The sequence below is a fragment of the Pseudomonas sp. RC10-4-2 genome (assembly GCF_050433085.1).
Lineage (GTDB): Bacteria > Pseudomonadota > Gammaproteobacteria > Pseudomonadales > Pseudomonadaceae > Pseudomonas > Pseudomonas aeruginosa.
This window is the reverse complement of the sequence record NZ_JBNPXX010000008.1, coordinates 1-56,071: the sequence shown is the minus strand read 5'-3', so window position 1 is coordinate 56,071 and position 56,071 is coordinate 1. Positions and strand designations below refer to the sequence as shown.

General features: G+C 67.3%; 53 protein-coding genes (1 of these 53 cut by a window edge). 28 read left to right on the top strand and 25 right to left on the bottom strand.

The window, feature by feature from the left end; translation table 11 throughout:
• The 6 genes from FHW81_RS28010 to ggt form a co-directional block, all read left to right on the top strand.
• Window positions 1-1,331, top strand: partial view of a coniferyl aldehyde dehydrogenase gene (locus FHW81_RS28010; RefSeq protein WP_003102868.1) — the 3' portion only. Its footprint begins 100 nt before the window's first position; 1,331 of the gene's 1,431 nt are visible here — the last part of the coding sequence; the start codon falls outside the window, past its left edge; its stop codon occupies window positions 1,329-1,331.
• A 54-nt stretch (window positions 1,332-1,385) separates the two neighbouring features.
• Window positions 1,386-1,934, top strand: coding sequence for a hypothetical protein (locus tag FHW81_RS28005; protein WP_003084486.1), 549 nt, complete (start codon window positions 1,386-1,388; stop codon window positions 1,932-1,934).
• 55 nt (window positions 1,935-1,989) lie between these two features.
• Window positions 1,990-3,585, top strand: a complete 1,596-nt coding sequence (locus FHW81_RS28000; protein WP_070698086.1) for a GMC family oxidoreductase — start codon at window positions 1,990-1,992, stop codon at window positions 3,583-3,585.
• 148 nt (window positions 3,586-3,733) lie between these two features.
• Window positions 3,734-4,213, top strand: a complete 480-nt coding sequence (coaD, locus tag FHW81_RS27995) for a pantetheine-phosphate adenylyltransferase (RefSeq protein WP_003084466.1) — start codon at window positions 3,734-3,736, stop codon at window positions 4,211-4,213.
• A gap of 120 nt (window positions 4,214-4,333) precedes the next feature.
• Window positions 4,334-4,585: a YfhL family 4Fe-4S dicluster ferredoxin gene (locus FHW81_RS27990; RefSeq protein WP_003084462.1), complete on the top strand. Its 252-nt coding sequence runs from the start codon at window positions 4,334-4,336 to the stop codon at window positions 4,583-4,585.
• Between the two features lie 127 nt (window positions 4,586-4,712).
• Window positions 4,713-6,446 (top strand): gamma-glutamyltransferase, encoded by a 1,734-nt coding sequence (ggt, locus tag FHW81_RS27985; protein ID WP_003121743.1) that lies wholly within the window; start codon window positions 4,713-4,715, stop codon window positions 6,444-6,446.
• Window positions 6,447-6,550: 104 nt separating this feature from the next.
• On the opposite strand, the gene FHW81_RS27980 is transcribed toward ggt, so the two are convergent.
• The 5 genes from FHW81_RS27980 to FHW81_RS27960 all read right to left on the bottom strand — a co-directional run bounded on the left by FHW81_RS27980 (window position 6,551) and on the right by FHW81_RS27960 (window position 10,584).
• Window positions 6,551-7,537, bottom strand: a complete 987-nt coding sequence (locus FHW81_RS27980) for a tetratricopeptide repeat protein (protein WP_003118791.1) — start codon at window positions 7,535-7,537, stop codon at window positions 6,551-6,553.
• A 269-nt stretch (window positions 7,538-7,806) separates the two neighbouring features.
• Window positions 7,807-8,151, bottom strand: coding sequence for a hypothetical protein (locus tag FHW81_RS27975; protein WP_003084452.1), 345 nt, complete (start codon window positions 8,149-8,151; stop codon window positions 7,807-7,809).
• Window positions 8,152-8,233: 82 nt separating this feature from the next.
• The gene (locus FHW81_RS27970) at window positions 8,234-8,812 is read right to left on the bottom strand and encodes a lysophospholipid acyltransferase family protein (protein ID WP_003084450.1); all 579 of its coding nucleotides are present in this window, start codon (window positions 8,810-8,812) and stop codon (window positions 8,234-8,236) included.
• Between the two features lie 76 nt (window positions 8,813-8,888).
• On the bottom strand, window positions 8,889-9,701 hold the full coding sequence (mutM, locus tag FHW81_RS27965; RefSeq protein WP_003102876.1) for a bifunctional DNA-formamidopyrimidine glycosylase/DNA-(apurinic or apyrimidinic site) lyase: 813 nt from the start codon (window positions 9,699-9,701) through the stop codon (window positions 8,889-8,891).
• 58 nt (window positions 9,702-9,759) lie between these two features.
• Window positions 9,760-10,584, bottom strand: coding sequence for an HDOD domain-containing protein (locus tag FHW81_RS27960; protein ID WP_003118789.1), 825 nt, complete (start codon window positions 10,582-10,584; stop codon window positions 9,760-9,762).
• 215 nt (window positions 10,585-10,799) lie between these two features.
• Here FHW81_RS27960 and pfpI point away from each other — a divergent pair, with 215 nt between their 5' ends.
• The 5 genes from pfpI to FHW81_RS27935 all read left to right on the top strand — a co-directional run bounded on the left by pfpI (window position 10,800) and on the right by FHW81_RS27935 (window position 16,970).
• On the top strand, window positions 10,800-11,339 hold the full coding sequence (gene pfpI, locus FHW81_RS27955) for a protease PfpI (protein ID WP_003102879.1): 540 nt from the start codon (window positions 10,800-10,802) through the stop codon (window positions 11,337-11,339).
• Window positions 11,340-11,411: 72 nt separating this feature from the next.
• A complete protein-coding gene (locus tag FHW81_RS27950) occupies window positions 11,412-12,608 on the top strand; it encodes a class I SAM-dependent rRNA methyltransferase (RefSeq protein WP_003102882.1) in 1,197 nt (398 codons plus the stop codon).
• 296 nt (window positions 12,609-12,904) lie between these two features.
• A complete protein-coding gene (gene ilvD / locus FHW81_RS27945; protein ID WP_023130977.1) occupies window positions 12,905-14,743 on the top strand; it encodes a dihydroxy-acid dehydratase in 1,839 nt (612 codons plus the stop codon).
• A 229-nt stretch (window positions 14,744-14,972) separates the two neighbouring features.
• A complete protein-coding gene (locus FHW81_RS27940) occupies window positions 14,973-16,358 on the top strand; it encodes a nucleobase:cation symporter-2 family protein (RefSeq protein ID WP_003102887.1) in 1,386 nt (461 codons plus the stop codon).
• Window positions 16,359-16,496: 138 nt separating this feature from the next.
• The gene (locus tag FHW81_RS27935) at window positions 16,497-16,970 is read left to right on the top strand and encodes a metallophosphoesterase family protein (RefSeq protein ID WP_003102894.1); all 474 of its coding nucleotides are present in this window, start codon (window positions 16,497-16,499) and stop codon (window positions 16,968-16,970) included.
• A gap of 15 nt (window positions 16,971-16,985) precedes the next feature.
• Here the strand turns inward: FHW81_RS27935 and FHW81_RS27930 are convergent, their stop codons facing one another.
• From FHW81_RS27930 to FHW81_RS27920, 3 genes are all read right to left on the bottom strand, one after another.
• Complete coding sequence (locus tag FHW81_RS27930) at window positions 16,986-17,492, bottom strand: dihydrofolate reductase (RefSeq protein WP_003084430.1); 507 nt, start codon at window positions 17,490-17,492, stop codon at window positions 16,986-16,988.
• Window positions 17,493-17,574: 82 nt separating this feature from the next.
• Window positions 17,575-18,615: a hypothetical protein gene (locus tag FHW81_RS27925; RefSeq protein WP_023091450.1), complete on the bottom strand. Its 1,041-nt coding sequence runs from the start codon at window positions 18,613-18,615 to the stop codon at window positions 17,575-17,577.
• Window positions 18,612-19,706 (bottom strand): hypothetical protein, encoded by a 1,095-nt coding sequence (locus FHW81_RS27920; protein WP_003102900.1) that lies wholly within the window; start codon window positions 19,704-19,706, stop codon window positions 18,612-18,614. Before FHW81_RS27920 ends, FHW81_RS27925 begins: the two co-directional genes overlap by 4 nt.
• Before the next feature lie 209 nt (window positions 19,707-19,915).
• Here FHW81_RS27920 and FHW81_RS27915 point away from each other — a divergent pair, with 209 nt between their 5' ends.
• The gene (locus tag FHW81_RS27915) at window positions 19,916-21,067 is read left to right on the top strand and encodes a glycerophosphodiester phosphodiesterase (protein WP_003118786.1); all 1,152 of its coding nucleotides are present in this window, start codon (window positions 19,916-19,918) and stop codon (window positions 21,065-21,067) included.
• Window positions 21,068-21,103: 36 nt separating this feature from the next.
• Here the strand turns inward: FHW81_RS27915 and FHW81_RS27910 are convergent, their stop codons facing one another.
• Window positions 21,104-21,466, bottom strand: coding sequence for a hypothetical protein (locus FHW81_RS27910; RefSeq protein ID WP_003102907.1), 363 nt, complete (start codon window positions 21,464-21,466; stop codon window positions 21,104-21,106).
• A 191-nt stretch (window positions 21,467-21,657) separates the two neighbouring features.
• On the opposite strand from FHW81_RS27910, the gene FHW81_RS27905 reads away from it, so the two are divergent.
• The 3 genes from FHW81_RS27905 to FHW81_RS27895 are packed head-to-tail and all read left to right on the top strand — an operon-like array spanning window position 21,658 to window position 25,247.
• Window positions 21,658-23,043: a DUF2868 domain-containing protein gene (locus tag FHW81_RS27905; protein WP_023091451.1), complete on the top strand. Its 1,386-nt coding sequence runs from the start codon at window positions 21,658-21,660 to the stop codon at window positions 23,041-23,043.
• Entirely contained in the window at window positions 23,036-24,415 is a 1,380-nt protein-coding gene (locus FHW81_RS27900) for a GTPase/DUF3482 domain-containing protein (RefSeq protein WP_003117881.1), read from the top strand. Before FHW81_RS27905 ends, FHW81_RS27900 begins: the two co-directional genes overlap by 8 nt.
• 34 nt (window positions 24,416-24,449) lie before the next feature.
• Complete coding sequence (locus FHW81_RS27895) at window positions 24,450-25,247, top strand: FkbM family methyltransferase (RefSeq protein WP_003112965.1); 798 nt, start codon at window positions 24,450-24,452, stop codon at window positions 25,245-25,247.
• 26 nt (window positions 25,248-25,273) lie between these two features.
• Here FHW81_RS27895 and FHW81_RS27890 read toward each other — a convergent pair whose 3' ends face one another.
• From FHW81_RS27890 to FHW81_RS27880, 3 genes are all read right to left on the bottom strand, one after another.
• A complete protein-coding gene (locus tag FHW81_RS27890) occupies window positions 25,274-26,068 on the bottom strand; it encodes a thymidylate synthase (RefSeq protein WP_003110588.1) in 795 nt (264 codons plus the stop codon).
• Between the two features lie 205 nt (window positions 26,069-26,273).
• A complete protein-coding gene (gene lgt, locus FHW81_RS27885; RefSeq protein WP_003112963.1) occupies window positions 26,274-27,074 on the bottom strand; it encodes a prolipoprotein diacylglyceryl transferase in 801 nt (266 codons plus the stop codon).
• A gap of 9 nt (window positions 27,075-27,083) precedes the next feature.
• Entirely contained in the window at window positions 27,084-27,887 is an 804-nt protein-coding gene (locus FHW81_RS27880) for a sulfite exporter TauE/SafE family protein (protein WP_003110587.1), read from the bottom strand.
• A 121-nt stretch (window positions 27,888-28,008) separates the two neighbouring features.
• On the opposite strand from FHW81_RS27880, the gene FHW81_RS27875 reads away from it, so the two are divergent.
• Window positions 28,009-28,764, top strand: a complete 756-nt coding sequence (locus FHW81_RS27875) for an NRDE family protein (protein WP_003112962.1) — start codon at window positions 28,009-28,011, stop codon at window positions 28,762-28,764.
• Window positions 28,765-28,767: 3 nt separating this feature from the next.
• On the opposite strand, the gene FHW81_RS27870 is transcribed toward FHW81_RS27875, so the two are convergent.
• The 3 genes from FHW81_RS27870 to FHW81_RS27860 form a co-directional block, all read right to left on the bottom strand.
• Entirely contained in the window at window positions 28,768-29,805 is a 1,038-nt protein-coding gene (locus tag FHW81_RS27870; RefSeq protein ID WP_003112961.1) for a sensor domain-containing diguanylate cyclase, read from the bottom strand.
• A 118-nt stretch (window positions 29,806-29,923) separates the two neighbouring features.
• The gene (gene ptsP, locus FHW81_RS27865; RefSeq protein WP_003084404.1) at window positions 29,924-32,203 is read right to left on the bottom strand and encodes a phosphoenolpyruvate--protein phosphotransferase; all 2,280 of its coding nucleotides are present in this window, start codon (window positions 32,201-32,203) and stop codon (window positions 29,924-29,926) included.
• 22 nt (window positions 32,204-32,225) lie between these two features.
• On the bottom strand, window positions 32,226-32,705 hold the full coding sequence (locus FHW81_RS27860) for an RNA pyrophosphohydrolase (protein WP_003084400.1): 480 nt from the start codon (window positions 32,703-32,705) through the stop codon (window positions 32,226-32,228).
• Between the two features lie 203 nt (window positions 32,706-32,908).
• Here FHW81_RS27860 and FHW81_RS27855 point away from each other — a divergent pair, with 203 nt between their 5' ends.
• Together FHW81_RS27855 and FHW81_RS27850 are read left to right on the top strand one after the other, a co-directional pair.
• Window positions 32,909-33,562, top strand: coding sequence for an HAD family hydrolase (locus FHW81_RS27855; protein ID WP_003110585.1), 654 nt, complete (start codon window positions 32,909-32,911; stop codon window positions 33,560-33,562).
• Between the two features lie 49 nt (window positions 33,563-33,611).
• Window positions 33,612-34,853: an MFS transporter gene (locus FHW81_RS27850; protein WP_003121735.1), complete on the top strand. Its 1,242-nt coding sequence runs from the start codon at window positions 33,612-33,614 to the stop codon at window positions 34,851-34,853.
• Here FHW81_RS27850 and FHW81_RS27845 read toward each other — a convergent pair.
• The 4 genes from FHW81_RS27845 to ilvA form a co-directional block, all read right to left on the bottom strand.
• Window positions 34,826-35,293, bottom strand: coding sequence for a DUF2269 family protein (locus FHW81_RS27845; RefSeq protein WP_003158448.1), 468 nt, complete (start codon window positions 35,291-35,293; stop codon window positions 34,826-34,828). The genes FHW81_RS27850 and FHW81_RS27845 overlap by 28 nt on opposite strands.
• Window positions 35,290-36,561 carry an SDR family oxidoreductase gene (locus tag FHW81_RS27840; RefSeq protein ID WP_003142610.1) on the bottom strand — a complete coding sequence of 424 codons (1,272 nt, stop codon included), beginning with the start codon at window positions 36,559-36,561 and terminating at the stop codon, window positions 35,290-35,292. The genes FHW81_RS27845 and FHW81_RS27840 overlap by 4 nt, the downstream gene beginning before the upstream one ends.
• A 50-nt stretch (window positions 36,562-36,611) precedes the next feature.
• Complete coding sequence (locus FHW81_RS27835) at window positions 36,612-37,079, bottom strand: DUF2269 domain-containing protein (protein ID WP_003112958.1); 468 nt, start codon at window positions 37,077-37,079, stop codon at window positions 36,612-36,614.
• Window positions 37,080-37,198: 119 nt separating this feature from the next.
• Window positions 37,199-38,737: a threonine ammonia-lyase, biosynthetic gene (gene ilvA / locus FHW81_RS27830; RefSeq protein ID WP_017001827.1), complete on the bottom strand. Its 1,539-nt coding sequence runs from the start codon at window positions 38,735-38,737 to the stop codon at window positions 37,199-37,201.
• 234 nt (window positions 38,738-38,971) lie between these two features.
• Here ilvA and rpiA point away from each other — a divergent pair, with 234 nt between their 5' ends.
• Together rpiA and FHW81_RS27820 are read left to right on the top strand one after the other, a co-directional pair.
• Window positions 38,972-39,643, top strand: a complete 672-nt coding sequence (gene rpiA / locus FHW81_RS27825; RefSeq protein WP_003084386.1) for a ribose-5-phosphate isomerase RpiA — start codon at window positions 38,972-38,974, stop codon at window positions 39,641-39,643.
• A 122-nt stretch (window positions 39,644-39,765) separates the two neighbouring features.
• Window positions 39,766-40,098 carry a YegP family protein gene (locus FHW81_RS27820; protein ID WP_003117874.1) on the top strand — a complete coding sequence of 111 codons (333 nt, stop codon included), beginning with the start codon at window positions 39,766-39,768 and terminating at the stop codon, window positions 40,096-40,098.
• A gap of 42 nt (window positions 40,099-40,140) precedes the next feature.
• Here FHW81_RS27820 and FHW81_RS27815 read toward each other — a convergent pair whose 3' ends face one another.
• Window positions 40,141-40,866, bottom strand: coding sequence for a CatB-related O-acetyltransferase (locus FHW81_RS27815; RefSeq protein ID WP_003117873.1), 726 nt, complete (start codon window positions 40,864-40,866; stop codon window positions 40,141-40,143).
• Between the two features lie 289 nt (window positions 40,867-41,155).
• Between FHW81_RS27815 and FHW81_RS27810 the strand changes: the two genes are divergently transcribed.
• Window positions 41,156-43,099 carry an autotransporter outer membrane beta-barrel domain-containing protein gene (locus tag FHW81_RS27810; protein ID WP_019371361.1) on the top strand — a complete coding sequence of 648 codons (1,944 nt, stop codon included), beginning with the start codon at window positions 41,156-41,158 and terminating at the stop codon, window positions 43,097-43,099.
• Between the two features lie 39 nt (window positions 43,100-43,138).
• Here FHW81_RS27810 and FHW81_RS27805 read toward each other — a convergent pair whose 3' ends face one another.
• Window positions 43,139-44,104, bottom strand: a complete 966-nt coding sequence (locus FHW81_RS27805; RefSeq protein ID WP_003118774.1) for an SdiA-regulated domain-containing protein — start codon at window positions 44,102-44,104, stop codon at window positions 43,139-43,141.
• A gap of 327 nt (window positions 44,105-44,431) precedes the next feature.
• Between FHW81_RS27805 and FHW81_RS27800 the strand changes: the two genes are divergently transcribed.
• From FHW81_RS27800 to aphB, 6 genes are all read left to right on the top strand, one after another.
• Window positions 44,432-45,481, top strand: a complete 1,050-nt coding sequence (locus FHW81_RS27800) for an ABC transporter ATP-binding protein (protein ID WP_023091452.1) — start codon at window positions 44,432-44,434, stop codon at window positions 45,479-45,481.
• Entirely contained in the window at window positions 45,478-46,407 is a 930-nt protein-coding gene (locus FHW81_RS27795) for an ABC transporter permease (protein WP_003112953.1), read from the top strand. The genes FHW81_RS27800 and FHW81_RS27795 overlap by 4 nt, the downstream gene beginning before the upstream one ends.
• Complete coding sequence (locus FHW81_RS27790; protein WP_003112952.1) at window positions 46,404-47,192, top strand: ABC transporter permease; 789 nt, start codon at window positions 46,404-46,406, stop codon at window positions 47,190-47,192. Before FHW81_RS27795 ends, FHW81_RS27790 begins: the two co-directional genes overlap by 4 nt.
• Window positions 47,193-47,239: 47 nt before the next feature.
• Window positions 47,240-48,283 (top strand): extracellular solute-binding protein, encoded by a 1,044-nt coding sequence (locus FHW81_RS27785; protein ID WP_023091453.1) that lies wholly within the window; start codon window positions 47,240-47,242, stop codon window positions 48,281-48,283.
• A 420-nt stretch (window positions 48,284-48,703) separates the two neighbouring features.
• Window positions 48,704-50,098, top strand: a complete 1,395-nt coding sequence (locus FHW81_RS27780) for an APC family permease (RefSeq protein WP_015649784.1) — start codon at window positions 48,704-48,706, stop codon at window positions 50,096-50,098.
• Window positions 50,099-50,113: 15 nt separating this feature from the next.
• Window positions 50,114-51,148, top strand: coding sequence for an acetylpolyamine amidohydrolase AphB (aphB, locus tag FHW81_RS27775; RefSeq protein WP_003110574.1), 1,035 nt, complete (start codon window positions 50,114-50,116; stop codon window positions 51,146-51,148).
• An 80-nt stretch (window positions 51,149-51,228) separates the two neighbouring features.
• Here the strand turns inward: aphB and FHW81_RS27770 are convergent, their stop codons facing one another.
• From FHW81_RS27770 to FHW81_RS27755, 4 genes are all read right to left on the bottom strand, one after another.
• Window positions 51,229-51,579, bottom strand: a complete 351-nt coding sequence (locus FHW81_RS27770; protein ID WP_019485285.1) for a NirD/YgiW/YdeI family stress tolerance protein — start codon at window positions 51,577-51,579, stop codon at window positions 51,229-51,231.
• A gap of 83 nt (window positions 51,580-51,662) precedes the next feature.
• Complete coding sequence (locus FHW81_RS27765) at window positions 51,663-52,652, bottom strand: SdiA-regulated domain-containing protein (protein WP_003121726.1); 990 nt, start codon at window positions 52,650-52,652, stop codon at window positions 51,663-51,665.
• Window positions 52,653-52,750: 98 nt separating this feature from the next.
• On the bottom strand, window positions 52,751-53,416 hold the full coding sequence (locus tag FHW81_RS27760; RefSeq protein WP_003110705.1) for a fumarylacetoacetate hydrolase family protein: 666 nt from the start codon (window positions 53,414-53,416) through the stop codon (window positions 52,751-52,753).
• Window positions 53,417-53,507: 91 nt separating this feature from the next.
• Entirely contained in the window at window positions 53,508-54,902 is a 1,395-nt protein-coding gene (locus FHW81_RS27755; RefSeq protein ID WP_003112948.1) for an FAD-binding oxidoreductase, read from the bottom strand.
• A 203-nt stretch (window positions 54,903-55,105) separates the two neighbouring features.
• Between FHW81_RS27755 and serA the strand changes: the two genes are divergently transcribed.
• Window positions 55,106-56,071, top strand: a 966-nt coding sequence (serA, locus tag FHW81_RS27750; RefSeq protein ID WP_429481112.1) for a phosphoglycerate dehydrogenase, incomplete at its 3' end; no start/stop codon positions are given.

The following is a 56,071-nucleotide window of genomic DNA, read 5'->3' as shown; positions in this document are numbered from 1 at the left end:
TGCCCGACGCCACGCAGCGCGTGCAGTGGCTGAAGGCCCTGCGCGACCTGCTGTTCAAGGAACAGCAGGCACTGATCGAGGCCATCGACCGGGACTTCAGCGCGCGCTCCGCCGACGAGACCCTGCTCGCCGAGATCATGCCCAGCCTGCACGGCATCCACTACGCCGCCAAGCGCGTGAAGAAATGGATGAAGCCCGCGCGCCGCGCGGTCGGCCTGCAATTCCAGCCGGCCTCGGCCCAGGTGGTGTACCAGCCGCTGGGCGTGGTCGGGGTGATCGTGCCTTGGAACTATCCGCTGTTCCTCTCCATCGGCCCGCTGACCGGGGCCCTCGCCGCCGGCAACCGGGTGATGATCAAGATGAGCGAGTCGACCCCGGCCACCGGGCGCCTGCTCAAGGACCTGCTGGCGCGGATCTTCCCCGAGGACCAGGTCGCCGTGGTGCTAGGCGAGGTAGACGTCGGCGTGGCCTTTTCCAAGCTGCCGTTCGACCACCTGCTGTTCACCGGCGCCACCAGCGTCGGCAAGCACGTGATGCGCGCCGCCGCCGAGAACCTTACCCCGGTCACCCTGGAGCTGGGCGGCAAGTCGCCGGCGATCGTCTCCGACAGCGTGCCGATGAAGGACGCCGCCGAGCGGATCGCCTTCGGCAAGAGCCTCAACGCCGGGCAGACCTGCGTCGCGCCCGACTACGTGCTGGTACCGAGCCGGCGCGTCGAGGAATTCGTCAGTCAGTACAAGGAGGTGGTCCAGGGCTTCTTCCCGCGTCTTTCGGACAACCCCGACTACACCGCGATCATCAACGAGCGCCAGCTCGGCCGCCTCCGGGGCTATCTCGACGACGCCCGCGAGAAGGGCGCGACCCTCGTCCCGCTGTTCGCCGAAGGCCAGCAGCGGCGCCTGCCGCAGACGCTGCTGCTGAACGTCAGCGACGACATGAAAGTGATGCAGGAGGAAATCTTCGGCCCGCTGCTGCCGGTGATCCCCTACGAGCGCCTGGAAGACGCCCTGGCCTATGTCAACCAGCGCCCGCGACCGCTGGCCCTGTACTACTTCGGCTACGACAAGGCGCAACAGCAGCGCGTGCTGCACGAGACCCACTCAGGCGGTGTGTGTCTGAACGACACCCTGCTGCATGTCGCCCAGGACGACATCCCGTTCGGTGGCGTCGGTCCCTCCGGCATGGGCCACTACCATGGCCACGAAGGCTTCCTCACCTTCAGCAAGGCCAAGGGCGTGTTCAGCAAGCCGCGCTTCAACGCCGCGCGAATGATCTACCCCCCCTACGGCAAGTCGATCCAGAAGCTCGTCTACAAGCTGTTCGTGCGCTGAACCGGGGCGCGTGCGGCGCCCCCTCATTCCTACGCTGCAGGTGACATAACAACAATGAGCGACACCACCCTTGAAAGCGCCGGCCTGTCCCGACGCAGCCTGATGAAAGTCGGCCTGATCGGCGGCGCCTTCCTCGCCACCGCGGGCGTCACCGCCAGCCTCACCGGCTGTTCGGCGGAGAAACCGGCGAGCGGCCTGGAAAAAGTCCGCGAATCCGACCTGCCGTTCCTCCGTGCGCTGCTGCCGGTGATGCTGCTCGGCGCGGTTTCCGCCGAGCAGATGCCGAAAGCCGTGGAGGGCGCGATCCAGAGCCTCGACCACAACCTGGCGCGGCTCTCCCCGGAGATGTTCAAGCTCACCCAGCAACTCTTCGACGTGCTCGCCCTGCCGCTCACCCGTGGCCCGCTGACCGGTATCTGGGGCAGTTGGGAGAACGCCAGCGGCGACGACGTGCGGGCATTCCTTTCGCGCTGGGAAAACAGCTTCATCGGCCTGTTGCGGATGGGCCACAGTTCGCTGATGCAACTGGCGATGATGGCCTGGTACGCCCGCCCCGAGGCGTGGGCCCATTGTGGCTACCCCGGACCGCCGAAGATCGCTTGAGCCGCCCCCGGAACAATACGAAGAGCCCGAAGCCGCCTAGCCTGAGAGTGCATTCATGCCTGTACCCGATCTGTTCGCCGAGGGCCTCGCCCGCGGCTGGAAAACCTACAACGGCTCGCGCCTGGACGACGACCTGGAGCTGGAGGCCGACGTGGTCGTGGTCGGCACCGGCGCCGGCGGCGGCACCACCGCGGAAATCCTCAGCGCCGCCGGCCTGAAGGTGCTGCTGGTGGAAGAAGGCCCGCTGAAGACCAGCAGCGATTTCAAGATGCAGGAGGCCGACGCCTACCCCGAGCTGTACCAGGAAGGCATCGGCCGGATGAGCAAGGACGGCGCCATCACCATCCTCCAGGGCCGCGCCGTGGGCGGCACCACCCTGATCAACTGGACCAGCAGCTTCCGCACCCCGGAACCGACCCTGCAGCACTGGGCCCAGGTCTACGGGGTCAAGGGCCACAGCGCGGAGGACATGGCGCCCTGGTTCGAGAAAATAGAGCAGCGCCTGCACGTGGCGCCCTGGGCGCTGCCGCCGAATGCCAACAACGACGTGATCCGCCTGGGCTGCGAGAAGCTCGGCTATCACTGGAAGGTCATCCCGCGCAACGTCCTCGGTTGCTGGAACCTCGGCTACTGCGGCATGGGCTGCCCGGTCAACGCCAAGCAGTCGATGCTGGTCACCACCATCCCGGCGACCCTCGACAAGGGTGGCGAGCTGCTCTACCTGGCGCGCGCCAACCGGCTGCTGCTGGACGGCGACAAGGTGACGGGCCTCGAATGCCTGGGCATGGATGAGCGCTGCGTGGCGCCCAACGGCCGCCGGATCAGGGTCCGGGCCAGGCACTACGTGCTCTCCGGCGGCGGCATCAACACCCCGGCGATTCTTCTCCGCTCGAAGGCGCCTGATCCGAGCCAGCGGGTCGGCAAGCGCACCTTCCTGCACACGGTGAATTTCAGCGCGGGGCTGTTCGACCGGGTGATCAACCCCTTCTACGGCGCACCGCAGTCGATCTACTCCGACCATTTCCAATGGGACGACGGTGTCACCGGACGCATGTCCTACAAACTGGAGGTGCCGCCGCTGCAACCGTCGCTGGCCTCGGTGCTGCTCGGCGGCTTCGGCAGCGACAACGCCCTGCGCATGGAACAGCTACCGCATACCAACATGATGCTCGCCCTGCTCCGCGACGGCTTCCACCCGGACAGCGCGGAGGGCTCGGTCGGCCTGCGCGGCGACGACACCCCAGTGCTCGACTACCGGATGACCGACTACACCTGGGACGGTATCCGCCGTGCCTTCCATACCATGGCGGAGATCCAGTTCGCCGCCGGCGCCCGGGAAGTGCGGCCGGTGCACAGCGACGCGCGTAGCGCGAAGAACCTGCAGGAGGCGCGCGGGATCATCGACGGCCTGCGCCTGGAGATCTACCGCACGCGCCTGGGCAGCGCCCACGTCATGGGCGGCTGCGCCATGGGCGAAGACCCGGCCGTGGCGGTGGCCGACAGCCTCGGCCGCCATCACCACCTGCGAAACCTGTCGATCCACGACGGCTCGCTGTTCCCTACCAGCATCGGCGCCAACCCGCAGCTCTCGGTCTACGGTCTTACCGCGCAACTGGCCAGCGCGCTGGCCGAACGCCTGGCCAGGGCCTGAACCGCCGCTGGGCCGGCCGCGCGCCGCGGCAGCCGGCCCGGCGCCATCAGACCTATGGGCTAAAGGCCGATGGCCCGTGCGTCTTGGCCGCACGGGCATCCCTGCGCTACCATCCGATTCCCTTACGAAACCCTGCCAGGACGTAGCGATGAACCGAGTGCTGTACCCAGGCACCTTCGATCCCATCACCAAGGGTCACGGCGATCTGATCGAACGTGCTTCACGGCTTTTCGACCATGTGATCATCGCGGTCGCCGCCAGCCCCAAGAAGAACCCCCTGTTCAGCCTGGAACAGCGGGTGGCGCTGGCCCAGGAGGTCACCAAGCACCTGCCGAACGTCGAGGTGGTGGGCTTCTCCACCCTGCTGGCGCACTTCGTCAAGGAGCAGAAGGCGAATGTCTTCCTCCGCGGCCTGCGCGCGGTTTCCGACTTCGAGTACGAGTTCCAGCTGGCCAACATGAACCGCCAGCTCGCCCCCGACGTGGAAAGCATGTTCCTCACCCCGTCGGAGAAGTATTCCTTCATTTCCTCGACGCTGGTCCGGGAAATCGCCGCTCTCGGCGGGGATATCAGCAAGTTCGTGCATCCGGCCGTGGCAGACGCCCTGGCGGAACGTTTCAAGCGCTGATCCGCATCTCTCCGCCGGCCTCCCGTCGGCGCCCCGCGTGCACTGCGGGCGCCGATGCGGCACAATTCCGCTATTCCCGTTACCGATGCCGTGGCTGTCCGTCGCGGTTGGAGTTGTTAGATGTCCCTGAAAATCACTGACGATTGCATCAATTGCGACGTCTGCGAACCCGAATGCCCGAACGGCGCGATCTCGCAAGGCGAAGAAATCTATGTGATCGATCCCAATCTCTGCACCGAGTGCGTCGGCCACTACGACGAGCCGCAGTGCCAGCAGGTCTGTCCGGTGGACTGCATTCCCCTCGACGACGCCAATGTCGAGAGCAAGGACCAGTTGATGGAGAAATACCGGAAGATCACCGGCAAGGCCTGATCCCCGCCGGCGCCTGTCCTTCAGGGACGGTTCGCGCCCCGTCCGACGCGCTTTTGGCTATCCTTGGCAATCCAGTCTGAGGCGTTCACGGTCCCGTCCCGCGAACGCCGCTGAACAGTGAGCCGCCATGTCCTTCCTGAACCTGCCCGTCCGTACCCTGGTCGCCGCCTGCGGCCTGTCCCTGCTCAGCCTCGCGGCGCATGCCGACAGCTTTCGCGGCGACGCCCACGCACCGCAGCAGGCCGCCGTCGCCACGCCACATCCGGCCGCGACCGTCGCCGGCCTGGAAACCCTGGCCAATGGCGGCAACGCCTTCGACGCCGCGGCGGCCATCGCCGCTGCCCTGGCGGTAGCCGAGCCTTACGGCTCGGGACTCGGCGGCGGTGGATTCTTCCTTCTGCGCCAGGCCGGTGCGCAGCCGACCTATCGCTTCCTCGACGCCCGCGAGCGCGCGCCGAAGGCCGCCTACGCCGACATGTACCGGCGCAATGGCAAGGTCGACCCCAGGCTGTCCGTCGACGGCCCGCTGGCGGCGGCGATCCCCGGCCTGCCGGCGGCGCTGGTCGAATTGAGCAGCCGCTACGGACGCAAGCCCCTGGCCGACAATCTGGTGCCGGCGATCCGCCTGGCGGTGGATGGCGTATCCGTCGACCGGATCTACCGTGACCGCGCCGCCATGCGCCTGGAAGCGATGCGCAAGGACCCGGAAACCGCGCGGATCTTCCTCGACAAGGGCGGAATCCCCGACGAATGGAACCTGCTCCGCCAACCGCAGTTGGCACGTACCCTGGAACGCCTCGGGCGCTACGGGCGGATCGGTTTCTACGAAGGCGAGACAGCGGACAAGCTGCTCACCGGGGTCCGCGCCGGCGGCGGCATCTGGAGCGCGGCCGACTTGCGCGACTACCGGGTGATCGAACGCCGCCCGCTGGAGGTGAAGCTGGCCAACGGCCGCGAACTGATCAGCGCACCGCCGCCCTCGGCCGGCGGCGTCGCCCTGGCGCAGAGCCTGCAGATGCTGGAACAGCTGCCGTGGCAGAAGGCCGAGCCGGTACAGCGTGCCCATTACGTGCTGGAGGTCCTGCGCCGTGCCTACCGCGATCGAGGCCTGCTCGGCGACCCGGACTTCGTCGCCAACCCGCTGCCCAGTTTGCTGGCGCCGGACTACCTGAAGCGCCTTGCCGCCGGCATCGACCCGCGCCGCGCCACGCCCAGCTCGGCGCTGCCGGAGGCGCCGGCCTGGCGCGAAGGCGACCACACCACCCACTTCGCGGTGATCGATGCCCAGGGCAACGCGGTGGCCGCCACCCTCTCGGTGAACCTGCCGTTCGGCGCCGCCTTCACCGTTCCCGGTACCGGCGTGGTGCTGAACAACGAGATGGACGATTTCGCCGCCGACACCCAGGGCGCCAACAGCTACGGCCTGGCCGGCAGCCAGGCGAACGCGGTGGCGGCCGGCAAGCGCCCGCTGTCGAGCATGAGTCCGAGCTTCCTGGAAAGCCCGACCGACTTCGCCGCCTTCGGCACCCCTGGCGGCAGCCGCATCCCGAGCATGGTTCTGATCTCCATGCTGCAGTACTTCGACGGTCGCCCGGTCGGCCAATGGGTCGCCGCGCCGCGCTACCACCACCAGTACAAGCCGGACGTCGTCGAGTACGAACCGCGCGCCTTCAGCGATGCCGAGGCCGCCGAACTGCGCCGGCGCGGCTATCAGCTCAAACGCCTGGAGCGCAGCTACGGCAACCAGCAGGTGCTCTACTGGGACAAGCGCAGCGGCCGCGTCGACGCCGCCAGCGACCCGCGCGGGATCGGCTACTCGTCTCTGTCCCTGGAGGCGCAAGCGCAGCCTCGGCCGCACTGAACAAACGAGAGACAGCGCTCAAAAAATGTTCGACGATCTCACCCAGATAGGCGCCGCGTAGGGATTTCGCCGACGAGTCCAGCTGGCAATCCAGGCGGCGTGCCTCACTGGCTCGCCGCTTCAACCGCCTGCTGCGCATCCTCCGCACTGGCTTCCACCGCCTCCGGGTCAGACGGGGCGCCCTCCATGCCTCGGCCGGAGTGCCGGCGATCGGCGGCACCGGAGCAGTCGGCGACACCGGACAGCTCTCCATCCAGCGCAGCATGAATCCAGTTTTCCAGGCGGGTGTACCAGGCTGCGTTCGCGGCGCTCTCCAGCCAGGCAATGGCATCCGCATCCTGCTGCTGTGCGGCCTTTTCCAGCCAGAGCCGTGCTTGCAGCTTGTTCATCCCGGCACCTGAACCGTTCCAGTAGGCCTCGCCCACCTTGAACTGGGCACGGGCATCTCCCTGGGTCGCAGCCTTGCAGAACCACTGGAAGGCCTTTTCCCGGCTGCCGGCATAACGGTCCAGCAGGGCGGCTTCCTCGTCTGAAGTGGCGGAATAGACGCCTTGCGAGTCGTCCAGGTAGAACCATCCCAGATTGGTTTCGGCGTCTTCGCTACCGCTGGCCGCCGCGCGTTCGAACCAGGTCCCGGCCTTCACCCGGTCCTGGTCGACCCCTTCGCCTCTCCAGTAGAGAACGCCCATTTCATTCTGGGCGGCGGCATCCCCCTGCTCCGCGGCCTTCCGGAACCAGCGTGCCGCCTCGGTCTTGTCCTGTGGCCCGCCGTCACCATCGCGATAGAGCATGGCCAGTTGGATCTGCGCGCGGACCATCCCCGCAGCGGCCGCCTTGCCCCACCATTCGCGCGCGCTGGCGTAGTTCTGTTGCTGGTAGAAGTAGGCGCCGAAATCGAACAGAGCCTGCGGCTCCCCCGTCTCGGCGGCCTGGCGGAGGCGGGTGAATTCGGCGAACAGTTCATCGCCGCGCTTGTCGCCCTGCTCGGCCTTGGACTGCTCCTTGGCGAGGTCGGACACCGCATCCTCCGCCCAGGCGAACGAGGGTACGGCAAGAGCAAGGACGGACAGGAACACCCACTGACTGAACATACGCGAAATCCTTATCTTGGTTGAGCCGGTCGGCCACCCCTGGTCGACCTTGTGACCTTGCTGGTCAGCAGGACACTGTCACCATCGGAGAGTCCGATCAAGTGCCGCGAACGGTCCGTGCGGAACATCTGTCATCGGCCGATGCGGCGCTATAGCTGCCGCCTGCCGTGGCGGAAGAAAAGACTTAGCCCAATCTCCGTGCCCCCTGCAATGCATCGAGAAAACAAAAAGCCGGTCGATGACCGGCTTTTTTTCATTCCGTTGGAAACTCAGCTTTCGTCGTGGTTATAGCCGCTGGTGGTGCAGCCCAGGCAACGGACGAAGGCTTCCTTGCCCGGATCGACCACCAGCGCCTGGCCGGCCTTGCCGACGCTGCCGCTGGCCGCGGTGAACGGCAGGCTGACCACGAAGGCCACCGCCCCGACGGCCGTGGCGGCGATCAGGAAGGGACGGGCGATGAGCAGATCGCCGATCATGGCGTACGCGGGGGGCGCTTCGACGGTGTACATCGGGTCGCCGCTGGCGTTTTCCTGCACGGCATCCGCCAGCGCGGGCATGGACGAGAGCCCGGTGGTCAGCGCCAGCACGAGCGCGGTGGTGCGAAACAGGTTCATGGAGGCGGTCCTTTCTGGTTTTTGGTTGGGCAGATATCGCCTAACTATAACAGCGCTGCGGGTAGTGCCAGCGTGACCGCCTTCAATCGCCGAGGAATGCGTAGTGCGGCTTTTTCGGGATGAACGGCCGGTAGAAGCCGATCAGGCTGCACAGGTCGGCGTCCTCGTTGCCGGTCGGCCAGAAGGGTTCGCCGATGACGATCCGCCGGTTTTCGTAGTCCAGCGCCGCCGGCACCACCGGTACGCCGGCGCCACGGGCGATGTGGTAGAAGCCCATGCGCCAGCGGTCGACCTTCTTGCGCGTGCCTTCCGGAGCGATGATCAGCATGAACTCGCGGTGCTCGCGGAAGGCCTGGATCGCCTGGTCCACGGTATTCAGCTTCAGGTGGCGCTGGATCGGGATACCGCCCCAGCGCCGCATCAGGCCGCCCAGCGGGCCGTTGAACAGGGTGTGCTTGCCGAACCAGCGGGCGTTCAGGCGCAGGACGAACTTGGCGGCAAGGAAGGCCACGAAGTCCCAGTTCGAGGTGTGGTGGGCGCCGATCACCACGAACTTGTCGAGCGCGGGCAATTGGCCCTCGATCTTCCAGCCGGAGAGTTTCAGCATGGCATGGCCGAGCGACTCGACCAGGGTGTTGCGAGGCAGGTAATTGCCGGACATCGTGCACCTTTCTTATGGCAGGCCGCTCACCGTGGCGGCCCTTCTTGTGGCGGTAGAGTATGCGCGGCGCGGCGCTTCAGCGTTGGCAGCGCGGGCAGTACACGCTGGCGCGCTGGCCTAGGCGGATCTCGCGCAGGGTGCTGCCGCAGACCTTGCAGAACTCCCCGCCACGGCCATAGACGAACAATTCCTGCTGGAAGTAACCGGGCTGGCCGTCGCCGCCGACGAAATCGCGCAGGGTGGTGCCGCCGCGCTCGATGGCGATCGCCAGGATCCGCTTGATCTCCTCCGCCAGGCGCAGGTAGCGCGCCTTGGAGATGCTCCCGGCGGGCTTGCGCGGATCGATGCCGGCGGCGAACAGCGCTTCGCTGGCGTAGATGTTGCCGACCCCGACCACCACCGCGTTGTCCATGATGAACGGCTTGACCGCCATGCTCCGCCCGCGCGACAGCTCGAACAGACGCTGGCCGGCGAAAGCGTCGGTCAGCGGTTCCGGGCCGAGGTTGCGCAGCAACTCGTGTTCCAGTGGCGCCAGGCTCCAGAGCATGGCGCCGAAGCGCCGCGGATCGGTGTAGCGCAGGGCCATGCCCGAGGCCAGCTCGATGTCGACGTGCTCGTGGCGACTGGCCGGGGTGCCGCTCTCCACCAGCCTCAGGCTGCCGGACATGCCCAGGTGGCTGATCAGCGTACCGGCCTCGGCGCCCAGCAGCAGGTACTTGGCGCGGCGCTCGACGCTGACGATGCGTTGTCCGGACAGGCGCACGTCCAGGTCTTCGGGAATCGGCCAGCGCAGGCGCCGCTCGCGCACGATCACGCGCTCGACGCGCTGGCCTTCGAGGTAGGGGGCGATGCCCCGGCGGGTGGTTTCGACTTCGGGTAGTTCGGGCATGGCGGCAGCAATCCGGTTGACCGCGGCACCTTAGCAGGAAGCGCCGCGGCGCGGCCAGTCAGTAGCTGCCCTGGCCGACGCCCAGCTCGAGGATCGAGCCCTTGAGGTTCTCGAAGTCGTAGTCGGTGAGCCCGACGTAGTCCAGCACCAGCGCACCGATGCTGTTCCATTCGTGGTCTTCCGGCTGGTTGCCGAGGACCCGGTGCGAACCGCAGATGTGCTCGGCCATCTTCAGGATCGCCAGCAGGTTCTTCAGTTGGGTATCGCGTGCCGATTCGTCGCCGAATATCGACAACGCGTTGTGGTGGTTGGCGATCGCCTCGCAGACGTGCTCCGGCAGGCGCCAGGAGCGCGCGGTGTAGTAGCCGACCACCGCATGGTTGGTGTTCAGCACGCGGTTCTCGGTGTCCACCACCCGGCGTTCGTCGCTGGCGGCGGCGTAGGCCTCTTCCAGCACCGCCATGTAGTGCGGGAAGCGCTTGAGCATCAGCGGGATGCCGCAATTGTGGAACAGGCCGAGAGCGTAGGCTTCGTCCACCGATTCGTAGCCGATCCGCTTGGCCAGGCTCAGGCAGCTCATGGCCACGTCCTGGGCGGTGTCCCAGAAACGGTTGAGGGTGACGATGGTGTCGTCGCTCATCTCACCCTTGATCGACTGGGCGTTGATCAGGTTGATCACCGAACGACTGCCCAGCAGGTTCACCGCGCGCTGGATCGAAGTGATGCGATTGGCCAGGCCGAAGAACGGCGAGTTCACCAGTTTCAGGAGAGCCCCGGAAAGGCCCGGGTCCTGGCTGATCAGCCTGGCAATGTTCTTCAGGTCCGGATTGGGCATGACCTGCTCCATCTGCAGGTCGACCATGATCTGGGGTTGCGGCGGCACGCTGATGCCTTGCAGGGCCTGGCGGATCTGCTCGGCGGTGAGTTCTTGGACCATGAGGACGGAGGCGAAAGTTGACGGTGCGCGCAGTTTACCCGGAGAACCCCGCCATGGGGCGGGCTTCTACCGGAAAAGCGGCGCCAGGCAACGGACATGGAACTTTTCCCGCAGCCGCCAGGGTCGGAATGAATACCCCTTCTGATATCGGGAGACATGCCATGACCCAATCCCTGCACGGCAAGGTCGTCGCCGCCCTGGTGACCGACGGTTTCGAACAGGTCGAACTGACCGGTCCGAAAAAAGCCCTGGAAGACGCCGGCGCCACGGTAAGGATTCTTTCCGACAAGGCCGGCGAGGTGCGCGGCTGGAACCATCACCAGCCAGCCGAGGCCTTCCGCGTCGACGGCACCTTCGAAGACGCCAGCCTGGACGACTACGACGCCCTGCTGCTGCCCGGCGGGGTGATCAATTCCGACCAGATCCGCAGCCTGGCCAAGGCCCAGGAACTGGCGATCCGCGCCGAACAGGCGAGCAAGCCGGTGGCGGTGATCTGCCACGGCGCCTGGCTGCTGATCTCCGCCGGACTGGTGCAGGGTCGTACCCTGACCAGTTGGCCGTCGCTCAAGGACGACATCAACAACGCCGGCGGCCACTGGGTGGACCAGGAGGTAGCGGTGGACGGCAAGCTGGTGAGCAGCCGCAAACCCGAAGACATCCCGGCCTTCAACCGTCGATTCATCGAAATCCTCGCCGGCTGAACGGCCCGCGTTCGCGCAGCGGCGAATCCCGTCGCTGCGCTATAATCGCGCTCTTTTGCCGGAGCCTTTCCCATGACCCTGCCCAGCTTGCGTCTCAAAGCCAACGCCGAGCGCCGCCTGCGCGCCGGCCACCTGTGGGTCTACAGCAACGAGGTGGATGTCGCCGCGACGCCGCTGAATGCCTTCGCCGCCGGCGACCAGGCGGTGCTGGAAATGGCCAACGGCAAGCCGCTGGGCATCGTCGCGCTGAGCCCGAACAATCTCATCTGCGGCCGCCTCATTTCCCGTGATACCAAGCACGTTCTCGACAAATCGCTGCTGGTTCATCGCATCAACATCGCCCTCAGCCTGCGCGAGCGGCTTTTCGACAAGCCGTTCTACCGGCTGGTCTACGGCGATTCCGACCTGCTGCCCGGCCTGGTGGTCGATCGCTTTGGCGACGTGCTGGTGGTGCAACTGGCGTCCGCAGCCATGGAACTGCGCAAGGACGAGGTGCTCGCCGCCCTGCTGCAGGTGCTCAAGCCCGCCGCCGTGCTCTGGAAGAACGACTCCAGCGCGCGCGACGCCGAGGGCCTGGAGCGCTACGTGGCCAATGCCTACGGCGAAGTGCCGGAGTGGGTCGCCCTGGAAGAGAACGGCGTGAAGTTCGAGGCGCCGGTGCTGGCCGGGCAGAAGACCGGCTGGTTCTACGACCACCGCATGAACCGTGCGCGCCTGGCGCCCTACGTGCGGGGCAAGCGGGTCCTCGACCTGTTCAGCTATATCGGTGGCTGGGGCATCCAGGCCGCCGCCTTCGGCGCCAGCGAAGTGATGTGCGTGGACGCGTCCGCCTTCGCCCTCGACGGCGTCGAGCGCAACGCGGCACTGAACGGCGTGGCGGAGAAGGTCGCCTGCGTCGAGGGCGACGTGTTCGAGGCCCTGCGCGAGCTGAAGGCCGCCGACGAACGCTTCGACGTGGTGATCGCCGACCCGCCGGCCTTCATCAAGCGCAAGAAGGACCTGAAGAACGGCGAGGCCGCCTACCGCCGTCTCAACGAACAGGCCATGCGCCTGCTGAGCAAGGACGGCATCCTGGTCAGCGCCTCCTGCTCGATGCACCTGCCCGAGGACGACCTGCAGAACATCCTGATCGGCAGCGCCCGCCATCTCGACCGCAACATCCAGCTGCTCGAGCGCGGCGGCCAGGGCCCCGACCATCCGGTGCACCTGGCGATCGCGGAAACCCGCTACATCAAGAGCCTGACCTGCCGGCTGCTGCCCAACGGCTGAGCCCGTCCCGGCGGATGAGCGCCTGCGTTCATCCGCCCTACGGCCACCGCCGCTCATGGCGCGACGCGCCGCTCCGCCGACCGCCAGCCTTCCCCATTCGCCCGCTCTGGGCTTAGAATCCGGGCATTCCTCGCCAATCATCCCCCGGCGGGCAGTGAGCCCAGGCCGTCGCCAATGGTGACCCCATTCAGACCCCGGCCAACTCCGTACACTCGGCTATTCCCCGTTTGCATCCGGTTCCTTCGACGCTCACGATACAGTCATAACCCGAACCTGATTAGCCGCAGGAAATCGTCATGCCCGATTACCGCTCGAAAACCTCCACCCACGGCCGCAACATGGCCGGCGCCCGCGCCCTCTGGCGCGCCACCGGGATGAAGGACGAAGACTTCAAGAAGCCGATCATCGCCATCGCCAACTCCTTCACCCAGTTCGTGCCCGGCCACGTGCACCTGAAGGACCTCGGCCAACTGGTCGCCCGCGAGATCGAGAAGGCCGGCGGCGTGGCCAAGGAATTCAACACCATCGCCGTCGACGACGGCATCGCCATGGGCCACGACGGCATGCTCTATTCGCTGCCGAGCCGGGAGATCATCGCCGACTCCGTGGAATACATGGTCAACGCCCACTGCGCCGACGCCATCGTCTGCATCTCCAACTGCGACAAGATCACCCCCGGCATGCTGATGGCCGCGCTGCGCCTGAACATCCCGGTAGTGTTCGTCTCCGGCGGGCCGATGGAAGCCGGCAAGACCAAGCTGGCCAGCCACGGCCTGGACCTGGTCGATGCCATGGTGGTGGCCGCCGACGACTCCTGCTCCGACGAGAAGGTCGCCGAGTACGAGCGCAGCGCCTGCCCGACCTGCGGCTCCTGCTCCGGCATGTTCACCGCCAACTCGATGAACTGCCTGACCGAGGCGCTCGGCCTGTCGCTGCCGGGCAACGGCTCGACCCTGGCCACCCACGCCGACCGCGAGCAACTGTTCCTGCGCGCCGGGCGCCTGGCCGTGGAACTCTGCCAGCGCTATTACGGCGAAGGCGACGACAGCGTGCTGCCGCGCAACATCGCCAACTTCAAGGCCTTCGAGAACGCCATGACCCTGGACATCGCCATGGGCGGCTCGACCAATACCATCCTGCACCTGCTGGCCGCCGCCCAGGAGGCCGAGGTGCCGTTCGACCTGCGCGACATCGACCGCCTGTCGCGCAAGGTGCCGCAACTGTGCAAGGTGGCGCCGAACATCCAGAAGTACCACATGGAAGACGTGCATCGCGCCGGCGGCATCTTCTCCATCCTCGGCGAACTGGCCCGCGGTGGCCTGCTGCACACCGACGTCCCCACCGTGCACAGCCCGAGCATGGCCGACGCCATCGCCCAGTGGGACATCACCCAGACCCGCGACGAAGCCGTGCACACCTTCTTCAAGGCCGGTCCGGCGGGCATCCCGACCCAGACCGCGTTCAGCCAGAACACCCGCTGGCCGAGCCTGGACGACGACCGCGCCGAGGGCTGCATCCGCAGCGTCGAGCATGCCTATTCCAAGGAAGGCGGGCTGGCCGTGCTCTACGGCAACATCGCTCTCGACGGCTGCGTGGTGAAGACCGCCGGGGTCGACGAGTCGATCCACGTGTTCGAAGGCAGCGCGAAGATCTTCGAAAGCCAGGACGCCGCGGTGAAAGGCATCCTCGGCGACGAGGTGAAGGCCGGCGACATCGTGATCATCCGCTACGAAGGACCGAAGGGCGGGCCGGGCATGCAGGAAATGCTCTATCCGACCAGCTACCTGAAGTCCAAGGGCCTGGGCAAGCAGTGCGCCCTGCTCACCGACGGACGCTTCTCCGGCGGCACCTCGGGCCTGTCCATCGGCCACGCCTCCCCGGAAGCCGCCGCCGGCGGCGCCATCGGCCTGGTGCAGGACGGCGACAAGGTGCTGATCGACATTCCCAATCGCTCGATCAACCTGCTGGTCAGCGACGAAGAACTCGCCGCACGCCGCGCCGAACAGGACAAGAAGGGCTGGAAGCCGACCGCGCCGCGTGCCCGCCGCGTCAGCACCGCGCTCAAGGCCTACGCCCTGCTCGCCACCAGCGCCGACAAGGGCGCGGTACGCAACAAGGCGCTGCTGGACGGCTGAATCGTCCCGCGACGAAAAAAGCCCGGTCCCGCGCCGGGCTTTTTCATTCACGCGTACGCGCGCCGAATGGCGGATAATCGCAAGCGGTCATTCGCCCTACCGCTCACCCACGCTCCAACCGCAGGGCGCATACGCCACCGGCGTTATCCGCCGACATGCGGCGCAGCCAGGCCTGGGCGAGACCGTGTTCGCCCAGTAAAATCGCGCTCTTTTTCCCCGGACCGCCACCATGAGTTCCCTGCAAAGCCCGTCGGACGCCAGCGCCCGCAACGACCTGGTCTATGGCCTGGACGACCGTCCCAGCGCTCCCATCGCCCTGCTCGCCGCCCTCCAGCACCTGCTGGCGATCATCGTGCCGATCGTTACCCCCGGCCTGCTGATCTGCCAGGCGCTGGGCGTATCGCCGCGCGACACCAATCTGATCGTGTCGATGTCGCTGGTGATCTCCGGCATCGCCACCTTCGTCCAGTGCAAGCGCTTCGGCCCGTTCGGCGCCGGACTGTTGATCGTCCAGGGCACCAGCTTCAACTTCGTCGGCCCGCTGATCGCCGGCGGGGCGCTGATGGTCAAGCAGGGCACGCCGGTGGAAAGCGTGATGGCGGCGATCTTCGGCGTGGTCATCGCCGGCTCCTTCGTCGAGATGGGCATCTCGCGCATACTGCCGTTCGTCAAGCGGCTGATCACCCCGCTGGTGACCGGCATCGTCGTGCTGATGATCGGCCTGACCCTGATCAAGGTCGGCCTGATCAGCATGGGCGGCGGCTTCTCGGCGATGTCCAACGGCACCTTCGCCAACGGCGAGAACCTGCTGCTGTCCGGCGTGGTGCTGGGCATCATCGTGGTGCTCAACCGCATCCCGGTGGTATGGATGCGCAGTTGCGCCATCGTCATCGCCCTGGCCGTCGGCTACGCGCTGGCCGGCTACCTCGGTCGCCTGGACTTCACCGGCATGCACCAGGCCGAGCTGTTCCAGGTACCGACCCCGCTGCACTTCGGCCTGGACTTCTCCTGGCCGCTGTTCATCCCGATGCTGGTGATCTACCTGGTCACCTCCCTGGAAGCCATCGGCGACGTCACCGCCACCAGCAAGGTGTCTAAGCAACCGGTGGAAGGCCCGCTGTGGATGCAGCGGATCAAGGGCGGCGTGCTGGTCAACGGCGCCAACTCGTTCCTCGCCGGTATCTTCAATACCTTCCCCAGCTCAGTGTTCGCCCAGAACAACGGGGTGATCCAGCTCACCGGCGTGGCCAGCCGCTACGTCGGCCTCTGGATCGCCGCCATGCTGGTCCTGCTCGGCCTGTTCCCGAGCGTCGCCGGGGTCATCCAGGCGGTGCCGGAACCGGTACTGGGCGGCGCGGCGATGGTGATGTTCGGCGCGGTGGCCGCTTCAGGCATCAACATCCTCGCCGGCATCCAGCTGGACCGCCGTGCCCTGCTGATCATCGCCGTATCCCTGGCCCTCGGCCTGGGCGTTTCGCAGGTGCCGGAGTTCCTCGCGCACATGCCCGCGGCGCTGCGCAACGTGCTGGAGTCCGGGGTCGCCACCGGCGGCATCTGCGCCCTGCTGCTGAACTGGTTCCTGCCGGAAAGCCCGGTCCAGAAGGCCGGACACTGATAGGCGCGGCGCCACCTCCGGGTGGCGTCGCGGTTTTCGCCGAAGGGTTTTCGTACCCGGCCAATGGTTGGGTATGATCGACGGCATGGCCATGCCCGTCGGCCACCCTCTTCCGTCCCGCAACCCGGACCCGCGCCCATGCCCCAGTCCCGCCGCCCGTTGCGCATCGGCCTGATCGCCGACACCCATGGCCTGCTCCGGCCCGAGGCGCTGGAACGGTTGCGCGGCTGCGACCAGTTGATCCATGCCGGCGACATCGGCAAGCCGGAAATCCTCGCCGAGCTGGAACGCCTGGCGCCGCTCTCGGTGGTGCGCGGCAACAACGACACCCAGGACTGGGCGGCGGACATCCCCGAGCGCCTGCTGCTGAAGATCGGCCGGCTGACCCTCTATGTGCTGCACGACCTCAAGCGACTCGACCTCGACCCGGCCGCCGAAGGCATCGACGTGGTGGTCGCCGGACATTCGCACAAGCCGCTGAAGGAAGAGCGCGACGGCGTGCTCTACCTCAACCCGGGCAGCGCCGGGCCGCGGCGCTTCAGCTTGCCGATCGGGATCGGCGTGCTGGAAGTGGCGGGGAAGAAGATCGAGGCGGAGCTGATCACCCTCTGACCCCGCCTGGAACCGTCAGCGGCGCTCCCATACCTCGAAGGCGTAGGCAGGCGCATCGTCAGCCGCGGCGTGTTCGATGCTCGACGCCAGGCGCCAGGCCGCACCATCGATCTCGGGGAAAAAGGCGTCGCCCTCCGGCGCCAGGCCAACCCGGGTCAGGTAGAGACGCGCGGCGCGCGGCAAGGCCTCGGCATAGAGCTGGGCGCCGCCGATCAGCATCAGTTCGTCGGCGTCCTCCGCCTGCGCCCACGCCTCGGCGCGCGCCAGCGCGGCGTCCAGGCTGGCGAACACTTCCGCACCCTCCAGTGCCAGGCCGGCCTGGCGGCTGACCACCAGGTTTAGCCGGCCCGGCAGCGGCCGACCCAGCGAGTCCCAGGTCTTGCGCCCCATGATCACCGGCTTGCCGAGGGTCATCGCCTTGAAATGCTTGAGGTCGGCCGGCAGGCGCCAGGGCAGGCGGTTGTCGATGCCGATCGCGCGGTTCTCGCCAAGGGCGGCGATCATCGCCAGCGGTCGTGCCATGGGGTTACCTCATCGTGGAAGGACAAAGGCGCGAGGATAAACACTCGCGCCGGCGGACTCCAGGCCAACTGTGCGGGCCGGCCTACAAGGGATTGGCATACGGCGGCACCTGCATGAAGAAGGTGCCATCCTCGTTGACCTGGGTGGTGCCGGTCGCCAGCACCTTGCGGTAGTCCTGCAGGTTGAAGGTCAGCACCTGGTCCGGGGTCTCGGTCTTCAGCAGCACCTGGGCGTAGGTGATGAGGATTTCGAAGATCTTCAGGTCGCCGGACTGTAGCCAGAGGAAGGATGGGCCCGCCGCGACCGGCGGGCTGAACACCGGCGACGGCTGGCCGGGCGCCTGGGAGAAACGCAGGTGCAGCCCCTGGTCGTCGAGCCAGGCCTCCTGTACGTGGCCGTCGATGCCCAGCAGCGGGAAGACCTTGCGGTAGTCCAGGCGCATGGCGCTGCCCACCAGGCTCGCCCCCGGCCGATCGAGGCTGACCAGCGCCGACATCGGCAGGCCGACCAGGCTCATCGCCCCGTACAGCGGCAGACCGACCACCCTCAACTGGTCGGGCCGATAGACCAGCGCGCCGCTGGCCGCGTCCACCTCCACGCCGCCGCCCAGCCGCAGCGGCAGCCAGGGCCCTACGCCGAGCGGACGCACCCGCCCCTCCACCTCCAGGCGTCCCGCCGCACTGCTCATGCGGAAGTCCTTCAACATGGTCCCGTCGTAGGCGAGGATGTGCTCGTTGAACAGGTTGGCCAGTTGCCGCGGGCTGAGCAGCACCTCGCCCTCCATCACCTGGAAATGCATGTCCTGCGGACGGTCGAAGTCCACCGGCTGGCCGGCCCGGTTCGGCACCAGCCAGCCCTTCACCTCGGGCACGTGGAAACCGATGTTGCCGCGCAGGTACATGTCCACGTTGCGCAGCAGTATGCCGACGCCATCCTGGCCGGAATCCGCCGGCCCGGCCGTACGCATGGGCAGCGGCACCGGCGCCGGCGGGACCTGCCGGTACCAGCCCTCGCGCAGCAGGGCCAGTTCGCGCTGCTGCCGGTCGATGGCGCTTTCGGCCTGGGCCGCACTGGCCGCCAACAGGCAACAGCCAAGCAGTACGCCCCACGGACGCCGGCTCACAGCCGTGCCTCCAGCGGCGCCGGCGCCTTCACCGGCGACACGGCGATCTGCACCATGCCGTCCTCGCGCAGGCGGATCACGCCGTTCTGCAGTTGCCGCCGGTAGTCGTAGAGATTGAACAGCAGCGGCTGCCCCGGGCTGAGGCTGGTGAACAGGGCATAGGCCTTGACCAGCACGGTGCGCGCCATCTTGATATCGCCGCCCTCGATGAACATGTAGCTGTCCGGCGCCCGTAATGCCGGCCATTGCAGGTCGGCCAGGGAGTCGCCGAGGGCGAGTTGCATGCCGCCGTCGGCCAGGGCCAGGCGACTGACGCGGAAGTCCAGGCGCGGCGGCGGGAACAAACCGTCGAGGTCGACGCGGATGCGGTTGCCGACCAGTTCCATGTGCCGGGTCTTCAGCTTCAGCACCTCGGACATCTCGATCGAGGCCGCCGCCAGCGACGAAGTGACCTCGACCCCGTCGACGAAGATCCGCCGGGGTACCAGGGTCACCTCCAGCGGACCGCTCAGCTCGATCTCGGTGAGCATCCGCAGCGGCCGCCAGCGCCCCTTGCGCAACAACTCGCCACGCACTTCCTGGCCGTCCTTGCGGGTGTTCATACTGAGGTTGCGCACGGCCGCGCGGGACGCAGCGAGGTCCTGGTTGAGCAGGGTCGCCAGGGTGGCGTCGCTGACGAATATCTCGCCGGCCTGGATCCGCGCCACCATCGCCGTCGGATCGTCGAGCGACAAGGGCGCGCCGGGACGAGTCGGCTCCATGCGGATCAGCATGCGCTGGATGAAGAAACCGATGTCGTCGTGCAGGCGGAAGTCGGTATCGGCGATCCACAGTCGCGAACTCGCCGATCCCGAGCCGCGGGCGCCGACGCTCGCCTCCAGCGTGCGCGGCGGCACGGCGCTCATCAGGCTGTCCGGCTGGCGTCCCCAGTCATCGGTAGCGGCCGTCGGCACACGCGCTTCGACACGGGCCGGCGGCGCCACGGCCTGGCCGCCGCCGTGGGCATCGAAGGCCAGCCAGGCGCCCAGCAACAGGCAGGCCAGTTGCAACGACAGGCAGGGAAACGCGGAGGCAGGTTGCGCGGAAGCCATCACCGATCCTCTTATTGTTATGCGAGCGCCGTCACCCTATACCCTGCCCCGGCCGTCCGCCCCTTTCGTTGGATTGGCCGGGAAAACGCCGACGTCGTCACGCTGGCGGCGATTGTCACGGGAATGTCGCGAAACGGGCAAAGAAGTATCACCTGGCTGCGTCAATCTGCTGGACTGGAACACTCCCGAACCGCCGACGAGGACCCGTCATGCAACCAGCCTTCCTGCGCCGCCACCTCGGCGCCGCCTGCCTGATGCTCGCCGCTGGCCTGGCCAGCGCCGCCCACGCCGACACCGGCAACGTACAACGCGCCATCGACTGGGCCCAGGGCCAGGCCTCCGTTCGCCACCCGGCCGGCCACGAACGCTCGCCGCTGGTCATCGCCCACCGTGGCGCCAGCGGTTACGTACCGGAACACACCCTGGGCGCCTACGCCCTGGCGGTGATGATGGGCGCCGACTACGTCGAGCCGGACCTGGTGATGACCCGCGACGGCAAGCTGGTCGCCCGCCACGACAACGAGCTGGGCCTGACCACCGATGTCGCCCAGCACCCGGAATTCGCCGACCGCAAGCGCACGCAGAAAGTCGACGGAGTGGAACTCACCGGCTGGTTCAGCGAAGACTTCACCCTCGCCGAACTGAAGACCCTGCGCGCCATCGAGCGCATCCCCACGATCCGCCCGGGCAATGCGCGCCTGGACGGCACCTTCGAGATCCCCACCCTGCAGGAGATCATCGACCTGGTGAAAAGCCTGCAGATCAGCCAGCAACGCACCATCGGCCTGTACCCCGAGATCAAGCACGGCACCCACTTCCAGCGCCTCGGCCTGGCCATGGAACGCCCACTGGTGAAGACCCTGCACCGCAACGGCTACCTCGGTCCGCGCGCGCCGGTATTCATCCAGTCCTTCGAGGTGAACAACCTGAAGGAACTCAAGCGCCTCACCGGCATCCGCCTGGTCCAGCTCTACGGCAGCGGCCAGCCCTACGACCAGCAGGCTGCCGGCGGCAGCCTGACCTACGCCGAGATGGCCACCGCCAAGGGCCTGCGCCAGGTGGCGCGCTACGCCTACGGGGTCGGTCCGGACAAGAGCTACGTGATTCCCCGCGATGCCAACGGCAACCTCGGCCAGCCGACCCGCTTCGTCGGCGACGCCCACGCCGCCGGGCTGAAGGTGCATCCCTACACCTTCCGCGCGGAAAACAGCTTCCTTCCGGCGGAGTTCCGCAGCGCCGACGGCAACCCGCAGTCGCGCGGCGACCTGGCCGGCGAGATCAGGGCCTACCTCGACGCCGGCATCGACGGCCTGTTCAGCGACCAGCCGGACGTCGCCGTGCGCCTGCGCGAGCAGCGCTGACGCAGCCCGACCGGCGCTCGTACGCGGGCGCCGGCCTCATGGACACTCGATGTAGCCGTCGAAGGGCTGTGCCTTGCCTTTCTCCAGTGCCTGCCGCCTGATGTTCCGGCAGATCCGCCGATCGCGCTCGTGCATGGCGTCGATCGACGGGTTGCCAGTGGGTTCCATGCCCTTGTGGTCCTTGACGCCAAAGGTCACCAAGGGCTGCTCCGGCTCCACCCGGAAGCGCGACGGCGTTTCCTTCTCCTCCTTGCGCGACGGCGGATCCGCCGCCAGGGTCGGCAACTGGTCGGCCTGCACGCCATAGCGTTGCAGCAAGGAGCCATCGGGCAACTCGTCGGCCAGCGCGCCCGCCATCCCCAGCAACAGCGCCAGGGGGTATCGGCGTACTACCTTCATCTCAGTGTTCCTCTCGCTACCGGCGCCGAACGCTTTCGCCACGGCGCCAGTCAAAATCCCACACCCCGCCGCCAGCCGGCTGGCAAGCCAGCATGAGCCGCCGGGGCGCTTTTTGCTATGTTTGGCGCTGATCAGACGCCGTTGGCCGGGCACGATTCACGCTCGGCAGGGAAATCGACACAGGAGGTGACTTGAGTCACACGACGCATCCCGGCCTCGAGGCCCTCTGGCTGACCGAGGCCGTTCGCCTGCGCGAGGAGCAGGCCGGTCCGCTGGAAGACAGCGAGGCGGTTCGCCAGGCGCTGGCCCAGGGCGGTTCCCTGCCGCGCCGTATTCTCACCCGCGCCCACTGGCTGGGCCGCCGCGAGGGCCTGCTCGACGCCCAGCGGACCTGGCGCCAGGGTTCGCGGCTGGCGCTGGCCCTGCTGCTGGTGCTGGCCCTGGCCAGCGGCGCCGGACTGGCCTTCGCCGCGCTCGGCGATGGCCAGCGCCCGGTCAACGTGTTCTGGGCGCTGGCCAGCCTCCTCGGCCTGCACCTGCTGACCCTGCTCGGCTGGGCCCTCGGCCTGCTCGCCGGCGGCGAGGCCGCGGGCGCGCTCGGCCGGCTCTGGCTGTGGCTCAGCGGCAAGCTGGCGCGCGATGCCCGCGCCGCGCACCTGGCGCCGGCGCTATTGGTCCTGCTCGGCCGGCGCCGGCTGGCGCGCTGGGGCCTCGGCGCGCTGGTCCACGGGCTCTGGCTGCTCGGCCTGCTGACCGCGCTGGCCATGCTCCTCGGCCTGCTGGCGACCCGCCGCTACGGTTTCGTCTGGGAAACCACCATTCTCGGCAGCGATACCTTCATAGCCCTCACCCAGGCGCTCGGCGCCCTGCCGGCGTTGCTTGGCTTCCCGTTGCCGGACGCCGAGCTGATCCGCGCCAGCGGCGACGCCGCCCTGGCCAGCGAAGCCGCACGGCACGCCTGGGCCGGCTGGCTGGTAGGCGTACTGCTGGTCTATGGGGTCCTGCCGCGCGCGCTGCTCGGTCTGCTCTGCCTGTGGCGCTGGAAACGCGGCCTGGCCCACCTCGACCTGGACCTCGACGACCCAGGCTACAGCCTGCTGCGCGAACGCTTGATGCCGGCCAGCGAACGCCTCGGCGTCAGCGACGCGGCACCGGACTGGCTGCCGGAGCCGCAGGGCGGCCAGTCCAGCCAGGAAGCCGCCGGAGCGGTGCTGGTGGCGGTGGAGCTGGACGATCGCCGGCCCTGGCCGCCGAAGCTCGCCGAAGGCGTCGCCGACGCCGGCATCCTCGACGACGGCCAGCAGCGCCGTCGCCTGCTCGAACAACTGACCCGCTACCCGCCGGCGCGCCTGGCCATCGCCTGCGACCCGCGTCGCTCGCCGGACCGCGGCACCCTGGCACTGCTCGGCGAACTCGCCCGCTGCGCCGCCAGCACCCGCATCTGGCTGCTCCAGGCTCCGCCCGGCGAAGCGCTCGACAGCGACCGCCTGGGTGACTGGCACGCCGCCCTGGAACGCCTGCAACTGCCGCACGGCGAGACCTCGCCGCTGGCCTGGTTGGAGACCGGCCATGACTGAGCCGCTGATCCTGGCCGTGGTCGGCCACACCAATACCGGCAAGACCTCGCTGCTGCGCACCCTGACTCGCGACCGTGGATTCGGCGAAGTCTCCCATCGCCCCAGCACCACCCGCCACGTCGAGGGCGCCAGGCTGTCGGTGGACGGCGAAGCGCTGCTGGAACTCTACGACACGCCCGGCCTGGAAGACGCCATCGCCCTGCTCGACTACCTGGACGCCCTGGAGCGCCCCGGCGAGCGTCTCGATGGCCCGGAACGCATGGCGCGGTTGCTGGACAGCAACGAAGCGCGCGGGCGTTTCGAACAGGAAGCCAAGGTGGTCCGCCAGTTGCTCGCCTCCGACGCCGGGCTCTACGTGATCGACGCCCGCGAACCGGTGCTGGCCAAGTATCGCGACGAACTGGCGGTGCTCGCCGGCTGCGGCCGGCCGCTGCTGCCGGTGCTGAACTTCGTCGCCAGCCCGCAGCATCGCGAGGAGGAGTGGCGCGCCGCCCTCGCTCGCCTGGGCCTGCACGCCCTGGTGCGTTTCGACAGCGTGGCGCCGCCGCTGGACGGCGAACGGCGCCTCTACGAGAGCCTGGCGCTGCTGCTGGAGCGCGCCCGGCCGCAACTCGACCGGCTGATCGCCGACCATGAGACCCAGGCCGCCGCGCGCCTGCGCGCCGGGCAACGGCTGATCGCCGAATTGCTGGTCGACGTCGCCGCCTGCCGGCGCCTGGTGCCCGGCGGCGAAAGCGCCGTGCAGGAAGCCACCCGCGACCTGCACCAGCAGGTGCGCAAGCGCGAGCAGGCCTGCGTGGAAGCGTTGCTGCGGCTCTACGCCTTCGCCAGGGACGACGCCCGCGCCGCCGACCTGCCGCTGCTCGACGGCCGCTGGGGCGACGATCTGTTCAATCCGGAGACCCTGCGCCAACTCGGTATTCGCCTCGGCGGCGGGGTTGCGGCCGGTGCCGCGGCCGGCGCCGGCATCGACCTGCTGGTGGGCGGCGTCACCCTTGGCGCCGCCGCCGCCCTCGGTGCCCTCGCCGGCGGCGCCTGGCAGACCGTCGGCCACTACGGCTCGCGCCTGCTCGGCAAGCTCAAGGGCGCCCGCGAGCTGACCGTCAACGACGCCGTGCTGCGCTTGCTCGCGCTGCGCCAACGGCAGCTCCTGGCAGCCCTGCAAACGCGCGGCCACGCGGCGGTCGAGGCGATCCGCCTGGAAACCCCGGAGGACAAGCAGTGGCGCGAAGGCAAGCTGCCGGAAGCGCTGCGCAAGGCGCGCGCGCATCCGGAGTGGTCGTCGCTGAACGGCAGGCGGGTGGGCGGCAGCGACCGCCAGGAACAGATCGACGCGCTGGCCGAATTGCTGGAGAGCGGGCGCGGGGAATGACAGACTGGGCGACGATCGCCCAAGAGGTAGGCCCATGCCCTTCGTTTCCTACGCGCAGAACCTGGAAGACGTCCGACTCTGGCGGGCCCTGAAACTCTTCCCCAGGGGGTTCTACATCGACGTCGGCGCCAACCACCCGCGGATCGACTCGGTCACCCTGGCGTTCTACGAGCGCGGCTGGCGCGGCATCAACATCGAACCGCTGCCCCACCTGCACCGCGAGCTGGAGCGGGAACGGCCGGAAGACCTCAACCTGAACCTCGCCATTGGCGAGCGCGAAGGCCGCGCCACGCTCTACGAGATGGCCGCCTCGGGTCTCTCCACCCTGGACCCCGAGCTAGCCCGCCAGCGCCAGGCCGAGGGCTGCACGGCCACCCCGCGCGAAGTGAAGGTCAGCACCCTGGACGCGATCTGCGCGGCCCATGTCGAAGGGCCGATCCACTTCCTCAAGATCGACGTCGAAGGGCTGGAAGGCGCGGTGCTCCGCGGCCTCGACCTGAACCGCTGGCGCCCGTGGCTGATCCTCGCGGAAACTCCATTCGACCACGACCCCGAGTGGAAAGCGCCGCTGCTCGCCGCGGGCTACCGTTTCGTCCACTTCGACGGCCTCAACGGCTATTACCTGGCGGAGGAACAGGCCCGCCTGGAAGGCGCCTTCGCGCTACCGCCGAACCTGCTGGACGACTTCCAGCTCTGCCATGGCCATGCCATGAGCCATCCGGTCGCTCCGCTGGAGCAGGCCCTGGAACAGGCGCTGCAACGCGCAGAAGATGCGGAGCGGGCTTTGCGGGACTGGCGCGCGCTTCCCTGGTACCGTCGCCTGTTCGGTTGAGCGGAGCCGACGGCTCCGCCGAAGGGTCAGACCGCGACCGGTGCCTTGATGTGCGGATGGGCCTCGTAGCCGACCAGCTCGAAGTCCTCGAAGCGAAAGTCGAACAGATCCTTCACCTCGGGATTCAGCTTCATGCTCGGCAACGGCAGCGGCTCGCGGGTCAGCTGCAGGTCGGCCTGCTCCAGGTGGTTGGCGTACAGGTGGCAATCGCCGCCGGTCCAGATGAACTCGCCCGGCTGCAGGCCGGCGACCTGCGCCACCATCAGGGTCAGCAGGGCATAGCTGGCGATATTGAAGGGTACGCCGAGGAAGATGTCCGCCGAACGTTGGTAGAGCTGGCAGCTGAGCTTGCCGTCGGCGACGTAGAACTGGAACAGCGCGTGGCAGGGCGGCAGGGCCATCTCGTCGATCAGCGCCGGGTTCCAGGCGGAGACGATCAGCCGGCGCGAGTCCGGATTCTTCTTCAGCATCGCCATCAGGTTGGCGATCTGGTCGATGTGGCGGCCGTCCGGCGCCGGCCAGGAGCGCCACTGGTAGCCATACACCGGGCCGAGGTCGCCGTTCTCGTCGGCCCATTCGTCCCAGATCGAGACGCCGTGCTCCTTGAGGTAGGCGATATTGGTGGAGCCCTTGAGGAACCACAGCAGCTCGTGGACGATCGACTTGAGGTGGCACTTCTTGGTGGTCACCAGGGGGAAGCCCGCGGCCAGGTCGAAGCGCATCTGGTGGCCGAACACGCTATAGGTGCCGGTGCCGGTGCGGTCGCTCTTGAAGGTGCCGTGCTCGCGCACGTGGCGCATCAGGTCGAGGTACTGTTTCATCGGAGGCTCGGATCGATATCGGTGCGGCGCCGACGTGGCGGCTCCCACCGAGGGATGACAGAAGGATGGCCAAGTCTACGGCGACGGAGCCTGCATCGCCAGTTCGGCGCGACCGGCGCAAGCCATGCACGCCCTGGAGCGGAAAGCCGGCTGCCCGGAGCGGATGACGCCTGCGACGTTATCCGCCCCGGGCACGAAAAGCGGCTCAGGCCGCCTTCGGCTGCGCCGCGTCGCGGCGGTAGGCCCAGACCATCAGGGCAATGCCGGCCAGCACCATCGGTACGCAGAGCACCTGGCCCATGGTCAGCCAACCCCAGGCGAGGTAGCCGAGCTGGGCATCCGGCACGCGGACGAATTCGACAACGAAGCGGAAGATCCCGTAGCACAGCACGAACAGGCCGGAGACCGAGGCGGTCGGCCGTGGCTTGCGGGTGAACAGCCAGAGGATGACGAACAGCGCCACGCCTTCCAGGGCGAACTGGTACAGCTGCGAGGGATGCCGCGGCAGCGGGCCGCCGTTGGGGAAGACCATGGCCCAGGGCACATCGCTGACCTTGCCCCACAGTTCCGAGTTGATGAAGTTGCCGATGCGCCCGGCGCCCAGGCCGATGGGCACCAGCGGGGCGATGAAGTCCATCAGCTGGAAGAAGCTCTTGCCATGGCGCTTGCCGAACCACCAGACCGCCAGCATCACGCCGAGCAGGCCGCCATGGAAGGACATGCCGCCTTTCCAGACCTCGAAGATCAGCGTCGGGTTGGCGATGTACTCGTCCAGGTTGTAGAACAGCACGTAGCCCAGGCGGCCACCGAGGATCACGCCGCAGGCGACCCAGAAGACCAGGTCGGAAAGGCGCTCCTTGGTCCAGGTCGGGTCGAAGCGCTTCATCCGGCGCGACGCCAGCAGCCAGGCGCCGCCGATCCCGATCAGGTACATCAGCCCGTACCAGTGGATCTTCAGCGGGCCGATGGCCAGCGCAACCGGATCGATCTGGGGATACGTCAGCATCGATAACTCCTACGACAGAAAAGCGAGATCGGGGGTCAGGAAACTTATGCCCACGCTGAACAGCAGCAGGGCGAACAGTCGCTTGAGTACGCGCGGCGACAAACGATGCGCCAGGCGCGCGCCGAAGCGGGCGAACAGCATACTGGTGGCGGCGATGCCGACCAACGCCGGCAGATAGACGTAGCCCAGGCTCCACTCCGGCAACTGCGGGTTGTGCCAGCCGACCGCGATGAACGACAGAGCGCCGGAAATGGCGATAGGAAGGCCGCAGGCCGAGGAAGTCGCCACCGCCTGCTGCATCGGCACGCTGCGCCAACTGAGGAAAGGCACGGTCAGCGAACCGCCGCCGATGCCGAAGATCGCCGAGGCCCAGCCGATCACCGCGCCGGCCAGGGTCAGGCCGCCCTTGCCGGGCACCTCGCGGCTACCCTTGGGCTTGAGGTCGAGAACCATCTGCAAAGCGACCAGGATGGCGAACACCCCGATTATCTTCTGCAACAGCGGCCCCTTGATCTGCGCCGCGGTCAGCGCGCCGAGGGCACTGCCGATGAGGATGCCGAGGGTCATCCAGGCGAACACCGGCCAGCGCACCGCACCGCGCCGATGGTGTTCGAGAATGGAATTGATCGAAGTGAAGACGATGGTCGCCAGGGAGGTGCCGACCGCCATCTGGGTCAGGACGTCGCCGCCGAAACCGTGCGCGGTGAAGCTGAAGACCAGCGCCGGGACGATGATCAGGCCGCCGCCGACGCCGAACAGTCCGGCCAGCACGCCGGCACAGGCGCCCAGCACGATATAGAGGAGAAACTCCATGCACGCCCCCGTTGGAAAGCCGGCATGGTAACGGAATTGCGCGCCGTGCGGCAGGCGTCGTGCTTGAACGGCGATGGCGGATGCCTTTAGCCTGACGGCCAGCCCATCCCAAGGACCGCGCATGTGCCTGATCGTCTTCGCCTGGCAACCGGGGCACGCCCTGCCGCTGCTGGTCGCCGCCAACCGTGACGAATTCTATGCCCGCCCGAGCCTGCCGCTGGCGGCCTGGGAGGACGCCGAGGGGGTATTCGCCGGACGCGACCTGGAGGCCGGCGGCACCTGGCTGGGGCTCGGCCCGGCCGGCCGTTTCGCCGCCCTGACCAACGTCCGCGATCCGTCGCAGGCTCTCGGCAAGCGCTCCCGTGGCGAACTGGTGGCGGACTTCCTGCGCGGCGGCGGCAACCCGGCCGACTACCTGGCGCAGGTCGCCGGGCGCGCCGCGGACTATTCCGGCTTCAACCTGCTCATTGGCGATCGCCATCAGCTCTGGCACTACAACCCCCGCGTAGGGCCACCGCGCCTGCTGCCGGCGGGGATCTACGGGCTGTCCAACGCGGCCCTCGATACGCCCTGGCCGAAGCTGCTCAAGGCTCGCGCCGCCCTCGCCGAGCGGCTTGCCGAGCCGCATCCGCAGGCCCTGCTGGAGCTGCTGGCCGACGCAGCGCCGGCCGCCGACGGCCAGTTGCCGGATACCGGCGTGGGTCTGGCCACGGAACGCCTGCTCTCCAGCGTGTTCATCGCCAGCCCGAGCTACGGCACTCGCGCCAGCAGCGTCGTACGGGTACACGCCGACGGCACGCGGGAGATGATCGAGCGCAGCTTCGGGCCGTCCGGCGCCCGGCTCGGCGAGGTCAGCCTGGTGCTGCCGCCAGGCTGACCTTCAGCAACAGGCCACGCAATCGCGACGCTGCTTGGCCCGATAGAGGGCGTCGTCCACCCGGCACAGCAGCAGGTCGAGGGTCTCGCCATCATTCAGCACGCCGACGCCAAAGCTGGCGGTCAACCGCTCGCCCATCTCGAAGGACTGCGAGCGAACCCGCTGGCGCAGGCGTTCGGCCAAGGCCGCCGCGGCCTCCAGGCCGGTTTCCGGGAGCAGCAGGATGAACTCCTCGCCACCCCAGCGCGCCAGCACGTCGACCTCGCGCAGCTCGCTGGCAACCAGGCGGCCGAAGGCGACCAGCACGCGATCACCGGTGGAGTGGCCGAACAGGTCGTTGATCCGCTTGAAGTGATCGACATCGATCATCACCAGTGCCGTGGCGCGTCCATGGCGCTGCCGGCGCATCCATTCATGGTGCAGGCACTGCTCGAACTTGCGTCGGTTGTACAGCTCGGTGAGCGGATCGATTTCGCTCAGGCGCTGGGCCTCGGCCATCTTCGAGGCCAGCGCCTGGTTGACCCGGTGCAGCGCCTCGGTGCGCTCGGCCACCAGTTCCTCGAGACGCAGGTTCCAGTCGAACAGTTCCTCGTTGCGCTGCTGCAACTCCAGCTCGACCAGCTTGCGCTGATGGATCTCGTGGTGCGCACCGATCATCCGCCGCGGCTCGCCGCGCTCGTCGAACTCGACGAAACGCCCGCGATCGCTGATCCACAGGTAATCCCCGCTGTAGGTGCGGCAGCGGTATTCCTCGCAGTATTCCGGGCTTTCGCCGTCGAGGTAGGCCTGGAAGCTGGCCATCACCCGCGGATAGTCCTCGGGATGGATGATGCTCTTCCAGGTCTCCACGCTCTCCGGCAGGCTATGCGGCGGATAGCCGAGCATCAGGTACCAGCCGGCGCTGCGGCTGACCTGGTTGGTCGCGATGTTCCAGTCCCAGATCCCGTCGCTGACGATCTCCAGGGCATATCGCAGGGTTTTCTCAAGGTCTTCGCGTGACAGCGGAAGAAGACCTGGCGGCTTCGACGCCCGTTCGTCCATTTTGCGGCAATCCCTCGCACGTTCGACTGGCCAGTGGCCTCTACCGAATGGCAGGCAGTCTATACGCTTGCGGGGAAAGCGTAAGCGCCGCACGACGAAGCGTCCGGCGCGCGGGAAATCAGGGCTGGACGGTAGCCGCCGGGTTGATCACGCGACCCAGGCCGAGGTTGCGCAACGCCAGGTGCAGCGAGCTGTGGATGACCTGCGGGTTGTCGAAGGTGAGCAACTGGCCGAGCAGGTCCCGGGCCTTGTCCAGGGTGATCTGGCGCAGCAGCCACTTCACCTTGGGCAGGTTAGTGGCGTTCATCGACAGGCTGTCGAAGCCCATCGCCATCAGCAGCACGGCAGCCGCGGGATCGCCGGCCATCTCGCCGCAGATGCTCACCGGCTTGCCTTCCAGGTGGGCATCGTCGACCACCTTCTTCAACGCATGCAGAACGGCCGGATGCAGGTAGTCGTAGAGGTCGGCGACCCGCGGATTGTTGCGGTCGACCGCCAGCAGGTACTGGGTCAGGTCGTTCGAACCGACCGAAAGGAAGTCGACCTGGCGGGCCAGCTCGCGGGTCTGGTACACGGCGGCGGGAATCTCGACCATCATGCCGATGGGCGGCATGGCGATGTCCACGCCCTCGTCGCGCACCTCGCCCCAGGCGCGGTGGATCAGGTGCAGGGCCTCTTCCAGCTCGTGGGTGCCGGAGATCATCGGCAGCAGGATGCGCAGGTTGTCCAGTCCTTCGCTGGCCTTGAGCATGGCGCGGGTCTGGACCAGGAAGATCTCCGGGTGGTCGAGGGTGACGCGGATGCCGCGCCAGCCGAGGAACGGGTTGTCTTCCTTGATCGGGAAGTAGGACAGCGCCTTGTCGCCGCCGATATCCAGGGTGCGCATGGTCACCGGCAGCGGGTGGAAGGCACTGAGCTGCTCGCGGTAGATCGCCAACTGTTCCTTCTCGCTGGGGAAGCGGTCGTTGATCATGAACGGCACTTCGGTGCGGTACAGGCCCACTCCCTCGGCGCCACGCTCCTGGGCGCGGGCGACATCGGCGAGCAGGCCGGTGTTGACCCAGAGCGGCATGCGGTGGCCGTCGAGGGTCTCGCAGGGCAGCTCGCGCAGGGCCGCCAGGCCCTTGCTCAGCTCGCGCTCCTCGGCGACCACGTCGCTGTACTGGCGCACCAGCTCGGCGGAGGGGTTGGTGTAGACCTCGCCGTGGTAGCCATCGACGATCAGGTCGATACCGTCGACCTTGGAGTACGGCAGGTCGACCGCCCCCATCACCGTGGGGATGCCCATGGCACGGGCGAGGATCGCCACGTGCGAGTTGCCCGAGCCGAGCACCGAGACCAGGCCGACCAGGCGCCCTTCCGGCACCTCGCCGAGCATCGCCGGCGACAGCTCCTCGCTGACGATGATGGTCTGTTCCGGGTAGGTCAGGTTCTGCTTGCGTTCTTCCTGGAGGTAGGCGAGCAGGCGGCGACCTATGTCCTTGACGTCGGAGGCGCGCTCGCGGAGATAGGCGTCGTCCATCAGCTCGAAGCGCTGCACGTGCTCCATCACCACCTGGCGCAGGGCGCCCTGGGCCCACTGGCCGGTACGGATGATGCGCTTGACCTCGTTGCCGATGGAGGCATCGTCGAGCATCATCAGGTAGACGTCGAACAGCGCGCGTTCTTCCTTGCGCAACTGGCTGGCGAGCTTGCTCGACAGCGCGCGCATGTCGGCGCGAACGCCCTCCAGGGCCTGCTTGAACAGGGCGATCTCGGCGTCGATGTCGTCGACCTGCTTGTCCGGCACCACTTCCAGGTCGGCCGGCGGCAACACCACCACCGCCTTGCCCACCCCGACCCCGGGGGCGCCGGGCACGCCGACGAACTTGGCTTCCTGGATGCCCTTGCCGAGCTTGCCCAGGCCGCGGATCGAACCGGTCGCCTCGGCATGCGCGATGACCCCGGCGAGCTGGGCGCTCATGGTGACGAGGAAGGCTTCCTCGCCTTCGTCGAACTGGCGGCGCTCCTTCTGCTGCACCACCAGCACCCCCATCACCCGCCGATGGTGGATGATCGGCGCGCCGAGGAACGACGCGTAGCGCTCCTCGCCGGTCTCGGCGAAATAGCGGTAGCGCGGGTGGGCGGCGGCGTTCTCCAGGTTGAGCGGCTCCTCACGGGTGCCGACCAGGCCGACCAGGCCTTCGCTGGGAGCCATGCTGACCTTGCCGATGGAACGCTTGTTGAGGCCTTCGGTGGCCATCAGGACGAAACGCTGGGTCTCGGTGTCGAGCAGGTACACCGAGCAGACCTGGGTACCCATGGCTTCCTTGACCCGCTGCACGATGATGCCCAGCGCCGCCTTCAGATCCTTGGCGGAGTTCACTTCCTGGACGATCTTGCGCAGCGTGTTGAGCATGCTCGGGGCCTTGTCTCCGTGTTCAGTCCCGCGCCAGAAGGCGCGGGGCCAGTTCCTTCAGGGCGCGGCGGTAGACCTCGCGCTTGAAGGTCACCACCTGTCCCAGGGGGTACCAGTAACTCACCCAGCGCCAGCCGTCGAACTCGGGCTTGCTGGTGATATCCATGCGCACGCGCGCCTCGTCGGACATCAGCCGCAGCAGGAACCATTTCTGCTTCTGGCCGATGCACAGCGGCTGGCTGTGGGTCCGCACCAGGCGCTGCGGCAAACGGTAGCGCAGCCAGCCGCGGGTGCAGGCCAGGATGCGCACGTCCCCGGCCTCCAGCCCGACTTCTTCGTTCAACTCGCGATACAGCGCCTCTTCCGGCGTTTCGCGATCATTGATGCCTCCCTGCGGGAACTGCCAGGCTTCCTGATTGATACGCCGCGCCCACAGCACCTGCCCCGCCTCGTTGGCGAGAATGATGCCGACATTCGGGCGAAAACCATCGGAATCGATCACGCTGGGACATCCTCGAAATCGCATGTGCCCGCATTGTTCCATAAAGCTTGTGATAGCGGCAACGCGCGGCTTTGCGACTCGTGCGGGGAGGATACAGGGCCGGCAAAAGCCGGTAGGCTAGGGGCTTTCCCAAGGCCCGGTGGGAGCCTTCGCAAAAGGCTCTCGCGGCCCTTCCGCCACCCGCCAACCGATGGAGTCACCCCGTGCGTCTGGCCCTTTTCGATCTCGACAACACCCTGCTCGCCGGCGACAGCGACCATAGCTGGGGCGAATGGCTGTGCCAGCGCGGCCTGGTCGACGCCGCCGAATACCAGGCGCGCAACGACGCCTTCTATGCCGACTACGTCGCCGGCAAGCTCGACGTCCTTGCCTACCAGGCCTTCACCCAGGCGATCCTCGGTCGCACCGAGATGGCCCAGCTGGAAACCTGGCACCGCCAGTTCATGCAGGAAGTGATCGAGCCGATCGTGCTGGCCAAGGGCGAGGCGCTGCTCGCCGAGCACCGCGCCGCCGGCGACCGGCTGGTGATCATCACCGCCACCAACCGCTTCGTCACCGGCCCGATCGCCGAACGGCTCGGGGTGGAGACCCTGATCGCCACCGAGTGCGAGATGCGCGACGGCCGCTACACCGGGCAGACCTTCGACGTGCCCTGCTTCCAGGGCGGCAAGGTGGTGCGCCTGCAACGCTGGCTCGACGAGAACGGCCTGGACCTGGAAGGCGCCAGCTTCTACAGCGACTCGCTGAACGATCTGCCGCTGCTGGAAAAGGTCAGCCGGCCGGTGGCCGTCGACCCCGATCCGCGCCTGCGCGCCGAGGCGGAAAAACGCGGCTGGCCGATCATTTCCCTGCGTTGACCCACTGACAAGCGCGCCGTCCGACGGGCGGCGCCACGGCGGCCCCAGGATGCCCCACACAGCCCCCGCTCCCGGCTCGCTGCGGCCGGTCGTGATCGTCGCCCTGGTCACCGCGCTATGCCTGGCCGGCGACTCGATGCTTTATATCGCCTTGCCGATCTACTGGCACGAGGTCGGCCTGGAGGCGCTCTGGCAGGTCGGCGTGCTGCTGTCGATCAACCGCCTGATCCGCCTGCCCTTCAATCCGCTGATCGGCCGCCTGTACAAGCACCTGGCACTGAAGACCGGCCTGCTCCTGGCGGTCGTCATCGGCGTGCTGAGCACCGCCGGCTACGGCCTGGCCAGCGGTTTCCTGGCCTGGGTGCTGCTGCGCGGACTGTGGGGGATCGGCTGGTCGTTCTTCCGCATCGGCGGGCTCTCGGCGGTGGTCTACTGCGCCGCCGACCACCAGCGCGGCCGCGCCATGGGCCTGTACAACGGCCTCTACCGCCTGGGCAGCCTGGTCGGCATGCTGCTCGGCGGGCTGCTGGTGCCGGTCCTCGGCCTGCCGGCGCTGGCGCTGTCCTTCGCGATCCTGGCACTGCTCGGCCTGCCGCTGCTGGCGAGGGGTTTCGACCTGCCGGAGAGTCCCGCCGGACATGCGCGGACCTCCGCCGCAACGGCAGCCACCAGCGTCGCCAGGCGCCCGCCGCCGCGCGGCCTGGTGATCCTCAGCGGCTTCGCCACCGCGCTCCTGATCCAGGGCGTACTCGCCGCCACCCTGAGCGCGCTGATCGCCCGCAGCTTCGGCACCGAGGTCAGCCTGCTCGGCCTGGCGCTCAGCGCCGCCGGCCTCTCCGGGATCATCCAGGCCCTGCGCTGGTCCTGGGAGCCCTGGCTGGCCGGGCGCTTCGGTGCCTGGTCGGATGGCCCGCGCGGGCGTCGGCGCTTCTACGTGGCTGCGCTACTGGTCGGCGCAATGGGCTTCGGCCTGCTTTCCAGCAGGCTGCCCATTCTCGCCTGGCTGGCCATCGCCCTGCTGGTGATGCTGGTCGCCACCGCCCTCACCACCCTGACCGACGCCCTCGCCGCCGACGTCGCCCGCGCCGGCGACGTGGTCGGCTTCATGACCCGCTATTCCATCGTCCAGGACCTCGGCGCCGCGCTGGGCCCGGCCCTGGCCTTCCTCCTGCTGGAGCGGCCCGGCGGCTTCGCCTGGTTGTACTGGGGCGGCTCCCTGGCGTTCCTGGTCCTGGCGTTGCTCTGGTTGCGCCGAGGGGACTCTCAGACCGGCTTGTTGACCATCAGGTAGAAGATGACCATGAAGGCGATGAAGGCCGGCCAGCCGAGGATGAACCAGGCGTTCATGTAGCGGTACGCCAGCGGTTCGATGGGCCGCGCCTCGCGCAAGGCCGCCTCGGCCATGTCGCGTACGCGGATCTGCAACCACACCACCGGTAGCCAGCAGAGCCCGGCGAACACGTAGAGGCCCAGGCTCCACAGCAACCAGCCCTGGGCCAGCGACCAGCCGGCGACATGCACCATGGCCAGGCCGCTGAGCGGCTGGAACACCGCGGTGGTGGCGATGAACAGCCAGTCGGCGGCGACCAGGTGGCGGAAGGTCACCGCGATCACCGGCAACTGCCCGCTGCGCCAGGCGCGCAGGGCGTAGTAGGCCGACCCCAGGCCGGTGCCGAAGAGAATGGTCGAGGAAAGGATATGCAGGGTTTTCAGCAGCAGGTAAAGGTTCATCCACGGGCCTCCCTGGCTCGAGGTTCGTCGCCCAGCAGCCAGAGCGTGGCCACCATCAGCACGATGTTCTTGCCGACCGCCATGTAGGGGTCGTACCAGTAGTGCGGCAGGATCAGGCTGATCGCCAGGCTGTAGCCAAGCATCAGCCAGAACTGCGCCAGCAGCGCGCGCCGGCGCCAGCGGCGGAGCAGCAGGCCGACGCCGAGCGCACCGTCGAGCAGGGCCCCGGCGATCACCGCCAGGCTCGCCGGCCAGCCGTGGATGCCGGCCTCGCCGAGGATCCGCAGGCCCCAACCGTAACCCGGCCCCAGGCAGGCGACCAGGGTACCCAGCCAGATCAGCACCAGGGCCGCCAGCATCAGCGGCCGCATCAGCGCCGCCAGGCTGCGTGCCGCCTGCGGCCAGCCGAGCAGGCGACTGGCCAGCGGCGCGCAACGATAGCCGCAGGCCGCATCGAGGAGTGCCGGGTCGGCCAGGTTGTCGTGGCGCACCAGCTTCAGCATCGATGGACTCAGTGTCCGCCAGCCAGCACGCCGGCCAAGCCCGCCCAACGCATCGAGAAGCGCCGCGGGCGGCACCGCATAGCGGCCGCGCGGCCAACCCTGGGCGCGGCGCAGCTCGTCCAGCAGCTCGCCCTGGGTCAGCGCCTGCGGACCCACCAGCGGAATCACCTGCGCCCGCTCCGGCCAGCAGCGCAGCAAGGCCAGCACCGCGCCGACCAGGTCCTCGACATGCAGCGGTTGCAGGCGCGCGCGATTGTCCAGCAAGGGAATCAGCGGTAGCGGCGACAGGCGTTCCAGCCAGGCGCTGCTGGCGCCGCCCGGCCCCAGCAGCAGGGACGGGCGCAGCACCAGCGCCGGGATGCCCAGTTCCAGCAGGTGGCGGTCGGCCGCCGCCTTGCTGGCGAGGAAGGCCACGTCCGGGTGCGCACCGGCGCCCAGCGCGGAAATCTGCAGGACCTTCGCCCCATGGGCTGCAGCGAGGTCGAAGAGTGTTCGCGCGCCGCTGTCCTGGACGCGAGCCATGCTCGCCTCGTCGAGGCTCATGGTGCCGGCGGCATTGATCAGCAAGTCGACCCCGGCGGGCCAGGCGAAGCTGTCCGGCCTTTCCGCAAGCCGCTCCAGGTCGAGCGCCAGCCAGCGTACGCCGGCAGGCGCATCGACCGGCGGGCGGCGCGCGGTGAGGAGCAGTTCGTGTCCGGCGGCGAGCAGCGCCGGGAGCAGGTGCCGCCCGACGAAACCTCCCGCGCCTACCAGCAGAATACGCATGCGTTCCTACAGAACCGGCGAAGGCCGGTGAAGTCCATTTCGTTGGCGTTTCAGAGCGGCTTGCTGACCATCAGTACCGCCACCGCGATGAAGCTGGCCGCACCGAGCAGGGCCATGACCAGGCCCACCTTGATCTCGCGCAGGGTCTGCTCGCCCAGCGCGGCCCCCGCCGTCTCGGCGGCGCCGGCCTGGTGCTGGACCCGCGCCAGGCGGCCGGCGAGGACCAGCCAGAAGATGCAGCCCAGCAGATAGAGGCAGGCGCCGAACAGCAGCCAGCTCTGGCCCAACGGCCAGCCGGCCAGGTGCACCAGCCACCAGCCGCTGACCGGCAGGGCCAGCAGGCTGAGCCCCAGCAGCGGCCAGCCGATCAGGCGGACCCGCTTGAAACCGCGCGCGACCCGCGCCGCGTCGCCCGTCCGCCAGCTGCGCCAGGCGTAGAACGCCAGGCCGAGCAGGCCGCCGAACAGCAGCACGGTGGCGACTCCGTGGAGAATCTTGATCTGGAGAAAATGTTCCATCAGCGCATCCTTGTCCGTGTTCCCGGCCCGTTTGAGGGGCCGGGGGCGGGCTCAGTTCCCGAGGAAGGAGATCACCTGCCCGTGAAGCTTAGCAGCCCGTGTCGGCGAGCCGCCGCGGGTCAGCCGAGGAACAGCTGGTAGGCCGGGTTGGCGGTCTCGTCCCAGTACGGATAGCCGATCGCCTCCAGGGTCTGCGGGATCAGGTGGCGCTCGTCTTCCGGCACCTGCAACCCGGCCACCACCCGGCCGTCGGCCGCGCCATGGTTGCGGTAGTGGAACATCGAGATGTTCCAGCGCCCGCCGAGCTTGGTGAGGAAGTTGAACAGCGCGCCGGGCCGCTCGGGGAATTCGAAGCGGAACACCATCTCGTCGCTGACTTTCACCGCATGGCCGCCAACCATGTGGCGGATGTGCAGCTTGGCCAGTTCGTTGTCGGTCAGGTCGAGGACCGGGAAGCCCTTCTCGCGCAGATAGGCCACCAGCGCCTCGCGCGGGTCGTTCTCCGGGTGGGTCTGCACGCCGACGAAGATGTGCGCCTCGCTGCCGCTGTGGTAGCGATAGTTGAACTCGGTGATCTGGCGCTTGCCGACCGCCTCGCAGAAGGCCTTGAAGCTGCCCGGCCGCTCGGGAATGGTCACCGCGATGATCGCTTCGCGGCGCTCGCCCAGTTCGGCGCGTTCGGCGACATGCCGCAGGCGATCGAAGTTGACGTTGGCGCCGGAGTCGATCGCCACCAGGGTCTGCCCCTCGGCGCGCTCGCGCTCGACGTACTTCTTGATCCCGGCCACCGCCAGCGCGCCGGCCGGCTCGGTGATCGAGCGGGTGTCGTCGTAGATGTCCTTGATCGCCGCACAGATCTCGTCGGTGCTGACGGTGATCACTTCGTCGACGTGGTCCTTGCAGATGTCGAAGGTGTGCTGGCCGATCTGCGCCACCGCCACGCCGTCGGCGAACAGCCCGACCTGGCCCAGCACCACCCGCTCGCCGGCGGCCATGGCCGCCTGCAGGCAGTTCGACTCGTCCGGCTCGACGCCGATCACCTTGATCTCCGGACGCAGGTACTTGACGTAGGCGGCGATGCCGGCGACCAGTCCGCCACCGCCCACCGGGACGAAGATCGCATCGAGGCGGCCGGGCTGCTGGCGGAGGATCTCCATGGCCACGGTGCCCTGGCCGGCGATGGTGTCCGGATCGTCGTAGGGATGGACGAAGGTGTAGCCCTTCTCGTCGACCAGCTTCAGCGCGTGGGCCAGAGCCTCGGGGAAGGCGTCGCCGTGCAGCACCGCCTTGGCGCCATGGGCGCGCACCGCCTGGACCTTGATCTCGGGGGTGGTCTTGGGCATCACGATGACCGCCCTGATCCCCTGCCGCTTGGCCGCCAGGGCCAGGCCCTGGGCGTGATTGCCGGCCGAGGCGGCGATCACCCCGCGGGCCTTCTCCTCCTCGGTGAGCTGCGCGACCTTGTTGTAGGCGCCGCGGATCTTGAAGGAAAACACCGGCTGCAGGTCCTCGCGCTTGAGCAGGACCTGGTTGCCGAGGCGTTCGGACAACTGGCGGGCGGGTTGCAGGGGCGTTTCCACCGCGACGTCGTAGACGCGCGAGGTGAGGATCTTCTTGACGTATTGTTCGAGCATCGGAGGCGGTTCGGCGGACTTCACGGAAGCCCGGAGTCTACTCCAGGCCCGCCGGGCGGACTACCGGCGCGCCGCAGGAAAACACCGCGACTGCCGGTCATCCGGGGCAAGACCGGAGGACGCCAGGCCGCTATAATTCGTCCCTTCGTATCGCAGCGGCACAGGACGTGCCGGAAACCCGCCGGGCCGCCCCGGCCGCGCGCACCCTCCGCCTGCGCCGCCGGGACGGCCGGCCAGGCAACCAGACAGGCACCCGGGATGAACCAGGATCAGCTCAAGCAGGCAGTGGCACAGGCCGCCGTCGACCACATTCTTCCGCACCTCGACAGCAAGAGCATCGTCGGCGTCGGCACAGGCTCCACCGCCAACTTCTTCATCGATGCCCTGGCCCGCCACAAGGCCGAGTTCGACGGCGCAGTAGCCAGTTCGGAGGCCACCGCCAAGCGCCTGAAGGAGCATGGCATCCCGGTCTACGAGCTGAACACGGTCAGCGAGCTGGAGTTCTACGTCGACGGCGCCGACGAAAGCAACGAGCGCCTGGAGCTGATCAAGGGCGGCGGTGCCGCGCTGACCCGCGAGAAGATCGTCGCCGCGGTGGCCAAGACCTTCATCTGCATCGCCGATGCCAGCAAGCTGGTGCCCATCCTCGGCCAGTTCCCGCTGCCGGTGGAGGTCATCCCGATGGCTCGCAGCCACGTCGCCCGCCAACTGGTGAAGCTCGGCGGCGATCCGGTCTACCGCGAAGGCGTGCTGACCGACAACGGCAATATCATCCTCGACGTGCACAACCTGCGCATCGACAGCCCGGTGGAACTGGAAGAGAAGATCAACGCCATCGTCGGCGTGGTCACCAACGGCTTGTTCGCCGCCCGCCCGGCCGACTTGCTGCTGCTCGGCACCGCCGACGGCGTCAAGACTCTCAAGGCCTGAGCCCGCTCGCCCCAGGCCGATGACCGGAGCGGGGCGACACTGCAACAAAAGCGGCTACGCTGTGTCTCAGCAGACGGCTGGTCCGTTGCGATCCGCCTCACCCTGTGAACAAGGAGCTAGACATGGCAGCCAAATTCCATCTGAAGAAAGCGAAAGACGGCCAGTTCCACTTCAACCTGCATGCCGCCAACGGCGAGATCATTCTCACCAGCGAACTGTACAAGGCCAAGGACTCGGCGCTCGGCGGCATCGAGTCGGTGCGCAAGAACTCCCAGCGCGACGGTGCCTTCGAGGTCAAGCCGGCCAGCAACGGCAAGTTCCACTTCGTACTCAAGGCCACCAATGGCCAGGTCGTCGGCCAGAGCCAGCTCTATGCCAGCCAGGCCAACGCCGAAGCCGGCGTGCAGTCGGTGAAGCGCGCAGCGCCGGAAGCCGGTCTCAGCGACGAAAGCTGACCCAGCCCTGGCCGCCGTCGACACCGGCGGCGGCTGCGGGCCTCAGGACAGCCATTCGATGGCGAACGGCTTGTGCCGGATGCGCAAGCGCCGCGCCTCCTGGCACGCCTGCGGCGGCCGACGCTCCAGCGCCTCGACGCAGGCCTGCGGATCGTCCAGCGGCAATTCGCCAAGCACGTCCAGCGGCAACTCCCACCAGCGACTCGCCAGCAGTCGCTCGATCAGCTCCGGCGCGAAGCGATAGCGGAGCACCCGCGCCGGCGAGCCCGCCACCACCGCGTAGGGCGGCACGTCGCGATTGACCAGCGATTGCGCGCCGATCACCGCGCCGGTGCCGATCTCCACCCCATCGAGGATCAGCGCGTCGCGCCCGATCCATACATCGTGGCCGATCCGCGCCGGGGTCGCTTCGCGCTCGGGCTGCAACGGCTTGCGCAACAGCTTCGGATTGGCGGTGAAGGCGTGGGTGCTCAGCCAGTGCATTGGATGCGAGCGGCGCGGCTGACCGATCACCACCCCGGTGGCGATCGAGCAGAAGCGGCCGATGCTGGCCACCTCCAAGAACTCGCAGCCGCTGACCACGTCGGTATAGGCGCCGACCTCCAGTGCCGGCGAATGGATCTTCGCCTTGCCCAGCTTCACGTTCGGCTCCAGCGTCACCTGCGTGCCGTCGCGCAGCGTCTCGACCCCGCTGGCCATGCGGCAACCGTGACGTGCCAGGGCCTTCTTCAGGCGACGGTTGAGCAGGGCTTCGCGGAAAATGTTCATGCGACGGGTATCCAGGAGATCGGCAGGGCGAGCACTGTAAATCGACTGCTCGCGGTTACCAAGCCCCGAAACGGGAAGTCACGCCCCAGTACCGGCCATCGCCGGTAACACTACGTCCAGCACGAAGCTTCCCGCCCATCGCCAGGAGCGACGCTTCTTACAGCCTGGCGACACCGCAGGTCGACCAGGCGTCACTTCGTGCCACCGGGACATGAAACGGTCCGCATCCTGCTTTCCGCGGCGCGAGCATCATTCGATGCACCATCGTACCGACACAGAGGAAAGTGCCGTGTTCAAACCATTAGCTGTCGCTGTAGGCCTGGGATGTGCCGCGCTGTCGTTGGGCGCCAACGCCTACCAATACGGGGAATACGCCGGGGAGACCCTGGAGCGCCTGATCACCGACTACCCGGGCCGCTATCGCGGCACCGCCAGCTTCGCCGGCGCCAGCGAACTGATGCAGTCGCGCCTGGGCTTCGGCTACCAGACCAGTCGCCAGGACTTCACCTGGGCCGGCAACCGCAGTTCACAGAACGTCATCGCCTCGGCGCCCGGTAGCAGCGGGAAGTTCCTGGTACTCGGCGCGCACTACGACACCTACTACGGTCGCCCGACCCTGCAGGGCCTGGACGACAACGCCTCGGGCGCGGCGGTGCTCACCGAGATCGCCCGCAACCTCGGCGGCATCGCCCTGGAGAACGGCCTCGAGGTGGTCGGTTTCGGCGCCGAGGAGGAAGGCCTGCGCGGTTCGCGTGCCTACGTCGAGTCCCTCGACGCCAGCCAGCGCGCCAACCTGCTGGGAATGATCAACCTCGACAGCCTGGTCACCGGCGACAAGATGTACGCCCATGCCGGCTCCAACAGCGTGTCCAGCCCGGCCCTCGGCGCCTACCGCGAACAGATCCTGCGCATCGCCCGCGAGCTGGACATCCCGTTGTTCACCAACCCCGGCCTGAACGCCGAATACCCGGCGGGTACCGGCTGCTGCAGCGACGGCGAAAGCTTCAACGGGATGGACATCCCGGTGTTGTTCATCGAGGCGACCAACTGGGAACTGGGCGACCTGGACGGCTACGAGCAGACCGACAACCCGGCGATTCCCGGCGGCTCAACCTGGCACGACCCGGCCGAGGACAACAAGGAAGTACTGACCAACGCCCTCGGCCAGGAGCGCATCGAGCAACGCATGCGCGACTTTTCCCGCCTGCTGACGCGCCTGGTGCTGGAGCTGACCAACGCCGACCTGCTGGCCTCCACCGCCTCCGGCGGCGCCCTGGCGCGGCAGATGGAAGACCAGTTGCAGCGCCAGCATCAGGCACTGACCCGCCTGCACGACCGCCGCTGGCTGACCCTGCTCGGCAGCAACCGGCCGGTAGGCAGCTTCGACGGCGAGGTGGGCGCGGAGGGCGAGGTCTCGCCGGACAGCGGTTTCGACATGCCTGGCAATCCGGAGTCCAGGCGCGCCGGCGTGCATCTGCTCGGCGACTACCGCTACAGCGAGGCCCTGACCCTCGGCGGCAGCCTGGCCTTCCAGCGCAGCCGCGACAAGCTGGACCATGGTGGGCGCATCGAGGGCGACACCTGGCAGCTCGGCCTGTTCGGCCTGTACAACGACGGCGGTCCGGAATGGCTGGCCGGCGAGCTGAACCTCGGGCATACCCGCTACGACAGCAAGCGTTCGGTCTACCTCCAGGCCGCCGGCGGGCCGGTGCTGCTCGACCAGCGTCTGTCGGGCGACACCTCGGCCTGGTCCTGGGGCGCCCGGCTGGAAGGCGGCTATGACTTCAGCTTCGGCGAACTGCGGAGCGGGCCGCTGGCCGGCCTCGACTACATGCACTACCGCATCGACGACTTCCGCGAGGACGAGGCCCTGCGTACCGCACTCGGCTACGAGAAGCAGGACTACGACTCGCTGGAGGCGAGTCTCGGCTGGCGCCTGCGCGGCGAGCTGGCGCTGGGCGCGAGAATGCGCCTGCAACCCTACGCCAGCCTGCGCTGGGTCCGCGAGCTGGCGGACGGACGCCTGGACGACATGGACCTGACCAGCCGCGGCGACGGGCGTGTCCGGGTCGCCGACATGGGCGGCGTGGACAAGGATTTCGGCCGCGCCCAGCTTGGCGCGCAACTGGCGATCACCGAGCAGCTCGGGGTCTTCGCCGAAGCCAACAGCCGCTTCGCCCACAGCGAAGGCAACCAGGCGGGCTATTCGCTCGGGGTGAACTGGCAGTTCTGAGCGGGCCAGGGGACGCTCCTGCCGTCCCCGTAGGCCGCGTCAGGGCTGCGCCGGCTCGTCCTTGCTGAACACGTAGAACAGGTTCGGCTCGCTGACCAGGTAGAGCACGCCACGGTCGTCCATCGCCACGCCCTCGGCCTGCGGCACGCTGCGCTTCAGGCCGTGCATGCCGCGCAGCAGCGACAGGGTGCTGACCGGCTCGCCGTCGGTGTCCAGCTCGACTACCAGACGCGACTCGTCGGACAACGCCAGCAGGTGCCCGGTGCCCTCGTCGAACTGCAGGCTGGACAGGTCGCGGACGAACAGGCGCTTGTCGCGCCCGGGGTCGTCCACCACGTGCACGGCGAACGGTTTGTCCGCCTGGGTGTGGGGGAAACCGTGGATCTCGTAGATGCGCACCGGGTCACGCTCCTTGGCGACGAACAGGCGCTTGCCCTCGGCGTCGTAAGCTAGCCCTTCGAAACCCTTGTTGCCGTTGAGGCCGATACCCAGCGAAAGCTGCTGGGCATCGGCAGCGTCGATGAAGCGCGTGTCGTCCTCCAGGCGCACCTTGACCAGGCGTTGCTGGCGCTCGTCGGTGATCACGTAGACGCCGCGGCTGATGTACTCGATGGCCTCGGCGTCGCCGAAGCCGGTCAGCGGGATGGTCCGCAGTACCTTGCCCTGCAAGGACAGCTCGATGATCTGCGCCGGCTGGTTGGTCACGGTGAACAGGGTGCGCCGGTCGGGATCGAAGGTCAGCGCGGAAACGTCGTCGTTCAACCCCTCGATGGGCTGCGCCTCGATCCGCACGCGGTAGTCCGGCAGCCATATCGAGCGCTCTTTCCAGGCATCGGCGTGACGCCACTCCTGGACGGCGAACCAGGCCCGGTCGAAGACCCGGAAGCTCTGGCCGAGAAGGACCAGCGCGGACAGCGCGACCAGCAGGACGGCCAGCAGCAGACGGCGAGGCGTGAAAGCTCGGGACATGGAAAACGGCTCGGGAGTTTGGGCGTGGATAGTCATAGCATAGAGCCTGTACGCTGTATGGAAACGGGCTGCGCCCGACCTTTCCTACGCAAGCTACGGCTCCAGGCTGAAGCCAAGCTTAAAGTCAGCCAGCCGCCCGGGCGACTCGGACAGGTCCGAGTTTCCTGTCCGAAAGAGACGACAAGAGAGCATCCGCAGTCTTCTTCCAGCGCCACCAGATTGGCCTGTTCGATCCCTTATTGGCCGCATCTATCGTTCTGCGCCCGCGGCGCCCCGGTCATTATCGAACCGCAGCAGGTGAAGCGGGCCCCAGAAACCGCAAAACCTCAACAATAACAACTGCTTGACTGCATGGAATTCAGCATGACCAGCGCGATAGCCATCGAGCGGATCTGCATGGAATTCGGTACCCCCGGCCAAGGCCTGAAGGCCCTTGACGATGTGTCCCTGGATATCCACGCCAACGAATTCTTCACCCTCCTCGGCCCTTCCGGCTGCGGCAAGACCACCCTCCTCCGCCTCATCGCCGGCTTCGAACAGCCCAGTTCCGGCAGCATCCGCCTCTATGGCGAACACATGGAAGGCCTGCCGCCGTTCCGCCGCCCGGTCAACACGGTGTTCCAGAGTTATGCGCTGTTCCCGCACATGAGCGTCGCCGACAACATCGGCTTCGGCCTGGAGATGCAGGGCCGCCCGCGCAGCGAGATCGACGCCACCGTGAGCCGCATGCTCGACCTGGTGAAGCTGCCGGAGGTCGGCAAGCGCCGCGCCGACCAGTTGTCCGGTGGCCAGCAGCAACGCATCGCCCTGGCCCGCGCGCTGGCCAGCCGGCCCAAGGTGCTGCTGCTCGACGAGTCGCTGTCGGCGCTGGACCTGAAGCTGCGCAAGGAAATGCAGATCGAGCTGAAGCGCCTGCAGCACGAGACCGGGATCACCTTCATCTTCGTCACCCACGACCAGGAGGAAGCGCTGAGCATGTCCGACCGCATCGCGGTGATGAGCAAGGGCAAGGTGTTGCAGGTCGGCACGCCCAGCGACATCTACGAGGCGCCGCTGAACCGGGCGGTCGCCGACTTCATCGGCGAAACCAACTTCCTCGAGGGCCAGGCCGACGCCGACGGCGTGCGCCTGGCGGACGGCCAGCGGCTGGCCGCGACGACCCCGGGCAGCGGCGCTGTGACCTTGGCGATCCGCCCGGAGCGCACCGAACTGGCCGCCGACGGCCAGTTGGAAGGCGTGCTGGAAAACATCGTCTATGTCGGCACCGATACCGTCTACCACCTGAACGTGGCCGGACAGCCGGGCTTCCGCGTGCGCCAGCAGAACCGCGACGGCGCACGCTGCCCGCACAGTCCGGGGGCGAAGGTGCGGGTGCGGATTCCCGCCGCCGCCATCCGGGTGCTCGCCGAATGAGCACCGCCGGCCGACCTACCGCGCAACAGTCGGCCGAACGCCGGCAGCTGCGTCGGCGCCTGCTGCTGAGCAGCCCGGCGATGCTGATGCTGGTGCTGTTCCTGGTGATCCCGCTGGGCATCATGTTCGCCGTGTCGATCCAGCAATCCGGCGACTACGGCGGAGTGAAATGGGGCCAGCACAGCCTGGAGGCCTACCTCAATTTCCTCTGGGAACGCGACCTGGACGACAGCCTGGTGTTCAACGCCGACTACCTGGGCATCTTCCAGCGCTCGTTCTGGCTCTCGCTGCTGACCACCCTCGGCTGCCTGGCGCTCGGCTTCCCCACCGCGCTGTACCTGGCGTTGCAGCCGGAACGCCGGCGCAACCTGCTGCTGTTCCTGGTCACCGTGCCGTTCTGGACCAACCTGCTGGTGCGGGTCTACGCCTGGATCCTGCTGCTGCGCAACGGCGGGCTGGTGGACGCCGGCCTGCAAGGCATCGGCCTGACCGACACCGGGCTGGGGCTGCTCTATACCGACAACGCGGTGATCATCGGCCTCCTTTATACCTACCTGCCGTTCATGGTGCTGCCGATCTACAGCAGCCTGGAAAAGATGGACTGGCGCCTGGTGGAGGCGGCATTCGACCTCGGCGCCAACCGCTGGAAAGCGCTGCGCCGGGTGATCGTGCCGCTGGCGATGCCGGGGATAGTCGCCGGCTGCATCCTGGTATTCATCCCGGCCCTGGGCAGCTACATCATTCCGGAATTGCTCGGCGGCGGTAAGGCGCTGATGATCGGCAACCTGATCCAGCTGCAATTCGGTACCGCGCACAACTGGCCGTTCGGCGCCGCCCTTTCGTTCGCCCTGCTGGCCTTCGTCCTGCTGGCGATGCTGATCTACAACCTGCGCTTCCGGGCCAACGCCGGCGGAGGCCAGCCATGAACGGCCGCAATCCACTCTGGACCTTCAGCGGCGTGCGCCAGGCCGCCTGGCTGTTCTTCGCCTTCCTCTACATCCCGATCCTGGTGCTGGTAGTGCTCAGCTTCAACAGCGGCCAGTCGGCGACGCTCTGGGAGAGCTTCAGCCTGAAATGGTATGCGGTGGTGGCCAACGATCCGGAAATCCTCCGCGCGGCGAAGAACTCGCTGCTCGTCGCCACCCTCGCCACCCTGGCCTCGACCGTCCTGGCCACCCTCGCCGCGCTGGGCATGCGCGGTCGCGCCTTCCGCGGGCAGACCCTGATGAACGGCGTTCTCGGCCTGCCGCTGCTGGTGCCGGAGATCGTCACTGCGGTGGCGACCCTGATGTTCTTCTCCTTCATCGGCCTGAAGCTGTCGTTGTTCACCATCCTCATCGCCCACATCGTGTTCTGCATCCCCTTCGCCTACCTGCCGATCCGCGCCCGCCTGGAGGGCCTGGACCCGCGCCTGGCGGAGGCCGCCGCCGACCTCTACGCCTCGCCGTGGAAGGCCTTCTGGAAAATCACCCTGCCGCTGCTGATGCCCGGCGTGCTGTCCGGGGCGATGCTCGCGTTCATCATCTCGATGGACGATTTCGTCATCACCTATTTCGTCGCCGGCGCCGGCGCAACCACCCTGCCGGTGTACATCTTCAGTTCCATCCGCATGGGCATATCCCCGAAGATCAATGCGATTTCCTCGATCATCCTCATGATTTCCATCGCCTTCGTCGCCCTGTCGTACTACCTCGGCCAACGCCGCCGCTGAGAACCTGCCTCCACGAAGAAAAAACAGAAGATCGCCAGGAGTCCATCATGACCTACCGCACACCGCTCACCCTGCTCTTCGCCGCCGGTCTAGCCCTGGGCGGCCAGGCTCGCGCCGAAGGCACCCTGCACTTCGCCAACTGGTCGGACTACTACCCGCCGGAGTTGCTGAAGAAGTTCGAGAAGGACACCGGGATCAAGGCCACCCTCGACGCCTACGACAGCAACGAGACGCTGCTGGCCAAGCTCAAGGCCGGTGGCGGCGCCTACGACGTGGTGGTGCCGTCGGACAGTTTCATAGAAATATTAGTCAAGGAGGGGCTGCTGCAAAAGCTCGACAAGAGCCAGTTGCCGAGCCTGGGCAATCTGAAGAAAAACTTCCGGACCCTTGGCTTCGATCCCGGCCACGACTACAGCATTCCCTATCTCTGGGGCACCACCGGCTACAGCTACGATACGGCGAAGGTGCCGGGCGGCAGGCTGGAAGAAAGCTGGAAGCCGTTCTTCGAACCACCAGCCGAGCTGAAAGGCAAGGTGGTGGCTCTGAACTCCATCGAGGAACTGTTCATTCCCGCCACCTACTACCTCGGCATCGACGAATGCACCGAGGACGCCAGGGAAGCGCAGAAGGTCCTCGACCTGCTGCTCAGGCAAAAGCCGGCGCTGGCCATGTACAACAGCGACGGCACCATCGAGCGCATGGCCGCCGGCGAGGTCGCCATGCACCAGCAGTGGAACGGCGCCTTCCACCGCGCCCACGCCCAACGCGCCAGCCTCGAATACGTCTATCCGAAGGAAGGCATCCGGCTGTTCATCGACAACTTCGCGATTCCGCGCGACGCCAGCAACGTCAAGGAAGCCCACGTCTTCATCGACTGGATGATGCGCCCGGAGAACATCGCCGCCGCCTCCAACTTCGCCAAGTACAACAACGCCATCGTCGGCTCGGAGAAATTCATGGAGAAAGCACTGTTCGACGACCCGGCGATCAACACCCCGCAGGACAAGCTCGACCGCCTGAAGCCGTTCAAGCTCTGCTCGCCGAAAGCCCTGGCGTTGCGCAGCAAGGTCTGGACCAAGCTTAAGAAATGATCGACGCGGCGCTGGCGGCCAGCTCGCGCCAGCGCTGGCCGGCCAGCCAGTTTGGCCATCTCGATCCCTTTTTGACCGTCTACAGGGTTCTCCCCGGCGAAACCGGATTGCTAGAGTCGAACCGCGCCCTCCTCGAGGGGTCGCCCGGAGCCGCGGAAACGGCGCCGGCAGAGCCCAAGGGAACCTCGCGACCGCGAGCTAGAAATCCAACAAGAACGCTTCCTGAGAACGCCATGAACACTATCGACGCCCCAACGCCCGTGCCCGCACACGCCGCGCGCCCTCTCGTCACTGCCATTTCCACCGACCCGGCGGAAACCCCAGCGGTTTTCCACTAGCCCGTCCATTCACCCGGCGCAGGAAAGGTCCGCCCACGCGGCCGCCTGCGGGATCGATACGGCATTTCGCGAGGAGCGGAACATGGCCAGCCAACACAACAACGGCATCCTCATCGGCGGCAAGCGCCCCGAGTACGTCCACAGCGCCCAGGGCACCGGCCTGCGGCGCATCCTCGGGCTCCCCGCCCTGGTCTTCTTCGGGCTGGTCTACATGGTTCCGCTGACCATGTTCACCACCTACGGGGTAGTCACCGAGATCACCGGCGGTCGCACCGCCAGCGCCTACCTGATCACCCTGGCGGCGATGCTCTTCACCGCCTTTTCCTACAGCTTCATGGTGAAGAAATATCCCATCGCCGGCTCGGCCTATTCCTATACCAGCCTCAGCTTCGGCCCCTGCGTCGGCTTCCTCGCCGGCTGGTCGCTGCTGCTCGACTACCTGTTCCTGCCGATGATCAACTACCTGCTCATCGGCCTGTTCCTCAACATCGCCTTCCCGATGGTGCCGGCCTGGGTCTTCGTGCTCGCGGCGATCGGCCTGGTCACCGTGCTCAACGTGATCGGCATCAGCTCGGTGGCCGGCATGAGCAACGTGATCGTCGGCGCCCAGTTCGTCTTCGCCGTGGTGTTCGTCGCCATGGCGGTCAAGCACCTGGCCGGCATCCCCTCGCTGGACCTGAGCCTGCCCTTCGTCGGCGACGGCAGCCAGCCGGGCTTCGCCCCGTTGATGGCCGGCGCGGCGGTGCTGTGCCTGTCGTTCCTCGGCTTCGACGCGGTCTCGACCCTGGCCGAGGAAACCCGCGACCCGCAACGCGACATCCCGCGCGCCATCGTCATCACCACGGTCGGCGCCGGCCTGCTGTTCACCGTGCTGGCGGTCTTCAGCCAACTGGTGTTCCCCGGCAGCGTATTCCAGGACGCCGAGTCGGCGGCCAACGAAGTGATGCTGGCGGCCGGCGGCAAGTTCCTCGCCAGCTTCTTCACCGCCGCCTACGTCGCCGGCGCCGCCGGCTCGGCACTGGCCTCGCAGGCCTCGGTGTCGCGCATCCTCTACAGCATGGGCCGCGACGGCATCCTGCCGCGGCGCGTGTTCGGCAGCCTCTCGGAGCGCTTCAAGACGCCAGTGATCGCGATCCTGGTGGTCTCGGTGATTTCCCTGCTGGCGGTGGTCATCGACCTCACCACCCTGGCCTCGATGATCAGCTTCGGCGCGCTGGTGGCGTTCTCCGCGGTGAACCTGGCGGTGATCCGCAGCTACCTGCTGCTCGACGGCCGCCGCGCCCCGCGCGACCTGCTGCGCTACGGGCTGGTGCCGGCCATCGGCCTGGGCCTGACCCTGTGGCTGTGGACCAGCCTCTCGGCGCTGACCCTGGTGATCGGCCTGACCTGGTTCGCCGCCGGCCTCGCCTACCTGGCGTTGCATACCGGCGGTTTCCGCCGCAAGGCGCCGACCGTGACCTTCTCCGAACAGAACTGAGCCCGGGAGCCCGACATGCTGACCATCTACAGCGACGACCATCGCCTGCACCACGGCCGGCACGAACTGATCGGCGGCCAGTTCACCCCCTGCTTCGAAAAACCCAGCCGCGCCGACATGGTCCTCGACCGCGTGAAGGCCGTCGGCCTCGGCGAAGTCCGCGCACCGCGCGACTTCGGCCTGGAACCGATCCGCCGGGTGCACAGCGAGGGTTTCGTGCGTTTCCTGCAGAACGCCTGGCAGGACTGGCTGGCCACCGGCCGCAGCCACGACATGCTGCCGATCGCCTGGCCGACCCGGCGCCTGCGGCAGACGGAGCCGGACAACATCGACGGTCGCCTCGGCTACTACTCCTTCGACGCCGGCGCGCCGATCACCGCCGGGACCTGGCAGGCGATCACCAGTTCGGCCAACGTCGCCCTCAGCGGCCAGTCCGAACTCGCCAACGGCGCGCGCTCGGTATTTTCGCTCTGTCGCCCGCCGGGCCACCACGCCGCGGCCGACTACATGGGCGGCTATTGCTTCTTCAACAATGCCGCCATCGCCGCCCAGGCCTTCCTCGACCGGGGCGCCGGGCGGGTGGCGATCCTCGACGTCGACTACCACCATGGCAACGGCACCCAGGACATCTTCTACGACCGCGCCGATGTGCTGTTCACCTCGATCCACGGCGACCCGCGCTTCGAATACCCCTATTTCCTTGGCTACGCCGACGAGAAGGGCAACGGCGTCGGCACCGGCTACAACTTCAACTACCCACTGGCGGCCGGCAGCGACTGGGCGACCTGGAGCCAGGCGCTGCAGGCGGCGATCCGGCAGATCCAGGCCTATGCGGCGGACGTCCTGATCGTTTCCCTGGGGGTGGATACCTTCAAGGAGGACCCGATTTCCCAGTTCCGCCTGGACAGCCCCGACTACCTGCGCATGGGCGAAGCCATCGGCAAGCTCGGCCTGGCCACGCTGTTCGTGATGGAGGGAGGCTACGCGGTGGAGGAAATCGGGATCAACGCAGTGAACGTGCTACAGGGTTTCGAAGGGGTTCACCGGTAAGCCCACCCGCAACTTCGCCCGGTCGGAACGCGAAACGGCCCGCCTCCCGGAAGAGAGGCGGGCTGTTTCGATTCAGGGCCTTACTTGATCACTTCGACGAACTCGACGTCGATCTCGCGGCCGACCAGGTCGCGGTCGACCTCGCCGGTCAGCTTGACCCGGGTCTTGTCGTTGATTTCCACCGGCGGGAAGTCTTCGTCGTCGATCTCGACCTTCATGCTGCCGGTGGCATCGCGGAACTCGTAGATGTCGCCCTTGATGCGCTTGACGATGGTGCCCTGGAGGACCACCGGGGTGTCGTCGGCGGCTTCCAGCGCGGCCTTCACCGTGGTGGTGGTCGGGGTAGCGCCCGGGCCGGTATAGCCGGCGGCCAGGGTGACGGTGGAGAACAGGCCGATGGCAGCGATGAGGGGCAGGTGACGAAGTTTCATGGGTAACGCCTCGTAGTTGGTTTCGATGGGTCCAGGCTACGAAGCCTTGCTGAAACCAGGCTTAATCGGCGCTTAAGCGAAGCTTAATCGGCGTCGCTGGTGGCCAGGCGCTCGCCGCTCTTCTTGCGGAACACGTAGAACAGGTTCGGCTCGCTGACCATGTAGATGGTGCCCTCGTCGTCGATGGCCACCCCTTCGGCGCGCGGGATCTTGCTGTCCAGGCCGTTGAAGCCGCCGAGCAGGCTGATGAAGCTGACCGGCTCGCCCTTCTCGTCCAGCTCCAGCAGCAGATGCGATTCGGCCGACAGCACCAGGGTATGGCCGGTACGCGGGTCGACGCTGAGGGCCGAGACGTTGCGCATGTACAGGTCGTCGCTCGGTAGCGCGGTCATCGCCCCGCTCAGGCTCGGCCCGCCGTCGCTCTTCCAGCTGAACAGGGTCATCGGATCGCGCTCCTTGCTCAGCAACAGACGCTGCTGGCGCGGATCCCAGGCGATGCCCTCGAAGCCCTTGTTCTTCTTGCCGATATTGCCCAGCGGGAATTCGGCCAGGCTCTTGGTGCTCAGCTCGGCGGTCTGCGGGTCGACATGGAAGATGGTCAGGGTATTGCGGCGCTCGTCGGTCACCGCGACGTTGCCGTTCTCCAGCACCGCCACGCCTTCGGGATTGCTCAGGCCGAGCAGCGGGATGGTGCGCAGCACGTCGCCGGTGAGCGACAGCTCCACCAGCAGCGGCCGCTTGCCGGTAACGGTGAACAGGGTCCTGGTTGCCGGGTTGTAGGCCAGGTCCGAGGTTTCTTCCTCCTCCAGGCCCTGCAACGGCTTGGCGTCGATCACCACCCGATAGCCCGGCAGCCAGATGCTTTCGTCGCGCTGCTGCTGGCTGGCCTGGCTTTCCTTCCACCAAAGGCCGGCGCGATCGTCCCAATGCATGACGATGGTCAGCACCACGCCGACGAGCACGACGAACGCCGGCAGCAGCCAGCGGAAACGGGGAAGCTTGGAGGCAAGGGACATGGGCGAGGCTCGACTGTTTGGCCAGGTGTTTTCTTGGGCGTCGCCATGAAAGGGCATTGCCCCCGGCCTGTCAATCGAAGCGTCGGCCAGCCGACCGACAGTCGTTTCCGCTGCCGGCGCTAGGGAGGCCGGCCGCACCCGGCGGCCGCAGCGGTTCAGAGCACGCGGGTCTCGAAACGGCTGGCGCCCGGCAATTCGAGCAGCAACTCGTCGCCGCTGTTCAGCGGCCCGACCCCGGACGGCGTGCCGGTCAGCACCACATCGCCGGCCTGTAGCGAGAAATGCCCGGCGATGTGCTGGATCAGCGGCACGATCGGATTGAGCATGTCGCGGCTGTTGCCGTCCTGGCGCACCTCGCCGTTGATGGTCAGGCGGATGCCGATGTCGGTCGGGTCGGGAAACTGGTCGGCGTTCACGAACGGCGACAGCACGCCGGCGCCATCGAAGCTCTTTGCCAGCTCCCAGGGCAGGCCCTTTTCCTTCAGTTTCGCCTGGACCTCGCGCAAGGTCAGGTCCAGCGCCGGCGCATAGCCGGAGATCGCGTCGAGGACCTCCTCGCGGTTCGGCTTGCGCGACAGCGGCTTGCCGATCAGCACGGCGATTTCCGCCTCGTAGTGTACCGAGCCGCGCTCCTGCGGCAGGCTCAGCCCGCCGCTCACCGGCACCACGCAGGAGCCGGGCTTGATGAACAGCAGCGGCTCGGTGGGAACCGGGTTGTTCAGTTCCTTGGCGTGTTCGGCGTAGTTGCGCCCGACGCAGACCAGCTTGCCCAGGGGGAAGTGGATCGGGGTGCCGTCGATATATTGATGCTGGTAACTCATTTACCGACTCCTGAACGGGTGGAAAGGCATCCGTGGCGCCCGCCACAGACGAGAAGGGCCGGATGACCGGCCCTCTGCGTTGCGACACCTGCTACTCGGCGAAGATCTTGCCGGGATTCATGATCCCGTTGGGGTCGAACACCGCCTTCAGTGCCTTCATATAGGCAATTTCGGTTTCCGAGCGGGTGTAGGTCAAGTAGTCGCGCTTGGTCATGCCCACGCCATGCTCGGCGGAAATCGAGCCGTTGTACTTCTCGACGGTCTCGAACACCCACTTGTTGACGGTCGCGCACTTGGCGAAGAACTCGTCCTTGCCGAGGTTTTCCGGCTTGAGGATGTTCAGGTGCAGGTTGCCGTCGCCGATGTGGCCGAACCACACCACCTCGAAGTCCGGGTAGTTGGCCTCGACGATGGCGTCGATGTCCTTGAGGAAGGCGGGCACCCGGGAAACCGTGACCGAGATGTCGTTCTTGTACGGCGTCCAGTGGGAGATGGTCTCGGAGATGTACTCGCGCAGCTTCCACAGGTTCTGCAACTGCTGCTCGCTCTGGCTCATCACCCCGTCCAGCACCCAGCCCTGCTCGACGCAGTGCTCGAAGGTGGCCAGCGCCTCGTTGGCGACTTCCTCGGTGGTCGCCTCGAACTCCAGCAGGGCGTAGAACGGGCAGTCGGTCTCGAACGCCCGTGGTACATCGCCACGGGCCAGGACCTTGGCCAGGGCCTTGTCGGAGAAGAACTCGAAGGCGGTCAGGTCGAGCTTGCTCTGGAAGGCATGCAGCACCGGCATGATCGAGTCGAAGTCGGGCGTGCCGAGGACCATAGCGGTGAGGTTCTTCGGCGTGCGCTCCAGACGCATGGTCGCCTCGACCACGAAGCCCAGGGTGCCTTCGGCGCCGATGAACAGCTGGCGCATGTCGTAGCCGGTGGCGTTCTTGATCAGGTCCTTGTTCAGCTCGAGCAGGTCGCCCTTGCCGGTGACGACCTTCATCCCGGCCACCCAGTTACGGGTCATGCCGTAGCGAATGACCTTGATCCCGCCGGCATTGGTGCCGATATTGCCGCCGATCTGGCTGGAACCGGAAGAAGCGAAGTCAACCGGGTAGTACAGGCCGTTTTCCTCGGCGAAGGTCTGCAGTTGCTTGGTAACCACGCCCGGCTGGCAGACTACGGTGCGGTCGAAGGCATTGAAGTCGAGTATCCGGTTCATGTAGTCGAAGGCCACCACGACTTCGCCGTTGGCCGCCACGGCCGCGGCGGAGAGCCCGGTACGACCGCCCGACGGGACCAGACCGACCTTGTGCTGGTTGGCCCAGCGGACGATCGCCTGGACCTGCTCGACGCTCTTGGGGAACACGATGGCCAGCGGCGCAGGGGCGAAATGCTTGGTCCAGTCCTTGCCGTAGGCGTCCAGGGAGGCGGCGTCGTCGAGCAGCTTGCCAGGCTCGACCAGGGGCTTGAGCGATTCGATCAGGGCTTCGCGGGTCATTCGGGAACTCTCAAATGATTCATGGTCGTCCTGAGAACAACTCAGGTCGCAACCGGGCAAGGAAAAGGGAGAACATGCTAGCATACGCCCCCCGCGCTTAGTGCCTCTGGGCGCCGAGTTGCGGGTGCCGGCCAGCGCCGGCCGGACCCGCTTCGCGCAGTTCGCTTTCCAGCCACTTCCTCCGGGACAACAGGTTTACGCAGATGAGCAAGACCTCTCTCGACAAGAGCAAGATCAAGTTCCTTCTTCTCGAAGGTGTCCACCAGAACGCCGTGGACACGCTGAAGGCCGCCGGCTACACCAACATCGAGTACCTCAAGACCGCGCTTTCCGGCGACGAGCTGAAGGAAAGGATCGCCGATGCGCACTTCATCGGCATTCGCTCCCGCACCCAGCTGACCGAAGAGGTCTTCGACTGCGCGAAGAAACTGATCGCGGTCGGCTGCTTCTGCATCGGCACCAACCAGGTCGACCTCAACGCCGCCCGCGAACGCGGTATCGCCGTGTTCAACGCGCCCTACTCGAACACCCGCTCTGTGGCTGAGCTGGTACTGGCCGAGGCGATCCTGCTGCTGCGCGGCATCCCGGAAAAGAACGCCTCCTGCCATCGCGGCGGCTGGATCAAGAGCGCGGCGAATTCCTTCGAGATCCGTGGCAAGAAGCTCGGCATCGTCGGCTACGGCTCGATCGGCACCCAGCTCTCGGTACTCGCCGAGGCCCTGGGCATGCAGGTGTTCTTCTACGACACCGTGACCAAGCTGCCGCTGGGCAACGCGGTGCAGATCGGCAGCCTGCACGAGCTGCTGGGCATGTCCGACATCGTCTCGCTGCACGTTCCCGAACTGCCCTCCACCCAGTGGATGATCGGCGAGAAGGAAATCCGCGCGATGAAGAAGGGCGGCATCCTGATCAACGCCGCGCGCGGCACAGTGGTCGAGCTGGACCACCTGGCCGCCGCGATCAAGGACGAGCACCTGATCGGCGCCGCCATCGACGTGTTCCCGGTCGAGCCGAAATCCAACGACGAGGAATTCGCCAGCCCGCTGCGTGGCCTGGACCGGGTGATCCTGACCCCGCACATCGGCGGCTCCACCGCCGAGGCACAGGCCAACATCGGCCTGGAAGTGGCGGAGAAGCTGGTCAAGTACAGCGACAACGGCACCTCGGTG

Bases quoted from the DNA above. Each gene is read 5' to 3' on its own strand.
- FHW81_RS28005 (WP_003084486.1), top strand. From the start codon at position 1,386: ATGAGCGACACCACCCTTGAAAGCGCCGGCCTGTCCCGACGCAGCCTG.
- FHW81_RS28000 (WP_070698086.1), top strand. From the start codon at position 1,990: ATGCCTGTACCCGATCTGTTCGCCGAGGGCCTCGCCCGCGGCTGGAAA.
- coaD (WP_003084466.1), top strand. From the start codon at position 3,734: ATGAACCGAGTGCTGTACCCAGGCACCTTCGATCCCATCACCAAGGGT.
- FHW81_RS27990 (WP_003084462.1), top strand. From the start codon at position 4,334: ATGTCCCTGAAAATCACTGACGATTGCATCAATTGCGACGTCTGCGAA.
- ggt (WP_003121743.1), top strand. From the start codon at position 4,713: ATGTCCTTCCTGAACCTGCCCGTCCGTACCCTGGTCGCCGCCTGCGGC.
- FHW81_RS27980 (WP_003118791.1), bottom strand. From the start codon at position 7,537: ATGTTCAGTCAGTGGGTGTTCCTGTCCGTCCTTGCTCTTGCCGTACCC.
- FHW81_RS27975 (WP_003084452.1), bottom strand. From the start codon at position 8,151: ATGAACCTGTTTCGCACCACCGCGCTCGTGCTGGCGCTGACCACCGGG.
- FHW81_RS27970 (WP_003084450.1), bottom strand. From the start codon at position 8,812: ATGTCCGGCAATTACCTGCCTCGCAACACCCTGGTCGAGTCGCTCGGC.
- mutM (WP_003102876.1), bottom strand. From the start codon at position 9,701: ATGCCCGAACTACCCGAAGTCGAAACCACCCGCCGGGGCATCGCCCCC.
- pfpI (WP_003102879.1), top strand. From the start codon at position 10,800: ATGACCCAATCCCTGCACGGCAAGGTCGTCGCCGCCCTGGTGACCGAC.
- FHW81_RS27950 (WP_003102882.1), top strand. From the start codon at position 11,412: ATGACCCTGCCCAGCTTGCGTCTCAAAGCCAACGCCGAGCGCCGCCTG.
- ilvD (WP_023130977.1), top strand. From the start codon at position 12,905: ATGCCCGATTACCGCTCGAAAACCTCCACCCACGGCCGCAACATGGCC.
- FHW81_RS27940 (WP_003102887.1), top strand. From the start codon at position 14,973: ATGAGTTCCCTGCAAAGCCCGTCGGACGCCAGCGCCCGCAACGACCTG.
- FHW81_RS27935 (WP_003102894.1), top strand. From the start codon at position 16,497: ATGCCCCAGTCCCGCCGCCCGTTGCGCATCGGCCTGATCGCCGACACC.
- FHW81_RS27930 (WP_003084430.1), bottom strand. From the start codon at position 17,492: ATGGCACGACCGCTGGCGATGATCGCCGCCCTTGGCGAGAACCGCGCG.
- FHW81_RS27920 (WP_003102900.1), bottom strand. From the start codon at position 19,706: ATGGCTTCCGCGCAACCTGCCTCCGCGTTTCCCTGCCTGTCGTTGCAA.
- FHW81_RS27915 (WP_003118786.1), top strand. From the start codon at position 19,916: ATGCAACCAGCCTTCCTGCGCCGCCACCTCGGCGCCGCCTGCCTGATG.
- FHW81_RS27910 (WP_003102907.1), bottom strand. From the start codon at position 21,466: ATGAAGGTAGTACGCCGATACCCCCTGGCGCTGTTGCTGGGGATGGCG.
- FHW81_RS27900 (WP_003117881.1), top strand. From the start codon at position 23,036: ATGACTGAGCCGCTGATCCTGGCCGTGGTCGGCCACACCAATACCGGC.
- FHW81_RS27895 (WP_003112965.1), top strand. From the start codon at position 24,450: ATGCCCTTCGTTTCCTACGCGCAGAACCTGGAAGACGTCCGACTCTGG.
- FHW81_RS27890 (WP_003110588.1), bottom strand. From the start codon at position 26,068: ATGAAACAGTACCTCGACCTGATGCGCCACGTGCGCGAGCACGGCACC.
- lgt (WP_003112963.1), bottom strand. From the start codon at position 27,074: ATGCTGACGTATCCCCAGATCGATCCGGTTGCGCTGGCCATCGGCCCG.
- FHW81_RS27880 (WP_003110587.1), bottom strand. From the start codon at position 27,887: ATGGAGTTTCTCCTCTATATCGTGCTGGGCGCCTGTGCCGGCGTGCTG.
- FHW81_RS27875 (WP_003112962.1), top strand. From the start codon at position 28,009: ATGTGCCTGATCGTCTTCGCCTGGCAACCGGGGCACGCCCTGCCGCTG.
- FHW81_RS27870 (WP_003112961.1), bottom strand. From the start codon at position 29,805: ATGGACGAACGGGCGTCGAAGCCGCCAGGTCTTCTTCCGCTGTCACGC.
- ptsP (WP_003084404.1), bottom strand. From the start codon at position 32,203: ATGCTCAACACGCTGCGCAAGATCGTCCAGGAAGTGAACTCCGCCAAG.
- FHW81_RS27850 (WP_003121735.1), top strand. From the start codon at position 33,612: ATGCCCCACACAGCCCCCGCTCCCGGCTCGCTGCGGCCGGTCGTGATC.
- FHW81_RS27845 (WP_003158448.1), bottom strand. From the start codon at position 35,293: ATGAACCTTTACCTGCTGCTGAAAACCCTGCATATCCTTTCCTCGACC.
- FHW81_RS27840 (WP_003142610.1), bottom strand. From the start codon at position 36,561: ATGCGTATTCTGCTGGTAGGCGCGGGAGGTTTCGTCGGGCGGCACCTG.
- FHW81_RS27835 (WP_003112958.1), bottom strand. From the start codon at position 37,079: ATGGAACATTTTCTCCAGATCAAGATTCTCCACGGAGTCGCCACCGTG.
- rpiA (WP_003084386.1), top strand. From the start codon at position 38,972: ATGAACCAGGATCAGCTCAAGCAGGCAGTGGCACAGGCCGCCGTCGAC.
- FHW81_RS27820 (WP_003117874.1), top strand. From the start codon at position 39,766: ATGGCAGCCAAATTCCATCTGAAGAAAGCGAAAGACGGCCAGTTCCAC.
- FHW81_RS27815 (WP_003117873.1), bottom strand. From the start codon at position 40,866: ATGAACATTTTCCGCGAAGCCCTGCTCAACCGTCGCCTGAAGAAGGCC.
- FHW81_RS27805 (WP_003118774.1), bottom strand. From the start codon at position 44,104: ATGACTATCCACGCCCAAACTCCCGAGCCGTTTTCCATGTCCCGAGCT.
- FHW81_RS27800 (WP_023091452.1), top strand. From the start codon at position 44,432: ATGACCAGCGCGATAGCCATCGAGCGGATCTGCATGGAATTCGGTACC.
- FHW81_RS27795 (WP_003112953.1), top strand. From the start codon at position 45,478: ATGAGCACCGCCGGCCGACCTACCGCGCAACAGTCGGCCGAACGCCGG.
- FHW81_RS27790 (WP_003112952.1), top strand. From the start codon at position 46,404: ATGAACGGCCGCAATCCACTCTGGACCTTCAGCGGCGTGCGCCAGGCC.
- FHW81_RS27785 (WP_023091453.1), top strand. From the start codon at position 47,240: ATGACCTACCGCACACCGCTCACCCTGCTCTTCGCCGCCGGTCTAGCC.
- FHW81_RS27780 (WP_015649784.1), top strand. From the start codon at position 48,704: ATGGCCAGCCAACACAACAACGGCATCCTCATCGGCGGCAAGCGCCCC.
- aphB (WP_003110574.1), top strand. From the start codon at position 50,114: ATGCTGACCATCTACAGCGACGACCATCGCCTGCACCACGGCCGGCAC.
- FHW81_RS27770 (WP_019485285.1), bottom strand. From the start codon at position 51,579: ATGAAACTTCGTCACCTGCCCCTCATCGCTGCCATCGGCCTGTTCTCC.
- FHW81_RS27765 (WP_003121726.1), bottom strand. From the start codon at position 52,652: ATGCCCTTTCATGGCGACGCCCAAGAAAACACCTGGCCAAACAGTCGA.
- FHW81_RS27760 (WP_003110705.1), bottom strand. From the start codon at position 53,416: ATGAGTTACCAGCATCAATATATCGACGGCACCCCGATCCACTTCCCC.
- FHW81_RS27755 (WP_003112948.1), bottom strand. From the start codon at position 54,902: ATGACCCGCGAAGCCCTGATCGAATCGCTCAAGCCCCTGGTCGAGCCT.